Below are 57,671 nucleotides of genomic sequence, written 5' to 3' on the forward strand. Positions count from 1 at the left end.
ATAAAAGCGCTTACATGAAACAAGTCCATAAAACCATATATAACCAATAAAATCGGTCGAGAAAAAAATCTCCCACAAAGTCTTGACTCAAACAAAACAAAAAAGATAATTGACGAAAAATCATGTTTTCGCTATAATTTCTTTGGCACCCCACCATACGGAGGAGTACCCAAGTCTGGCTGAAGGGGTCGGTCTCGAAAACCGATAGGGGTGTCAAAGCCCGCGGGGGTTCGAATCCCCCCTCCTCCGCCATATCTCCTCTTTCATTCCTTCTTTGTTATCTTCAACTTTGTTTTTTTATTCCGATTTGCGAGGATGTGACATATTGAAAAAATATTATGTTGTTTGGCAAGGGGCGAAAACAGGTATTTTTTCTTCTTGGGACGAGTGTAAACAATATGTAATTGGTATTCCAGGAGCAAAATATCGCTCATTTTCATCTAAAGAAGAAGCGGAACAAGCATTTTCCTCTGGTCCGATGGCAAACTGTACGAAAAAAAATAAAACATACTCAACGAATTATGTGGAAGAAAGCATCTGTGTGGATGCGGCATGTAGTGGAAATCCAGGATGGATGGAATATCGAGGTGTACATACGAAAACAGGAGAACAATTGTTTCATGTCGGACCGATGATTGGAACAAACAACATCGGTGAGTTTTTAGCCATTGTACACGGGTTAGCATGGCTACAACAACAAAACAAAAACTGGCCGATTTATTCTGATTCTGTTACAGCTATAAAATGGGTAAAAGGAAAAAAAGCGAATACAACGCTCGACCGCATCGCTGAAACAGAACGTGTTTGGCAACTTATTGAACGCGCAGAAGCATGGTTGCGTACGCACCGTTATACGAATGAAATTATGAAATGGGAAACGGAGCAATGGGGAGAAATTAAAGCAGATTTTGGGCGAAAGTAATAAGGAGAGGGATTTTTATCCTTCTCCTTTTTGTATGTTATCGAGTTCATGTTTTAATTTTTGTTTATCGAGTTGTTCTCCGATAATAACAAAATGTAACGGTACGTTCATCTCTTCTTTCATATACAACGGCGTACCATACGCATACTGAAACGAGTAAATTCCGCTTGTATGAGTAAAGCGTAAAAATCCTTTCATGCGATAAATTGTATCGGGTAGCTGTCGTACCCATTGTTCGAACATGTCTAAATCAATTGGTTTTGTAAATGTGTGGACATACGTTTGAATGCGTAATCGTTCAATACTCACCTGCTTATGCTCGTTTTGCATACGACGGGAAAATGAGTGTATATCATCCATGCGAACGTTAGAAAACGTTGTGAAAATGGTACGTGCTTCGCTGTTGATTGCTTGTAATTCAAAAGACAATTTTGCTTGTTCATCGGGACGTAATTCATCGGTTTTATTTACAATTAAGACATCTGCATGACGAATTTGTTCTTTTAATAGCATTTGTAGCGGAATGGAAAGTTGGTCACGATTTATCCAGCGGATTGCATCAACAGTCGTGATGATGCCTTTCGTTTGAATGCGATCAGCAAATAATGGTGACATGCACGCATCAAGTACTTCAACCGGATGCGCTACCCCTGTTGTTTCAATATAAATCACATCTAATCGATGTTGCTGAAGAAGCGAATAAAGCTCTACTTCAAATTGATCTTGAATTGTACAACATACACATCCGCTTAATAACTCGCTTAACATAGTATCTTCTGAAACAACATGTGAATCAATCGACACTTGGCCGATTTCATTCATAACAACAGCAACTTTCCGTCCATGTTCTTTTTCATATTGTAACAGCCGCTTTAATAATGTTGTTTTTCCACTTCCAAGAAAACCAGATAAAACATATACCTCTGTGCGTTCCATAAAACGCTCCTTTCTCTACATGACCTTTTGGATCGTATTCAAATGTCATACATAGTACAAGCAAAAATATATCACACATGCTTATAAAAGAAAAAAATAATACATTTATCCCAGCATACCTTTTGTTTTCTTTCATATACATATCTTTGTGGTTTGTTTGGAAAATTTTTTATTAAGTATTTACAAACTTATCTTTTTGTGTATATAATTTACTATATAAATTGATTTTGTAAGGAGGGAAGGACCATGACAACAATGACAGTAGTATATTACCCAATTAAACAAAGCAAGATTGGTCCGCCCTTCCGATGTGAACTTCTTTACAAATGATCGCATACCGCAGGGAAGGATCTATTCCCTGCGGTTTTTTGTGTTCTATCCGCAAAGGGATTCTGCCTTGCGGATTTTTTATTGAAAGGGGGTGAACAAATCATGAAATTTCATTTATTTTTTTTAACGATTTCCATTCAACGACGAATATGGACAGCTGAAGAAATAGAGCGAGAACAGCTCATTCGTCAAGTTGAAGAAGAGATGATGGATCGTAAATGTTCAATGTATCAATTGTTTTAATTTGCATTTTGTAATTCGGAAAAATATGTGATGAAAGGAGAATGAAAAATGAAACAACAAACAAAAACGAATATCACATGGACGGTAGATGACGACTAGTTTTGTGTGAAAAGAGTTGATCAATAGATCGACTCTTTTCATCTTTACAAAATCTTTACTTGTCTTATATAAGTATATAATTATATAATGATAAATGGATAAGGGAGGGAGGTATATGTATCACATCGAAGAAACTGCAACGATTTTAAAACTATTAGGAGATAAAACAAGATTAACAATTACGGCTATATTAAATGAAACTGATTGTTGTGTATGTGAACTTGTCGACATATTACAAATGAGCCAACCAGCCATTAGCCAACATTTACGCAAATTAAAAGACAACGGTTTAGTGAAAGAAACGAAAAAAGCACAATGGGTATTTTATTCACTCAACAAACAACACGTGTGCTACCCACTTATTCAAAGTATTTTAGCTCATGTGCCGAACCAGAGAGAAGAAATTGATCGACTCGCGCAAAAAGGAATACGCATGGTTTGCGAATAAACGAGAGGAGTGGTTTTTTGCTTTCTGTGATTCTCGCATTATTGATTTTTCTCGTGACACTTGTATTTGTCATTTGGCAACCACGCAATTTATCAATTGGTTGGTCTGCATGTGGTGGTGCAGTATTAGCATTGCTCGTTGGGGTTGTTGATGTTCAAGATGTCATCGATGTAACGAGCATCGTCTGGAACGCGACACTTGCTTTTATCGCAATTATTATTATTTCTTTAATTTTGGATGAAATTGGCTTTTTCGAATGGGCAGCGTTACATATGGCACGTGTTGCCAAAGGTCATGGAGTGCGCATGTTTATATTTGTTTCAATCCTCGGAGCGCTCGTATCTGCCTTTTTCGCTAACGATGGAGCAGCGCTTATTTTAACGCCAATCGTATTAGCTATGGTGCGCGCATTACAATTTGATGAGCGAAACGTACTGCCATTTATTTTAGCAAGCGGATTTATCGCTGATACGACGTCGTTGCCGCTCGTCGTCAGCAATCTTGTCAATATTGTATCTGCGGACTTTTTCCGTATTAGTTTTGGTGAATATGCATCCCGAATGATCGTTCCAAACTTTTTCTCACTCGCAGCGAGCATCGGGGTGCTGTATTTATACTTTCGAAAAGATATTCCGAAACGTTATCACTCATCACATGTTAAACAACCATACGAAGCGATTAAAGATGTGCGCATGTTTCAATTGTCATGGATCGTTCTTACTGCTTTATTCATCGGTTATTTTGTCGGTGAATTTGTAAACATCCCTGTATCGTTTATTGCTGGTGCTGTGACATTATTGTTTTTATGGATGGGGAGACGTAGTCCCGCTGTACATGTCAAACAAATATTAAAAGGAGCACCTTGGGCTGTTGTGTTTTTCTCCATCGGAATGTATGTTGTCGTGTATGGATTGCGTAATGTAGGATTGACAACCATTTTGGCTGACTTAATTGAAATGGCAGCAAATGAAGGATTGTTTGTTGCGACAATTGCCATGGGCTTTATCGCAGCTATTTTATCTTCTATAATGAACAACATGCCAACGGTTATGATTGATGCGCTAGCTATCGCTGATACAAATACGACAGGAATCATTCGCGAAGCGCTTATTTATGCCAATGTGATCGGATCCGACTTAGGACCAAAAATTACACCGATTGGTTCACTTGCTACTCTTCTTTGGTTGCACGTACTGTCGACAAAAGGAGTAAAAATTACGTGGGGTACTTATTTTAAAAACGGCTTTATTTTAACTATCCCTACATTATTTATTACTCTCGTTGGGTTATATGGATGGTTACTTATTATTCATTAAAAGGAGTCGATTGCGATGAAAAAGGTAATTTATTTCTTATGCACAGGAAACTCTTGCCGTAGCCAAATGGCCGAAGGATGGGCTAAAAAATATCTTGGAGACGAATGGGAAGTATATAGCGCTGGCATTGAAGCTCACGGTTTAAATCCAAACGCCGTGAAAGCGATGAAAGAGGTAGGGATCGATATTTCGAGCCAAACATCTGATATCATCGATCCAGAAATTTTAAACAAAGCTGATTTAGTCGTTACATTATGTGGACATGCGGCTGATCATTGCCCAGTTACGCCACCGCACGTGAAACGCGTACATTGGGGGTTTGACGATCCAGCGAAAGCAGAAGGAACGGAAGAAGAAAAATGGGCTGTTTTCCAACGCGTTCGCAATGAAATCGGGGAGCGAATTAAACGATTTGCGGAGACAGGAGAGTAAAACATTGTTCCCTTTCGATTGAATAACATAATCTTATTATGTAAACTTGAAAAGACAAACGAAGAAGAAATGTCTCCTCGTTTGTCTTTTCTTAAATCTTTTCAACTAAAAGACTTGCCAATTGTTTCATTGATTGTGACAACCATTTTTTACGATGATATATAAGTTGAAGGGAGAGATGCATATCCGCCTCTGGCAGAAAAATACGGACTAAACTCCCTTTGGCTATTTCGGACTCTACCGCCATGAGCGGCAAAAAAGCGATACCAAGTCCATAAGCGACACAGCGTTTAATTGCCTCAATACTGCCTAATTCAATCGTGTATTCAAAACGAATACTATGATTACGATACAAATTTCCAATGACTTCTCGATAACTACATCCTTGTTCAGTCACAATAAGCTTTTCATCACCTAACATACGTATATCCACTTTATCTAATTGGGCTAAACGATGGTCGGGCTTAGCAACAAGAACTAGCGGCTCTTGTTTAATCACAGTAACATTTAAATCTGGATCTTCTTGTTCCTCATCTAGAATAATAGCTAAATCATATTTCCCTTCCTTCACTCCTTTGACAAGTCGATTACAAATATTTTGTTGCAACAGCAAATTTACTCTCGGATACTTTTGCTTAAATGCTTGTAAATAAGGGGGGAGATAAAACCCGGCGACCGACTCGATCGTGCCGATCGATAAGCTCCCAGCGAAGTCTGTTTGTTCGGAAAGACTTTGCTTTGCTTCATCAATCAAACTAACAATCTTATTTGCATATTCAAGCAGTTCCAATCCGGCAGATGTTAGTTTAATTTTCCCACCCCAACGTTCAAACAAAACAACCCCAAATTCCTCTTCTAACTTTTTGATTTGTGTTGTCACACTCGATTGGGCGTACCCCAACATTTCACCAGCTTTCGTAAAACTATTCCATTTCGCTACTTCACGAAATGTATGCAAATAATGAAGATTCATACTTTTCCCACTCCACTCCTCATCAAAAATATCGATAAACAATATCAATTATTATCAATAACACCTATGACCAATGACTTGTAAAATTGATTATAACAGAAATACAAGGATAAAAGAGGGGGGCTGCTTCATGTTAACTAAAATAAAAACATATATATTTTTGTTTTTAACCGCTACCATCTGGGGAGGTGCCTTCGTTGCCGGAAAAATCGCGACGACGACTTTACATCCTGTTTCGGTTGCTTTTTTCCGCTTTTTCGGCGCGAGTTTGATTTTGTTTCCATTACTATATTGGAAAGAACCAAATAGGTCAACGCCAACCAAAAAAGACTGGATGACGTTAGCACTTCTCGGACTAACGGGAGTCTTTTTATATAACATTTTCTTTTTTATCGCAACGAAATATGCACCGATCGTCAAAAGCTCATTAGTTATTGCCGTCAATGCACCATTAATTACATTGTTATCTGCGCTATTTTTGAAGGAAAAATTGAACACCAGAAGTATATTTGGCATGTTGCTAGCTTTATTTGGAGCGGTATACATCATTACAAATGGTCATCCGTCTGTTCTTATTGAGATCGGTGTTGCCCCAATTGATCTTGTGCTCGCAGGAGCATGTTTTAGTTGGAGTACATACTCTGTCATTGGAAAAATTGCGATGAAAAAGTTTAGTCCTCTTGCAGCGACAACATATGCAACAGGTTTTGGAACACTATTTTTAGCACCGTTTGCGCTATATTACACTTCCTTTGCATCCATCGAAGCTAGCGGATGGGATGTTTGGTTGAGCGTTTTATACGTTGCTATTGTTGTTTCGGCAATGAGCTTCGTTTGGTGGTATAATGGCATCCAAAAAGTAGGTGCCTCAACTGCCTCCGTTTTCATTAATGTCATGCCTATTTCTGCTACCGTGATGGGAACGATATTTTTTAATGAACATCTGACATCTATTCATATTATTGGGGCGGTGTTTGTCTTTAGTGGCATTTTACTTAATATTTACAGCAAACAAGAAAAAATGGTGTTTTCTCTCATCAAAAAAGGAGCGAACATATGACTGTTGTAAAGAATAATCATATTTGAGGTGCAAGAAACATGTGGAAAGGCTACGGGCTCGTATTGTTATCAGCAACCGGATTTGCGTTCATTCCAATCTTTGCATTGCATGCATACAATAGTGGCGTCAATGTCACGACATTGTTGTTTTTACGTTTTGCCTTGGCTGCTCTGTTCTTTTTTATGTATGTATGGTTCACAAAGAAAAACGCGAAAGTATCGTGGTCCCAGCTATTTTATCTATTTTTACTTGGTGGCATTTTCTATATGATGCAATCTTCGTTTTATTTTCATGCGGTAAAGTACATTCCGTCATCACTCGCTGCTTTATTGTTGTATTTAAACCCGATATTTGTCGCCATTTTTTCGTTTTTCATCAACCAAGAAAAGCTGACGAAGCGAACCATGGTAGCGATGGCAATCTCTTTTTCGGGTATGTTGCTTGTGTTAGGGGCTCCCGAAGGAAAGATTCAGCCGCTTGGCATCGCGTTAGCTATTGGAGCAGCGGTCATTTACTCCATTTACATTATTGTTGGAAATAAAGTGACGGCACACGTTCCACCGATGACAGCAAGCGCCTACATCGCGCTCTTTGCCGCATTTTCTTTTTTTGTATGGGGAATCAGTGTGGGAACGTTACATTTTCAATTTGACGCGAAAGGATGGATTTCGGTTATCGGAACATCGTTCGTTTCGAGCGTTTTAGCGATTCTGGCGTTTTTTTCTGGAATGAATATGATCGGTCCAACAAAAGCAGCAATTTTAAGTATGCTGGAGCCAGTAATAACATTTCTTCTATCAATGGTCTTTTTGCAGGAACGTATGTCCTTTATGCAAATGATCGGTGGACTGATTGTGTTAAGCGGCGCTATGCTCGTTGCCATGGGAAAGGAACAACAAGACAAGAAAAAGACGATCTCCATCAGCGCATAATGGTGGGGAATCTAAATCGTGTGTTTAAATAACAGCAAGGGAGGAAATAAGGTGAAAAACTTTCCATCGGTCGCGCTAGTAACAGGTGCATCGAGTGGATTTGGACTGCTTGTAAGCATCGCGCTTGCTAGAGAAGGGTATCGAGTAATCGCTTCAATGCGGAACATAGAAAATAAGGAAATGCTTGAAGCAGCGGCACATAAAGCAGGCGTTTGGGACCAGATTGAGGTAGCGCCTCTTGATGTTACTGATTTCGCCGCAGCGGAATCGGTCGTGAGCGATGTCATCAATCGCTACGGACGAATCGACGTATTAGTTAACAATGCAGGATTTGCTGTTGGTGGTTTTGTGGAAGAACTCGCTCTTGAGGAGTGGGAGCGGCAATTTGCGACGAACGTTTTCGGATTAGTTGCGGTCACCAAAGCGGTATTACCCGTAATGCGAGCGCAGCACAGTGGCAAAATCATTAACATTAGTAGTATTAGCGGTCAGATTGGTTTTCCGTCGCTGGGACCGTATGTTGCCTCTAAGTTTGCTGTTGAAGGATTTAGCGAGTCACTCCGTCTAGAGATGTTGCCACACGGGGTGTATGTCGTCTTAATCGAGCCAGGTTCGTACAAAACGAATATTTGGTCCAAAGGGCTTCAACAAGGGGGATCCGTTCGTTCAGATTCACCGTACGCAAAAGAGATGAAAACGATTTTGCAGCATGTGAATCGGATCGCCAAAACTGCACCTCCTCCTGACGAAGTCATTGATCAAATTGTAAAAGTCGTTCAATCTCCAACTCCCCGTTTACGTTATCCTGTCGGTAGAGGAGTCAAATGGATGCTCCGATTGAAAAACTGGCTGCCATGGAAGTGGTGGGAACGACTTTTCATAAAACAGTTTCATGATAAATAACAATAAGAGCCTCTTTAACGGTGGAAGAGGGGAACAAAAAAACACCGTCGAAAGAAAATATTACGGCATGATGGAGGGACTATGCTACAAATAAAACGATTATCGGAATGTACGTTAGAAGAAGCGGTACGTGCTTGGAACGCTGGATTTGAAGGGTATTATTTTCCGATTCAACTGACGATAGAAAGCTTTTTGCATCGATTGGTAGGGGAAGAGCTTTCTCCTTTGTTATCTATTATTGCTTTTCAACATGGGGAACCCGTTGGAATCGTGCTAAACGGCATTCGTGAATTTCAAGAAACTTTAATGGCTTGGAACGGAGGCACAGGAGTAGCGCCTGCATTTCGAAAAACAGGGGTTGGAAAAGCGCTCATGGAAGCAACACTTAACATATACCAACAGGCAGGCGTCGAGCTTGCGACATTGGAAGCGATTAGCGAAAACGAGCGAGCCATTTCGTTATATAAAAAGTTAGGATACGACATCGTGGATGAACTCGAATATTTGCAGTTTCAAAAAGCGATGCCACATTTACTAGACGCCGAACCATTTCAAGTGGAGGTCACTATTCCACAACAAGTAAGCCATCTTTCGTTTTATAAAGGGCTACATCCGTGGCAAACGCAATGGCAAAGCGCCAAAAATGGCGAAGCACTTCTTGTAAAAGACGAACGGGGATGCGACATCGGTTACGCATATTATCGCCGCGTTTTTGATCAGAAAGGCAAGCATGAAAAAACGATTTTATTTCAGTGCGAAGCTTCCCCCGAAAGAAACGACAAAGAACATATCCTTCGGCTTTTGCTTACAAAAGTGTTTAGTAATTGTCCAGACGAGATCGTGAAAGTAGTAGCAAACATACCGATTACTTATTCGTCGCCCACCTACTCACTTTTAAAAGAAATCGGCTTTCAAACAACCGTCAAACAAGTGTGGATGCAGAAACGGATGAGATAAAAAAGCTGTTGGAACAAGCCCAACAGCTTTTTTCGTCTAGCCAAGCGAAAGTTGCCATGATACTCCATATTGGTCTTCCACCCAGGCGAATTTCTTGCTAAATGGATAGGAACCTAGGGGCACGAGCACTTTTCCTGATTGAGAGAGCCGTTCAAAAACACGGTCAATTTCTTCTTCCGTATCACACGTGACACATAGCGACATCGCAGGCGTAAACTCATGATGGTCAATGTGATTATCAATCGCCATTAACCGTTGCCCTTTTAATCGAAACGTTGCGTGAAACATTATTCCGTTTTCTTGAGGCACAATTTGTTCGATTTCCGCTGGAGAAAAAACGGACGTATAAAAACGAATCGCTTCTTCTGCCTGCCCTGAAAACATAAGACATGTCACAATTTTTTGATCCATAAGCCCACTCCTTTATGACGAACGAATGTATGTTCTTATGTCTGATTATCTCGAACTTTTCATCTGTTGTCAATAGTTTACTCTCTTGACTACGTACTATAGTCCAAGGTTTATACTTGAGTAGGAGGGGATTCATATGTATCGAATTAGCGAGCTAGCAAAACAATGTGGAGTGAATAAAGAAACGATCCGCTATTATGAGCGCAGGAAGTTGCTTTTGCCACCTGCTCGCACAGAAGCAGGATATCGCTTATATTCAGAAAAAGAAGTGAACCGCATCCAATTCATTAAACGTCTGCAACAGCTCGGATTTTCGTTAACAGAAATTCATCAACTGCTTGGCGTTGTCGATCAAGATAAAGAAAGATGTGCAAATATGTATGAGTTTGTATCGAAAAAACGAAACCAATTGCAAAGGCAAATCAAAGACTTGCAGCGAATGGAACGAGTGCTACAAGACTTACAACATCGATGCCCGGACGAAAAAGCATTATATGAGTGCCCGATTATTGAGTCATTGATTGAGGAGGAATGAGTACCATGAAAACGTATACGATGCATATCAAAGGGATGACGTGTCCAAGCTGTGCAAAACACATTGCTTCTATTCTTGAACAAATGGGCGCAAAACACATTCATGTTAGTTTTCGCCGCGGGGAAGCGGTATGTAAACTTTCTCCTACTCATATAGAAGCGGCAAAACAAGCCATAGCGGCAGCTGGTTACGAACCAATAGAAGCAGTGGAAAAAGCAGAGGAAACATATGACTACATCATCATCGGCTCCGGCGCGGCCGCTTTTGCCTCGGCGATCGAGGCAAGAAAATATGGCGCAAAAGTAGCGATGATCGAACGAGGAACGGTAGGAGGGACATGCGTAAATATCGGTTGTGTACCTTCGAAAACGCTGCTCCGGGCAGGGGAAATTAACTTCCTTGCGAAAAATCCTCCGTTCGCTGGGCTGCATACGTCTGCAGGAGATGTGAATTTAGCCGCATTAATCGAGCAAAAAAATGAATTAGTCCAATACTTACGCCAAACGAAATATGTAAATCTCATCGACGAATACGGATTTACGCTTATTCAAGGGGAAGCGGCATTTGTCGACGAAAACACAGTAGAAGTCAATGGGAAAAAATTATCAGCGGGCCGCTTCCTTATTGCCACAGGTGCTTCTTCGGCCATCCCGAATATCCCTGGACTTGCGGATGTGGATTACGTGACAAGCACGACGCTACTCGAACGAAAAGAAGTACCGAAACGACTAGCGGTCATCGGTTCTGGTTATATTGGTATCGAACTTGGGCAACTGTTTCATCGTTTTGGTTCTGACGTTACGTTGATGCAACGAAGCCAACGGCTATTAAAAACGTACGATCGAGAAATCTCCGAAGCAATGACAGAAGCGCTCACGAATCAAGGCATCCGCCTTCTCACAGGAGTGTCCTTTGAACGCATTGAACAAGACGGAAATGTGAAAAAAATATATATCGAAATCGATGGAAAAAAACAAGTAGTCGAAGCGGATGAGTTGCTCATTGCTACTGGGAGAACACCGAATGCTAAGGCGTTGCGTTTGGAAGCAGCTGGAGTGAAAACCGGTTCACGTGGTGAAATTATTGTCAATGATTATTTACAAACGACAAATTCGCATATTTACGCGGCAGGGGATGTCACGCTTGGTCCACAATTTGTTTATGTCGCCGCATACGAAGGAATGATCGCCGCAACAAACGCGATTGGCGGACAAAAGAAAAAAATTCAGCTTGACACCATCCCAGCTGTTACGTTTAGTTCTCCAGCGGTCGCCACGGTAGGGCTAACGGAACAGCAAGCAAAAGAAAGCGGATACGAAGTAAAAACGTCTGTTTTACCGTTAGAAGCTGTCCCACGAGCAATTGTGAATCACGAAACGACCGGTGTTTTTAAATTAGTCGCGGATGCAAAAACAGGGAAATTATTAGGCGCTCACGTGGTGGCAGAACATGCAGGGGAAGTCATTTATACAGCGACACTCGCAGTCAAATTCGGCTTAACTATCGACGACCTTCGTGAAACGCTTGCTCCGTATGTAACGATGGCAGAAGGATTAAAACTCGCAGCGTTAACGTTTGACCAAGATGTCGGAAAATTATCTTGTTGCGCAGGATAAGCCACTTCCAGATGGAAGCGGCTTTACTTTTCTTTCTTATTTAACGCTTGCTTTAACAAATCACCTAAACTCGTGCCAAACGAATCATTGTCAGCACTATATTTTTTCAGTAACGCTCGTTCCTTATATCCGAGTTTCGCTTTTTTCTGTTCTTCGGCTTTTTCGATGACATTACAAGGGCGGCATTGAAAGTAGACACCTGCTTTTCCTTCATGAATTTCCATCCGCTTTTTACATTGTGGACAGCGTCGGTTAGAAAGCTTTGGATCTTTTCGTTTTCGGAATCGGCATGCCATATTCGAGCATACGAGCATGCGTCCTTCCTTTGTCGACCGTTCTTTTAAAAACGACCCGCACTCTGGACACATCGAGCCAGTTAAATTATGAGCGCGATACGTTCGTTCACTTCGTTTTATTTCCGCTACCAACCGCTCCGTTTGCTTGCGGATGTTTTGAAGGAAAGCTTTCGGGTCACCGTTTCCGCGGGCGATTGCTTCTAATTCTTTTTCCCACTTTGCCGTCAACTGTGGCGATTTTAATTCCTCATTTACAAGTTCAATTAATTGTTTTCCTTTCAGTGTCGGATAAAACCGCCCGTTTTTTCGCTCGACTGCTTCTGTTTCGACGAGGCGTTCAATAATGTCGGCGCGCGTCGCTGGTGTACCTAGCCCGTATTTTTCCATTTGTGACAAAAGATCGGCTTCCGAGTAGCGAAGGGGAGGTTCTGTTAGCGCCTCTTTTTTCTCTAACCGAACAGAAACCGTTTGCCCTTTCGTAAAAGTAGGGAAAGCCTCTTTCTCCTCTTGCTTTTCTAAAACGCGACGAAACCCTGCGTTCACTACTCGTGTGTCGCGTGCGACAAATGCTTCGTTAGCGATATCAAAAACAACATGAATCGTTTCGTATTCGCAAGCTGGATAAAAAAGAGCTAAAAAGCGACGAGCAATTAAGTCATATAGTTTTCGTTCATCGGCAGAAAGCTTATCGATATCAAGTCGCTCTTCCGTCGGAATAATCGCATGATGGTCTGTTACTTTTTCATTATCAAATACCCGTCGAGCTACTACCTTCCCTTTGTGTTTTAAAAGCGGAGCAATTTCGTCTACATCCCCAGATTTCATTGCCTCTAGTCGATCAAACATCGTGTTTTCCATATCGATCGTTAAGTAGCGCGAATCGGTGCGCGGATAGGTGACGAGTTTATGCTGCTCATATAGCCGTTGTAACACGCTTAACGTTTTTTTCGCGGAAAAGCCAAATCGCTTGTTTGCTTCCTGCTGTAATTCGGTTAAGTCGTAAGGGAGTGGTTGCGCTTCTTTTTTTGCTTTTCGTTCGACAGAAATAACGGTTGCTTGCTTGTTTTTTAGTTTTTCATATAGCTGTTCCGCTGTTTCTTTCGAAAATATTCGCTTTTCTCCGTTTCGCTCTAAAGTGGCGGCCACAGATCCAATGTTCGCATGAATGGTCCAATATGGCACCGGTTTAAACGACTGAATTTCTTTTTCCCGCTCCATTATCATCGCAAGCGTCGGCGTTTGGACACGACCTGCGGAAAGGGGTTCATTGTATTTGGTCGTTAACGCTCTCGTCACATTTAATCCAATCAGCCAATCTGCTTCTGCACGGCAAACAGCTGATTCATATAAGCGATCAAATTGTTTTCCTGGTTTTAAATGTTGAAACCCGTCGCGAATCGCTTGATCGGTTTGAGACGAAATCCAAAGGCGAAGGAGCGGTTTTTTCCATTGGATATTTTTTAAAATCCACCGTGCGACGAGTTCGCCTTCCCGTCCAGCGTCGGTAGCGATGATGCAGTTTTTAATGTCTTGTCGTTTTGCTAGTGCTTCGATAGCGCGAAATTGATGGCTTGTTTGTCGAATGATGTTGAGGCCCATTTTTTCTGGGATAATCGGCAAATCTTCTATTCGCCACGTTTTATATGCTTGGTTATAATGCTCTGGCATTTTCAGCTCAATCAAATGACCAAGCGCCCATGTGACGATATATTTCGGTCCTTCAAAGTAATGTTTATGTTGCTCCCGACAGCCCAGCACGCGAGCAATTTCCCTTGCCACGCTCGGCTTTTCGGCAAGAACGAGTGATTTCATTTTATATTTTCCTCCTAAACACAAGACTACTTGTTCAGTATAGCGGAAAGGGGAGAGGTTTGAAAATAAGAAAAGAACATGCACCCATTCATTAATGGCTCATACGATAGAATGAGGAAAAACAGGGGGGCTTTCATCATGAATGAACAAAACAATATAAGGTTTATAAAAGACCTTGAAAAAGCCATTAATGGGGAGTATAGTGCGATTCATTGTTATGCAACATTAGCTAATTTGGCAAAAGAAGAAAATATCAGAAAACAAATTCTTGAAATTCGACAGGATGAAATTAAACATTTCCAGCAGTTCGAGTATATTTATATGAGTTTGACCGGAAGACGTCCTCAACCGAAGATGATTGAAAGATGCCCAAATGATTATAAAAGCGGACTAGAATTGGCGTTGCAAGACGAACAACAAACCGTCGATTTTTATTTAGAAATGGCAGATTATACAACGAATCCGTATATAAAGAAAGTATTTCGCCGTGCAGCGGCTGATGAACAAAATCACGCCGTTTGGTTTTTATACTATTTTTCCAAAGCTGAATAACAAGAGGGCAGAATAAAACCTGCCTTTTTTCATGTTCATTTTTAAGTTTACATAACATAAATTATAGGAAGTTAAACAAAACGAATCTCATAAAATAAGTAAACTTTTATTTTTGAGACATAAGAAAAAATATAAACCGCGGCTGTTTATCAATATGTTAGCAACCCAGCTGCGGTGTATCATGATGAAACAAACACTAGATGATCCGTCCTTTCTTATGCCTCTTATGTCGCCTATGCAATATCTTCATTACAATAGCGAACACCTTTGTACTGAACGCGGATCGGGATTTGTTTTTCATGTTCATATTGGCGACATAATTTTTTCGCTTTTATACACGCATCCATCATTCCATTTGCAATAATAACTTCTTCCCATAAGACTGGTTGTTGATGGTGTGTGCTAAAAATGAAAATGTACTGTTTCATACACATCCTCCTTCCATTTTATTATTTCTTACTTATATATCTTATATATCCATTTCGTTTATTATTATAATGCAGATCTGTATTACAAAAAAGCTTGAAACTGTTACAATATTGTAAACTTTTACAATGCAGTTTGTAAAAAAACAAGCCTAAAAGATCTTTTAGGCTTGTTTTTCAACTTATTTACCAACAGCTTTTTTCACTTGTGCTTCTTGACGAGTCGGCCAGCATTCAACGCCTTTTAATCCTTCGATATCGTCAGCGTAAAACACTGGTTCTTCTCCGCGTTTCCGTTTTGCCATGTAATCATCAAGTGCTTTAAATGCAATACGACCAAGTAAACCGATCGCTACCAAGTTGGTTAACGCCATAAGCGCCATTGCTAAGTCAGCTAAATCCCAAACAATTTGCAAGCTAGCAAGCGCTCCGAAAATAACCATTCCAATTGCTAGTACACGGTAAACGAATAATGCTGTTTTTCCTTTGCTAATAAATTCAATGTTTGCTTCACCATAGTAATAACTTCCGATAATTGAACTGAAAGCGAACATGAAAATAGCTGCCGATAAGAAAATGCCTGCCCAAGAACCGAAGTGTTCAGAAAGCGCTGCTTGTGTTAATTCAATTCCCACAAGTTCACCTGTTTTATACGTATCTGATAATAAAATGATAAATGCTGTGGCACTACATACAAGCAATGTATCGAAAAATACCCCTAACGCTTGGATAAATCCTTGTTTCGCCGGATGTGATACAGTTGCAGTTGCTGCTGCGTTCGGCGCACTACCCATTCCAGCTTCATTAGAGAACAATCCGCGTTTTACCCCCATCATAATTGCAGCACCCATACCGCCACCGACAACTTGTTCTAAACCGAAAGCACTTTTGAAAATTAAAGCAATAACTGTTGGAATTTCAGTAATGTGTGTCACCATCACATACAATGCTAATCCGATGTAGAAAAACGCCATGATCGGAACGATAATTTCAGAGAAACGAGCAATGCGTGTAACTCCTCCGAAAATAATTACCGCTGTTAATGCCGCTAAAAGGAAAGCGGTTACATAAGGATTCAAGCTAAATGAGTTTTTAAATGCTGTGGCAATCGTATTACTTTGTACAGCGTTAAAAGTTAATCCAAAGCTAGCGATAATTGTGAAAGCAAAAATCGTGCTCATCCAACGCGCGCCCAATTGTTTTTCCATATAATATCCTGGGCCACCTTTAAATCCAACATCGCTTTTCACTTTAAAAATTTGTGCTAACGTGCTTTCGACAAACGCGCTCGCCCCACCTAAAATCGCAACAAGCCACATCCAAAATACCGCTCCCGGACCACCGATTGCTAGCGCCATGGCAACCCCGGCAACGTTACCTGTTCCGATACGTGTAGCTGCACCGATGAAAAACGCTTGAAGTGAAGAAATCTCAGTATTCCCTTTTCCTTCAGGAGATTTTTCTTTTAAAACTCGGAACATTTCTCCAATCAAACGGATTTGCGCAAATTTTGTCCCGATCGTGAAGTACAAACCGAGACCAAGCAACAAACCGATAATGACATAAGACCAGAGAATGTTGTTTAAAAATCCAACGACTTGATTAATGAACTCCATACACTTCCTCCTTAAAAATAAATAATTAAGATAATTAGTAAGATTACTAATCTTGTAATAGTATTATCTGAAAATTAAAATTATGCGTCAATAGTAAAAAATAGAAAAACTAATACAATTTACAGCGTTAAAGGAACAAAATTGAAATTAAATTATTTTAATATATTATTCAAAAACATATATCATAATGATCTCTTTATTTTTTCACATACTATTCAAAGAAAATCTTTTTCACAAAAAAATTTTTTGTAAACAAAAATTTTTTTGTGATTAACATAAAAACACCCGCTATTTCGCTGGGTGTTTTTTACAATTTGTATAACAATAACTTTCTTAGTAGCGGAGCTAAAAATGTTGGTAATTGCTCTACGTTTGGAACGAGTACACTGTAATGCCCATATATGTTTTCAATTGTTTTTTGTTGGCTTTCCGTAATCATTCCGTTAGCTAAAAACACATTCACTACCTCAATTCCTAATTTTCTCGCTTCCATCACTGCTTCGTGTGTATCTACAATTCCGTTTTGATCATACCCAAAAGCAGCTGGTTCTCCATCAGAAAAAACAAGTAAAAATTTTTGTTTTTCATTTCTTTTCTGTAACTCTTGTGTCATTAATCGAATAGCCAAACCATCGCGGTTATCTTCTTGGGGCTCTAATTGCATAATTTTTGCTCCATGATCTTTTCTTAGAGAATCATCAAAATCAATAACGGTTTGAAAATAGTTAGGTTGATAAGACGCTGTAGCTTCGTTCGTATCCTCCCAAAAACCAACGACTTTATGTGGAACGCGAAGCGCTTTAAGAGATTCGTGGAATAAAACAATTCCTCTTTTTGTTTCTTCCATTTTGTCATACATCGAGGCAGAACAATCGACAAGCAAAACAAAAACAGCATCTAACAACGGAGATGTTTCGTGTTTTTTATAAAATAAACGCGGATGTTCCTCCGTAAAAAAGCGTAGTAGCTTTTTATTTAAACGCCCTGCATGTAAATCTGTACGGGGATGTATTTTTTTATGCTCAAGCACTTTTTCAATTGTTTGCGTCAATTTTTTTTGATACGGTCCAATAGCTTCGCGGTCACATTCATACTGTTTAATTTGTTCGATTGTCGGTGGTAAGGCATCCACAAATATCGGCTTAACATAACGATTTTCTTTTCCGTATTCGTGCTCTGAACGCCCAAAAAGTCCTTGGTGCTGCTCTTGTTGTTCTAGATGTGTATAATCATTACGTGTCGTTTTTTGTGACGAACCGTGTACAATTCCAAGGGCTTGATCTCCCGCTTCTCCTTGCCGAACCCCTTCCCCAAGTAAATCAGTCTGTGAACCTTGTTCGAGATCAAACTGTAAAAAACTATTCGTCATATCGCTCGTTTCACGATGCCATGTATACATCGTCTCTTGAAAAATATTTTCATCTTCCGACTTTTTATCAAGTACATCATAATTTTTCAATGGATCTTTGCGCCGAATATCCTCCCGCTCTTCTTGTTGCTCCACGTAAATATACTCCGGGAGATGAAAATACGTGTTTAGCATATCAGCATCTAACAATTCATCTAACACATCTAGTATTGTGAGTACAATACGTGCGATTTGCGCGGTCGATTTTGCATCATATACATTTCGTATTTCACGCTCAACAAATGGGAGAGCTAAACGTAAACGTTCAGGGAGAAAAATATCGTGTACAGGTTGTTCCGCTGTTAATAGTAAATATAAATAATTAAACAACGCATCTGTATAAACACTTTTTGTCATATTTACATTCCATTGTGTTTCGAAATAATGTCGATATACATGTTTCCGAATAGCAAACGCTTTTTTTGTACCAGGACGTACATACCGACATATATCTTCCAGTCGTATATCTTCAAGTAATACAAACAACTGTTTAGCAAAGCTCGGAATAGCATATGCTTTTATTTGATGAAGAAAAAGAAGAATATCTTTGTCATTTGTATTATAAAAATTTCCAATCGTTCGTAAAAATACATCACTTTTTAACCCATATACGTACTGCTCTTTTGGGCGATTATCCCAAAAATGACTAACAACGACTTTTTTATGCTGCCGATCAAGATACGACTGGTAGCCGAACTCGAGTTCCATTTGTTCATCTTTTGTTAATGTTTTCACTAAATCAGATAGCTCCATAAACAAAAAAGAATCGACTTTTTTATCATTAAACATAATAAAACGGTTCATGTAGCCACCCTCATTCATCAAACAACGTTTCAGCTAAGTTGCGCACCGCAGCTTTTTCCCTGTCGTCTTCTAATTTCTCGACGATCGCTCGTTCAACGGCACGTCGTGGTGGAATGTACACCGCCAAATCGCAAGCATCAATTAATGCTCGAATCGATGCTGCTTCCTCTGATACATATCCTTGCTTCACTTGAACAATTAAATCGGCAGACAATGTAACAAAACGATTTAATAACGTTTCGTTTGTTAACTTCGTTTGCTGTTGTAAAATACGTTTTAATGCCTCCCCTTGAACGTACGGTACATCAATGACAACAAAGCGATTTTTCAACGCTTCATTTAGAGGAACCGTCCCGACATATCCTTCATTAATCGCTGCAATAACACCAAATGTTGGTTTTGCTTTGACAACTTCAGCCGTAAATGGATTTGTAATCATTTTTCGATAATCTAGTACTCCATTTAAAATCGGTAATGTCTCTGGCTTAGCCATATTAATTTCATCAATATACAACAGATGTCCTTTTGTCATCGCTTGAATGACAGGCCCTGGGATAAATTCAATCATCGCTTGCCCATTTGTTTGTTGAATGGTTTTAAAACCAAGCATCGCCTCAGCATCTAAATCAATTGAACAATTGATGCTATGCATCGGCTGTCCAAAGAAGGCTGATAACGTTTCTGCTAATTTTGTTTTCCCTGACCCTGTCGGTCCCTTTAACAACACATTTTTTCCTAACGCTAAGGCGATAATTGCGTCATATATAATAGACTCATGAGCGGGTGTGTAAGCAGTATATTCAACCTGTTCATTTATTTCACTTTTAAACATCTCTCTTCTTTTTTTAACGATCGTTTCAATTGTTTCAGGAAGTGTGAACGATTGTGTATAAATCATGATGTCATTCCTTTCTATGTTTTCGTACGTACGTATTGTACAAAAAATAAACGAATTTGTACAAATAAAAGAACTGTTTAACATAATTATATTATGTTAACAAACAAATAAAAAAGGGAGCCACTCGGCTTTATCGACTTTTGACGAGTAGCTCAACTGCTTCTTGAATGAGTTTTTCGCTTTCTAATGATCCTGTTTCTACATCTTTGCGGATGCAACGCTCTAAATTAGCACTTACAACAACCGCGATGGCGCGATCAACAGCACTACGAATAGCTGACAACTGGGCAACTACTTCTTTACAATCCTTTTGCTCATCCATCATTTTAAGCACACCACGAACTTGTCCTTCAATCCGTTTTAAACGGTTCTTTACTTGATTGTCATATGTCATGTTCATCCAACTCCTTTTTATATACCCTTATCAGTATATTAAATGAAATATCATTCTTTTGTCAACTAAAATTATCTTTAATCGCTTTACGAATAAGCGCTTCACAACGATCTAGTTCTGTTTTTAATTGTCTTTTATATAGCTGAGCCTTTTTATATCCTTCCTCAGTAAAACGATAATAAACGACCTCTTGATATTTCATTCCTTCTTTTTTCTTTTTTACTTGTTCTAAAATTCCATCTTCGATTAAATCATGTAGCGCTTTGTATACCTCTGAATGATTTGGACGGTATCCAAATGGTTGAAACTCTTCACGAAGCACATCTAACAATTTTAATCCATACAATCGTTCTTGCTCAGTTAAAGTAATTAAATATAACTTTAAAAATGCACGTTGTTTTAATAAAAATCCACTCGGTTTCCTTTTTTCACTCATCCTTTCTCCTCCTTTCACATGACACATTCTTTACTAAAAAGAAAAATCCTTCTCGATTTCCATTATAATTGAACATTTTTATTTTTATTCAGTTTTTATTTAGAACATAGTTTTACTATATAAATTTTTACAAAAAAAGAAGAAGGGATTCCCTCTTCTTCATCTGAACACGATCGTTTTATTTTCATGAATAATTACTCGATCTTCTAAGTGCCACTTTAGTGCACGAACAAGAACAGTCTTTTCGATCATACGTCCGATTCGTTTTAAGTCTTCTACATGATGTTTATGATCGACTCGCTCCACATCTTGTTCGATAATTGGTCCTTCATCTAAATCATCTGTTACATAATGAGAAGTAGCACCGATCAACTTCACCCCACGTCGATAAGCTTGTTCATACGGCCGAGCGCCAATAAACGCCGGTAAAAACGAGTGATGAATATTAATGATTTGCGCTGGAAACGTCGCAACAAAATGAGGTGATAAAATTTGCATATAACGAGCAAGCACAATAACATCAATGTCGTATTCCTTTAACAGCTGTATTTGTTTTTCTTCGGCTTCCTGTTTTGTTTCTTTTGTCACAGGTATGTAATAGTACGGAATGCCAAATGACTCGACTATTTCTCTCATGTGTTCATGATTGCTGATAACTAGTGCAAAATCTGCAAGTAACTCTCCCGCTTGCCACTCCCATAGTAACTCTAATAAGCAATGCTCTTCTTTAGAAACAAATATAGCCACTTTTTTCATATGCGTATGTAAACTCAACCGCCATTTCATTTCAAACTGTTGCGCTATCGTTACAAATTTTTCTTCTATCGCCTCTTTTCGTTCCGATATATTCGGAGCGTCGAACTCGATTCGTAAAAAAAATGTACCACCTTCAGGATCTGTCGAATATTGACTCGACTCGACAATATTGGCCCCTTGTTCATACAGGAAAGTGGTAACAGTTGCCACAATGCCTGGCTGATCTGGACATGAAATAAGTAACCGTGCCCGATCTTTATATTTGTCCATAAACTTTTGGACATGTTTTTGTTGAAAATACATTGTAACTCCCCCTAAACAAAAATAAAATAATAGCTTCTATTATAACAAATAAAAAAATAGTCGAGAACATCCCCCGACTATTTTTTACTTATTCAATATTTTTCTTACTCCAAACGCCCCTTTCCACGCAGGAGTAGACTGTTTATTAGATGAAAGATACGTGTATAACGCGCCCATAAATAATGAGCCTCCAACGATATTCCCAAGCGTTACAGGTACGATGTTATGGATGATTCCTGACACATGAATCGTATCTGGATGTTGAACAGCTAAAGCAAGTGAGAAAATAACAAAGTTTGCAATAGAGTGTTCATATCCAGAAGCAAAAAAGACAAAAACAATTAAAATCATGGCAAATATTTTGGCGATGTCTTCTTTCATTTGCATCGGAATAAAAATAGCTAAACAAACAAGCCAGTTACATAAAATCCCTTTTACAAACAGTTGTATCGTCGTTGCGTGCATTTTTTTCAGTGCAATCGCAAACAGTAAATGGTCCATTGAAATATCATGAAAAATACCTGATTGTGCGATTAAAAAGGCAAAGAAAATCGCACCAAGCAAATTCCCACTATAACATATTATCCAGTTGAGAAGCGTATCTCTGATCGTTGTTTCTTTTTGAAGCGTACTCACAGTAAAATACATTGTATTTCCGGTGAATAGTTCTGCTCCTCCGTACATAATAAGAACAAGGGCGATACCAAAAAAGATGCCACTTACTAAATATGTTGCTGGTGAATGTGTCTCATAAAAATATTGGCCAACACGGACACAAAGAATAAGAGCAAACCCGATATATATACCTGCTAAAGCAGCACGAATCACGTATTGAAGCGGTGATTTTTGCAAAATGGATCGCTTCTTTAATGCGAGCTCTTTACATGTCTGTAAAGCTTCCATTGTTCTCTCACTTCTCTTTCTCTTTTGTGATGTTTTTCACAATTATCCTACTCCTCTTTTTTCTGTTTTTCAATGCGTTTGTGTAAATGTTAAAAGAACTGTCAACACTTTATTTTTGTAAACGTTTGCGAATAAAATGGCTATTGCAATTTTTTCAACTATTGTTCTCATCCTTTGCAAACTCATGCACAAATGTATTAATATAAAAAAGGTGCAAAATACATTGTTAGAGGAGGAAGCTATGAACTACATAAAAGAGCAAAACGGACAGCTATGGTTAACAGAAGATGAGCGTGAAAATTTAAAAATTAGTTATCGTATTAAAGAGATCGTTTACTCAGAGCGTTCACCATTTCAACATGTAATGATTTTGGACTCATACGACTTTGGAAGAATGCTTGTGCTTGATGGAGTTGTACAAACAACTTCTATTGATGGACATATTTACAATGAGATGATTACACATGTTCCTCTTTCTCTTCATCCGTCGCCAAAGAAAGTTTTAATTATTGGTGGGGGCGATTGTGGAGCAGCTCGTGAAGTGGCGAAATATGAAGAGGTAGAAGAAATACATCTCGTCGAAATCGATGAACTTGTTGTTCAAGCGTGTAAAGAACATTTACCTGAAGTATCGGGAAATCTTTCAGATCCACGTGTGCAGTATGTATATAAAGATGGCGTGCAATTTGTAAAGGATCGCGTAAATACGTACGATGTCATTATTATTGATTCATCTGATCCGATCGGCCCTGCTCAAGTATTATTTGAATATGATTTTTACAAAAGTGTATATGAAGCACTCAAAGAAGATGGAATGATGGTTTGTCAAAGCCAATCACCAATTTTCCATATGGACGTATTAAAACAAACATATACAAACATTCGTCATTTATTCCCACACGTTCACGTATATACGGCTACTGTTCCGACATATCCTGGTGGCCTATGGAGCTTTACTCTCGGAGCAAAACAAGCTGTTTCATTTGAGCGCCTTACCACATTTGCCAAACAAACGAAATACGTAAATGCTAATGTATTAAACCAATGCTTCTGTCTTCCACAATTTATGAAAGAGCATCTTCAATCGTAGTCGGAATCATTCCGGCTACGATTGTTGACAAAAATGCTTTTTTATATCACGATACAAAGCGTAATGATTACTATTTTCTTCGAAAGGAGCGTGCCCTATGCGTGTGAAAGTCGTTTTACAATGTACAGAAACTGGCGATCGTAACTACATAACAACAAAAAATAAGCGCAACAACCCTGAAAGACTTGAATTAAAAAAATATTGCCCACGTTTGAAACGCCACACATTACATCGTGAAGCAAAATAATGGGTCTGACTCAAAAGTCCCTTTTTGATGAAATTTCACTGAAGTATGTGAAAGAGACCACCTCCGAACCCCCTTGGTTTTACTGGGTTTTCGTGGTGGTCTCTTTTTCCATGTTGCCCCAGATAGGAGCATGACCGCTCTTTTGGGACCGCACCATCATTTTTAATGCAAATGAATGCGCCGCGCAAAGTCAACGAATCGAAATTTATCAAGACGATGACGGGACTCTGTATATTGAAACAAACTCGCATCGTCTAAATAAACATAATTTCGTACAACGACAACGTGTGTATATTGTTTTAAATGCAAATACATACGATCTTCTTCTGTGCATTCTTCCACAAAAAATTCTTTTTTCGCAAAGCTGATTTTTAATTGCAATTCCTTCTCCAAATATTCATAAATGGACCGCGCACATATATCTTTAGACAAAAATGGAACAAATTTTTTATTAAAAAAGTCTTTGTCTAAAATAATGCGCTCACCTTCAATTTCTCGCACGCGCACAACTTTCCAAATATCTTCTCGTGCCGTGACATGAAGATGTTTTTTTAACACTTCATCAGGCTTGATCATTTCAAGCTGCTCAACAATTGTCCGCGATGGCTTTCCAAGCTTCTGTGCCAATTCCTTAAAACTAATTAGCCCAGAAATCGGGAAATCAAATTTACGTACATCTAATACAATTGAACCTTTTCCTTTAATTTTTTGAATATATCCATGCTCTGAAAGTAAATTGAGCGCTTTTCGAATCGTTTCTCGCGATGTTTCATATTGTTCAACAAGTTGATGTTCAGAAGGAATTTTCATCCCTGGTTTAAAAATTCCTTTTTCAATTTTTGATAATAAGTCATTGTAAATCGATAAGTATTTATTTTCACTCATTGTTTATCACCGAAAAATATTTTACCATTATTTTTTCAAGTAATAAACAATGGATTCATACGGGCGTAGCGTCATTTGTTTAAATTCATTTGGTGAATCATCGTAGTTCGATAATAAAACTTGACTTGTATATTCGCTTATATCCATATGTTTTGGCCATTCAAAAACCGTTTCTTGTCCGTAAAAATTATTAATTACAACAAGCTTTTCATCATTTCCATTGCGAATATATGCAAAAATGGAAGGATGATCTTCTAAAATGAGCTCATAGTCTCCTGTTGTAATGATGTCATATTGTTTACGCAACTGAATGAGTTTTTGATAATGATAAAAAATAGATGTTGGATCTTGTAATGCTTGTTGAACATTAATTTCTTTATAGTTATTCGCGACAGAAATCCAAGGCGTTCCTGTTGTAAAGCCTGCATGCGGCTCATCGCTCCATTGCATCGGTGTTCGCGAATTATCACGTGATTTTCGTTGTAAAATATGCAACACTTCTTGTTCGCTTTTCCCTTGTCCTTTTAGTATACGATACATATTCAATGACTCTACATCGCGATAGTCATCGATTCGTTCAAATTTCGGGTCTGTCATCCCGATTTCTTCACCTTGATAAATATAAGGTGTTCCTTGCATCATATGAATCGTTGTTGCTAACATTTTTGCAGATTCTTTATGATACTGCCCATCATCACCATAACGAGAGACGATGCGCGGCTGGTCATGATTGCACCAAAACAAAGCGTTCCACCCACCGCCTTTATGCATATTCACTTGCCATTCTGATAAAATCTTTTTTAATTGCAAAAAGTCAAAATCAGCAACTGCCCACTTTTCTCCATTTGGGTAATCGACTTTTAAATGGTGAAAGTTAAACGTCATATTGAGTTCATGACGATTAGGATTTGTATATAAAATACAATGATCAATTGTCGTTGATGACATCTCCCCTACTGTCATCATATCGTACTTCGAAAACACTTCTCGATTCATTTCTTGCAAATATTCATGAATGCGTGGACCATCTGTATAATATTTTCTACCGTCACCCGATGGAGTAGAGCCGTCATCATCTAAAAAGCGTTGGTCTTTTGAAATTAAATTAATAACATCTAAACGGAAGCCGTCGACTCCTTTTTGTAACCAAAAATGCATCATATCGTACACGCGCTTGCGTACTTCTTCGTTTTCCCAATTTAAATCCGCTTGTGTAACATCGAACAAATGTAAATAATATTGTCCTGTTTTCTCGTCATACTCCCAAGCGGAACCTCCGAATTTCGATTGCCAATTGTTCGGCTCATCTCTCCAAATATAAAAATGGCGGTACGGGTTATCTTTCGATGAACGTGCTTGTTTAAACCATTCATGATCTGTTGATGTATGGTTTACAACAATATCCATAACAATTTTTATATTGCGCTTATGTGCTTCTTCAATAAGTTTTTCGAAATCTTCCATTGTTCCATATGGTTCATAAATTCGATGGTAGTCGCTGATGTCATAACCGTTATCACGCTGAGGCGACTCATAAATCGGGGTGAGCCAGATGGCATCAACCCCGAGCATTTTTAAATAATCGAGTTTTTCAATGACTCCTTGCAAATCACCAATTCCGTCACCATTTGTATCTTTAAAACTTTTTGGATAAATTTGATACACGACTGCTGTTTTCCACCATGGATGCATATTACTTACCGCCTTTCGTTTTTGCCAAAATGTATGTCAACGTAAATGGAACGATCAAGACGATGGCCATACCGATGAAAAACGGTACCCACTTGTCAGGGAAGATCGATAAAAAGCCAGGAAGTCCACCAACACCAATAGAAGATGCCTGCACTTTATTGATCGTAATAAAAATCCCTGCCGTTGCCGAACCAATTAAGGCCGAAATAAATGGATAGCGGAATCGTAAGTTTACACCAAACATTGCTGGTTCTGTAATGCCTAAGTAAGCGGATACAGCTGATGTAAACGATAAACCTTTTAATTTTTCATCTTTTGTTGCAAACATCATCGCTAATGCTGCTGAGCCTTGTGCAATGTTTGATAACGCGAGCATCGGCCATAAAAATGTCCCGCCTGTACTACCGATCAGTTGTAAGTCTACGGCTAAAAACGTATGGTGCATTCCTGTGACAACGAGAACAGCGTACAATCCTCCGTATACGAGTCCTCCTAACGCAGCAAAACGATCAAATAGCGCGACAAGACCATCTGTTAAAGCATTCGCAATGCCAAATGTCAAAGGACCGATAGCGATGAAAGAAATAAATCCTGTTAAAAGTAAAGCGATTGGCGCAACAAGTAACAATTGAAATGCTTCCGGAATACGTTTTTTCAAAAATAGCTCTAATTTCGCTAGCACATATGATGAAATTAAAATAGGTAATACTTGACCTTGATAACCAATTTTTTGAACGTCAAGCCCAAATAAATTCCAATATGGCACAGTTCCTTCTTGAACAGCGGAAGCGTATGCCCATGCATTTAATAACGCTGGGTGAACGAGCATCAATCCGAGTACAATTCCAAGTAACTCGCTTCCACCAAATTTTTTTACCGCTGACCACCCGATTAATCCTGGCAAAAAGACAAACGCTGTGTTGGCAATTAAGTTAATCATATCAGCAACATCGCGCCACTGTTTATGAACATCAACAATTGATTTTCCTTCATAAAAAATTCCTGGGCCTGTTAAAATGTTGTTAATCCCCATCAATAAACCAGCTGTGACGATAGCAGGTAAAATCGGAATAAAAATATCAGCTAACGTCTTAATTGCCCGTTGTAGCGGGTTTAATTTTTTTTCTGCAGCGTCTTTAATATCTTGTTTCGTTGCACGACCAATCCCAGTCATTTCAACCATTTCGTTATACACTTTATCAACTAGTCCTTGTCCGATCACGACTTGGAACTGACCGTTTACTGAAAATGAACCTTTAACAATATCAATGTTTTCTAACGCTTCTTTATCCACTTTTCCTTCATCTTTTAACGCAAAACGAAGACGCGTCACACAGTGTGTAGCCGCGATGATATTTTCTTTCCCACCAACGGCTTGAACAATTTGCTCCACAGATTTTCTCATGATTTACTCCTCCTTAGTTAAAGCGTTTGCAACGAATGTTGTTAACTTGTATATACAAGTCGACTTGTTGTCTTTATTTTAACCTGTATATACAAGTCGGTCAACCGCTTTCAAACAATTTTTAAAGAAAAAAGATGCCCATGTGGACATCTTTTTTCCATTTAATTACTTTCTTTTTTCCGTGCATACATCGATGCATGTCTTTTAATTTCACCAATTAGTCGCATTTCTTCTTGCTTAGAAATCTCTAATGAAAGGCCATATTGAAACTCATTTGCGTATGCTTTTTTCCAAATCACAATGCCTCGAACGGCTATTGGTTGATCAACAATCGTAAACTGTAACTCCACTTCGAGTTCACCTTTTGCGGAGTCGATCGGTAAATTTAAATTTGTCTCCAGTCGAATGCCACGTGGACTAATATCGTGAATTTCAGCTGCTCCTTTATCTGTTTCGACTTCTCGCTCACCAATACGTGTGATGCGAAACGTACATGGAAGCGGTTGACCGAACTGATATCGAAAAGGCTCTTGACGTTTAAATCTCATCATAAATCCCCCATACACAAACTATACCTTTTTCAATATAATTGAAATCATAAATGAATGCAAGGCAATTATGACCATTTCACCCACGTATCCGTAATGTTACCAACTTCATCATAATCAAACACGTATGTCACATTGCCATATCGATCGCTTAATCGTAGTTCGTCAACGTTGACTTCTTCAATGATCCCTTTCTCTGTTTTTAAAACAACATGTCCATGTGAAAGGAAATGACAATTTACTACTCGATGTGGATTTGTTTTCACTTCTTTAATAAGAAGCTGGCCCCGTTTCGCACGGGTCGATTCGTCGATTTCCGTTCTAGCTATTTTTTTCACCGCCCCGCGTTTTGTCACAAGAACAACATTTTCTTCTGTCGCCTGTTGACCAGAAACAACACAGTCTCCATCTTTTAGATGGATTCCTTTTACTCCTGCCGCTCGAACACCAACTTCTCCGATTTCTTCTTCTTGAAATAACAAGCCATATCCGTATTGCGTCATGAGAAATATACGTCCAAATCCATCTGTTCGATACACATGGACAACTTCATCATCCTCTTTTAATCGCATAGCTACAAGTGGCTTAGAATACCGTTGCGCCTTATAATGAACGAGGTTTGTTTTTTTCACTAATCCTTGTTTCGTAATAAATAATAAATACCCATTTGAAAAATCTACAATCGGGATAGCGCTAATTAGTTGCTCGTCACGATCAAGCGGGATTATATTAGAGATGTGCTGACCGAGATCTTTCCAGCGAATGTCAGGAAGTTCATAAACAGGGCAATATAAGTAATTTCCTTTATTTGTAAATAACAATAACGTATGTGTTGTATTCATCTCAAACATCCCGAGTAACCTATCTCCCTCTTTCATACCAATATCTTGGCCGTTAGAGGCGCTGTAAGAGCGAAGACTTGTTCGTTTGATATATCCATCTTTTGTAACAGTGACGATCACATCTTCTTCTGGAACAACAACGTTCATTTCGATTTTAATTTCTTTTATTTCTTCTTCAATCATCGTTCTCCGCTCGTCACCGTACATTTTTTTCATTTTTCTTAAGTCAGCTTTAATTACAGATAGAAGTTTTTTCTCGCTATCTAAAATAGCTGTTAATTCCTCGATTTTGCGATTTAACGCATTTGCTTCTTCACGCAAATCATCAATATCTGTATTTGTTAGACGATACAACTGCAATGTAACAATTGCTTCCGCTTGAGGCTCTGTAAATCCATAGCGATTCATCAAATTCCCTTTGGCGTCTTTTTTATCTTGCGAAGCGCGAATCGTTGCAATGACATCATCTAAAATCGATATAGCTTTAATTAACCCTTCAACAATATGAGCACGTTCTTTTGCTTTTCTCAATTCATAACGCGAACGATTGGCAACGACTTCTTTTTGATGTTCAATATACGCATCTAATAGTTGTGGTAAACTTAATAACTTTGGGCGACGCTCATGGATAGCAACCATATTAAAATTGTACGTGATCTGCAAATCTGTGTTTTTATATAAATAGTTTAAAATACCCTCTGCATTCCCGTCTTTTCTCACTTCAATGACAATACGTAACCCTGTGCGATCCGTTTCGTCACGCACATCAATAATTCCGTCTAACTTTTTTTCAAGTCGCAATTCATCAATTTTTTTAACTAAATTGGCTTTATTTACTTCGTAAGGGATTTCCGTAATAACAATCGATTGTTTGCCACCTTTTCCTTGCTCGATCGTTGCTTTGCCGCGAATAATCATTTTCCCTTTTCCTGTTTCGTAGGCGGCTTTAATCCCTTCTTTTCCTTGAATGATGCCGCCTGTTGGAAAATCCGGCCCTTGTAAGACAGTCATTAAATTATCGACCGTACAAGTTGGATGATCAATACGCATAATGACGGCATCAATGACTTCTCCTAAGTGATGCGGTGGAATTTCTGTCGCGTAACCAGCTGAAATGCCTGTTGAACCATTGACAAGCAAATTCGGAAACATCGCTGGTAACACAACCGGCTCTTTGCTTGTATCATCGAAGTTCGGTACAAACTCTACTGTTTCCTTATCGATGTCGCGCAATAATTCCGATGCGATGGCGGATAATCTAGCTTCTGTATAACGCATCGCTGCTGGTGGATCTCCATCAATACTTCCGTTATTCCCATGCATTTCAATGAGCACGTTTCTTACTTTCCATTCTTGACTCATGCGAACCATCGCTTCATATACAGAAGAATCGCCATGCGGGTGGAAATTACCAATGACATTTCCGACGGTTTTGGCTGATTTGCGAAACGGTTTGTCGTACGTATTCCCATCTACATACATCGCATATAAAATGCGACGTTGCACCGGTTTTAATCCATCGCGCACATCAGGCAGAGCACGTTCTTGAATAATATATTTACTATATCGACCAAATCGATCTCCTAACACATCTTCAAACGGTAAATCTAATACACGTTCCATGTTCTTATTCCCCCTCAGCTGTCATCACATGATCATTTTCTAAAATGTTCACGTCTTCCTCTAAACCGAATTGTACATTAGACTCAATCCATTTTCTTCTCGGCTCTACTTTATCACCCATTAATGTCGTTACGCGACGTTCAGCACGTGCTGCATCATCAATACGAACACGAATGAGCGTCCGCGTTTCAGGGTTCATTGTCGTCTCCCATAATTGATCCGCATTCATTTCACCAAGTCCTTTATACCGCTGAATCGTATATCCTTTTCCGATCTTTTTCAAAATCGATTGTAGTTGTTCATCTGTCCATGCATATTCAACCACTTCTTTTTTGCCGACTTTTTTACTCACTTTATAAAGTGGTGGAAGAGCGATAAACACTTTACCGGCTTCAATGAGCGGACGCATATAGCGATAAAAAAAGGTTAACAACAACACTTGAATATGTGCTCCGTCCGTATCTGCATCAGTCATAATGATCACTTTGTCATAATGAATATCATCAAGCGAAAAATCTGCTCCCACACCGCCACCGATCGCGTGAATGATTGTATTAATTTCTTCATTTTTAAAAATGTCGGTGAGTTTCGCTTTCTCCGTATTAATCACTTTTCCTCGAAGAGGTAATACAGCTTGAAAACGGCGATCACGCCCTTGTTTCGCAGATCCACCAGCTGAATCTCCTTCAACTAAGTACAATTCATTTTTTTGTGGATTGCGTGTTTGGGCTGGGGTTAATTTTCCGCTTAATACATGTTCTTTTCCTTTGCGCTTTTTTCCAGATCGTGCTTCTTCCCGTGCTTTTCGAGCTGCTTCACGCGCCTGAAACGCACGAATTGCCTTTTTAATTAACATCGTTGCAACATCTGGATTTTCATTTAAAAAGTACGTCAGTTTTTCACTAATGACTGCTTCGACTACGGAACGGGCTTCAGGCGTTCCTAGTTTTCCTTTCGTTTGTCCTTCAAATTGCAAGAGCGCTTCAGGAATACGAACCGATACAATGGCAGATAGTCCTTCACGAATATCTGCACCTTCTAAATTTTTATCTCGTTCTTTCAATAAACCCACTTTTCGTGCATATTCGTTAAACACGCGAGTCATGGCCATTTTAGCCCCAATTTCATGCGTTCCCCCGTCTTTTGTTCGCACATGGTTAACAAACGAAAGCATATGTTCTGCATAACCGTCATGAAATTGGAAGGCAAACTCTACTTCAATGCCGTTTTGCTCACCGCTAAAAAATACGACAGGATGTAACACATCTTTTTCTTCGTTTAAATATTTTACAAACGCCTCAATTCCACTTTCGTAATAAAATGTATCACGTAAACCTGTTCGTTCATCATATAATTCGATTTTTAAGCCCTTTAATAAAAATGCAGATTCTCTCAATCGTTCGCTAATCGTTTCATAATGAAACGTCGTCGTACTAAAAATCGTTGGATCCGGTTTAAATCGAATTGTCGTTCCTGTTTGTTTTGTTACTCCAATTTTCTCCAAGGTAGTCACAGGTTTTCCACCATGTTCAAACCGTTGGTAGTACACAAATCCGTCACGTTGAATCGTCACTTCTAACCATTCAGATAAAGCGTTCACAACAGAGGCGCCAACGCCATGCAAACCGCCACTCGTTTTATATCCTCCCTGACCAAACTTTCCGCCTGCATGTAAAACCGTTAAAATGACTTCTGGGGTTGGTTTTCCTAATTTATGCATACCTGTAGGCATCCCACGTCCTTCATCTTGGACGCTCACACTTTGATCGTTATGTATCGTTACAACAATGCGTCTCCCATATCCTGCGAGCGCCTCATCAACCGCATTATCAACAATTTCATATACAAGATGATGCAAACCGCGACTATCTGTACTTCCGATATACATGCCCGGTCGTTTACGAACAGCTTCTAATCCTTCCAATACTTGAATCGTATCTTCGTTATATGTAAGAAGTTGTTTATCTGTCACAATCATTCCCCTTTCACAACAAGAACATTTGTTTCTATTTTTTTGACTTTCTCTATTTTAACATACATTCGTAAAACGTCCAACGTCATGAAGAAAAAGAACGACCATTACAAAAAGAATGGTCGTTTTTAACGTGTGAGCGCATGTTCTACCTTGATGCAGCGATCCATCACAACCGTATAGCCTTTTTCTGTTAAGTCACGGTACACTTGTTCATCATACACACCTAATTGCGCCCAAAACACGTCTGCATCCATTTGGACAAATTGATCAGCAATTTCACGTAAATGTTCGGAGCGGCGAAACACATTAACAATATCTACATGCCCTTCAATATCTGTTAATGTCGCGACGGCTGGGATACCTTCCCATTCTTTAATGAGCGGGTTGACCGGAATAATTTCATACCCTGCTTCTTTCATCGCTTTCGCAACCATGTAAGATGTGCGCTCCGGACGATCTGACAATCCTACCACAGCAATTCGCTTTGCTTTGTTTAAAATTTGTTTGATTTGTTCACGACTTGGACTCATATCATCTACCCTCCCATGATAAACTAGTATTTCTTCATATAAAAAAATAATCCTGCCTTCATTTTTTAAAAAAGCATGTTACAATAAAAGCATGACCTCCGTATGAGGAAATATTAATGAGGTAAAGGGTGCATAGGATGTCTATTTTGCTTATGATCATCGGTTATTTACTCGGTTCGATTCCGTTCGCGCTAATCGTTGGAAAAGTGGGATATGGAATTGACATACGTGAACATGGGAGCGGCAATTTAGGTGGAACAAATACGTTTCGCGTGCTCGGTGTAAAAGCTGGATTAATTGTTACGATTGCGGATATTTTAAAAGGGACGTTAGCTGCCAGCTTACCTGTATTGTTTTCTGTAGATATTCACCCACTTATTACAGGCATGTTTGCTGTGGTTGGTCATACATATCCAGTGTTCGCCCAATTTCGTGGTGGAAAAGCAGTTGCTACATCTGGTGGAGTGTTGTTATTTTATTCACCCGTTCTCTTTATGACGATGTTAGCTGTCTTTTTTCTCATTCTATATATATCAAAATACGTCTCGCTTTCATCCATGTTAACAGGCGTGTATGCGACCGCTTATGCATTTGTATGGACCGATGATGTTCCTTTGCGCATTGTCGTCATATTATTAACACTTTTTGTATTTTATCGTCACCGAGCAAATATTAAACGTATTTTAAACAAAACAGAACCGAAAGTGAAGTGGTTATAGTGACTACATGTCATTTACCGAAAGAATTTGTAACGAAAATGAATGCTTTGCTTCAAGATGAAGCGGAGCGTTTTTTTGCGACATACGATGAAGAAAAAGTCAATGGTTTGCGAGTCAATTCATTGAAAGTATCACCATCGACATTTTTAAACATAAGCCCATGGGAACTTGAGCCGATCCCTTTTTGTCCTACAGGATTTTATTATTACAACGCTCAGCCTGGGAAACATCCATACCATGCTGCTGGATTGTACTACATTCAAGAACCAAGTGCCATGTTCGTAGCTGAAGTGCTCTCACCATCTCCAGGAGAGCGAGTACTTGATTTATGTGCAGCACCAGGAGGAAAAACAACACAGTTAGCTGCCTTGATGAATAACGAAGGATTTTTATTGGCAAACGAAATTCATCCAAAACGTGTCAAAGCTTTATCTGAAAATATTGAGCGACTCGGAATTACAAATGCTGTGGTTACAAATGAAACTCCTGAGAAACTATCGGAAACGTTTGAAGGTTTTTTCGATAAGATTTTAGTTGACGCCCCCTGTTCAGGAGAAGGCATGTTTCGAAAAGACGAGGAGGCGATTCAATTTTGGAGTTTAGAACACGTTCAAAAATGTGCACAAACACAACGACACATTTTATCATGTGCTTATCAGATGTTAAATGAAGGAGGCACGCTCGTTTATTCGACATGCACATTTTCCCCAGAAGAAAATGAACAAATCATTGACTGGTTTTTAGCGACTTATGATGATATGGAATTAATTCCAATAGACAAACAACACGGCATTCAATCAGGTATGGCACATTGGACAAACACACATAACGAAAAAATCGCACATACAGCAAGGCTCTGGCCTCATCATCTACAAGGTGAAGGACATTTCGTTGCGAAAATGCGCAAACGAGGTAGCGGCAACCGTTGGAATGGAAAAATGGCCGCATGTAACGTCCCTAAAGCGATGTGGCGCGATTATGAAACGTTTATGAATCATATCATCCAAATAACAATAAAAGGAACAATGTATGCGTTTGGCACACACTTATTCGCTCTCCCACATTCATGCCCTCGCTTAGACGGCTTAAAAATTGTTCGTCCTGGTCTTCATATCGGAGAATGGAAAAAAAATCGCTTTGAACCAAACCACGCATTAGCAATGGCATTAACAAAACAACAAGTACAGGCGTATCTGTCTCTGACGTTTGAAGAAAGCCTTCGATATATGAAAGGAGAAACATTACAAACGAATAACGATCGTGGATGGATATTAGTCACTATTGACGGGTATCCACTTGGTTGGGGCAAAGAAGTCAAAGGAGTTGTAAAAAACTTTTATCCTAAAGGATTACGAATCAAATAGGATGTCCCTCAATAATGAGAGACATCCTTTTATTTTGTTATCGTGACTGTAAAGGTGATATCATTTTTATTTAAATCGAACGTTTTCGCCTTTAACACGAATCCTTCTTTTATGCGAATGTTACTTACAACAATATAGATGCGCTCGTGTTTCGCATCGATTTCCACCCAATTTGGCAATGAAGCATGTTTATTAATATACGTTAACACATATGGCACAGGTAAACGAAGTTGCCCAAACGTCATCGTCGGACGAGCAAGTACAACGTGTCCGTTTTCATCCACAGTTGGATCAAATGCCATGGTCAAATCGACTGGCTTTCCGAATACCGGGATGGCGCTTGTTATATACAAACGATCAGCTAATTGAACACTGTAAGACAAATTCCCCTTTTTTCCATGCTTCTGAATATAGTCGTTCACTAACGTATTTAAATGTTGTTTTGATGTTTGAACAATAAATGTCGGACCTTCCACACTAACGTTCGGAATATGTGGAGAAGATGATGATTGAAACATATAAAAAAATAATAACGCCATTACTAAACTATTTATTCCTAATAATCCAAAAAACAATACTTTCCACTTCACTATTTATTCTCCTATCCATTCATGTTGTTGCAAGTATTCATATATACGTTGTGCAATTAGTTCGTAGCCACGTGTGTTTGGATGAAATTGATCGTCATACAATATATCGTCACGCCCTTCAAACAAATCGACAATAGGTACAAACAGCGTATAATCATAACGGGAGAGCACTTTTTCGCTCCCTTCGTTCCACATGTGTATAATCCCATCCATTTCTGATATATTCGGAAAAGCCGCAGAAAACGGGTTGTATAACCCGACGAGTACAATATAAGCATCTGGATTTATATAGCGGAGCAGTTGCAATTGCTCATCAAGTCGAGAAGCAAACGCCTGTTGTTCTTTAACAAACAACTCATATGTTAAAGATAAAAAATGTGAACGAACAACTTTCATGACATCGTTTCCGCCAATTGTGATCAAAATAAGATCTGCTTTTTGAATGACCGGTTCATTTTTTGTGATAATATCTGTTAGTTGTTCACTACGTAACCCTCGCTTACCAAAGTTTTGCACGAACACTTCACTTACATCTTCACGTTGTTCTAAATATTGCTTGACTAATGTGACGTAGCCACCTTTACCATCCCCTACCCCTTCCGTTAACGAGTCGCCTAACGCCACAATATGTAAATCACGTGGCTTTATTTGCTCCTGTTCATTTTCTTGCGTGGTCGTCGGGTCAGTAGTTGTAGAGGTAGAGGAACATCCGACTAAACATACACAAAGAAATAGAAGAAGCAATCTGTTCATATAGGATCCCCTCTCTATAAAAGAAAAGACAAAAATGACAGGGTCATCATTTTTGTCTGTATCATGTTATTTTTGTAACATGTCAATATGTTTTAAAATCTCTTCAAAAGGCACATCGTTTAGACCACTATAGTATTTTACAATTGTCCCGTTTTGATCAACAAGATAAAAATCTGTGCCGTGGATGACTTGATCCCCTTCTTGTGGCTTTTTTACAACTGCTTTAAAGTTTTTTTGAGCAAAACGTTCAATGTCTTGTTGAGTGTATCCTGTAAGTAAGTGCCAATTCCCTAAATCTCCTTGAAACTTTTCGACATACGCTTTTAACGCATCTGGTGTATCGTTTTCAGGATCTACACTAAATGAAACAAAATGAACATCTAATCCTTTTTCCTTGGCCATTTTTTGTAATTTCGCCATATTTGCTGTCATTGGTGGGCACACATCAGCGCATCGTGTGAAAATAAAATCAGCTACCCACACTTTTCCGTTTAAATCAGCTAGCCCAAACTTTTGACCATATTGATCGGTAAATGTAAAATCTTCAATTGGCCAATTTTTTGCATCTGGAATCGATTGTTGGCAAGCAACAAGCAAGAATAACAGCGCAACGAACAACCATAAACGTATACGTTTCACCTTTTATGTCCTCCTATTCCGTATAGTACATAAACCCTATTGCTCCTGGACCTGTATGCGTTGAAATAATTGGGGTTGTATATACGATGTCTGTTTTTGTCCATCCTGTTGCTTCTGCAATTGACTGTTTTAATCGTTCGCTTAAATCTAGAGCGTCTGCGTGAGCAATGCCTACTGCTCGGATCTTTTTTCCTTTCGTATGTTCAACAAATTGATTTGTTAAATATTTGACAATTTGAGAATGACTGCGAACTTTCGTTACAGGCGTATACACCCCATCTTCTAATGAAGCGATCGGTTTAATGTTTAATAGCGAACCAATCATCGCTCTTCCTCTTCCAATGCGTCCACCTTTGACAAGATTTTCAAGTGTATCAACAACGACAAATAAATGTGTATTCGCACGAACTGTATCGAGATGAGCAAGAATTTCTGTTACTGTTTTTCCCTCTGCCGCCATTTTTGCTGCTTCTAATACTTGAAAACTGAGTGCAAGAGAAATAAAACGTGAATCAACGACCGTGACATTTGCTTTTGTCATAGCCGCAGCACTTTCTGCAGAGCGTACCGTTCCACTCATTCCCCCTGTCATATGAATCGAAATAACGTCGTACCCAGCTTCCCCAAGTTCATCATATACTTGCAAAAACTGCCCTGCAGACGGTTGGGAGCTTTTTGGAAGTTCGCTTGATTGTTTCATTTTTTCAATAAACTGTTGTGGAGTTAAGTCAATACCATCTAAATATGTTTGGCCATCAATCGAGATAGATAATGGAACAACACGAATGTCCCACGCTTCAATTATTTCCTTTGACAAATCGACCGTAGAATCTGTTACAATTTTCACTTTGTTCATTTTTTCACTTCCTGTATTTCATTCTAAAATTTTCGTACGGTGAAATTATATAATAAAATCGTCCTGTATGTCGTCGTTTTCATAAAATTTTTTGTAAAAAAAGAGCTGATTTTGCACATTAGCAAAACAGCTCCTTCGTCATTTATGCATTGTTTTTTAAAATTTCAGATTTAAATATTTGTTCATATACCGGCCACTTCAACACACGTTTTAAATAGTCTTTAAACGAATACACCTTCTTTGGATTTTTATTAGCATACACTTGTGCAATAAACGTTTGCAACCGCACTTTGACAACAAATTGATAAAGGTTATCGTCCTCCAATACCGGAATTTCGATAATTTTCACTTTTTGCCCATCTACGTTTTTAAACTCTAGGCTTTTGAATAACAAAATATCAATCCTCTTTTTTGACCGATTTATTTATATTATACACGATTTTTGTGTTGAAGTATGTCACATTTCGTCATCGATTTATAAAAAATTTTTGTCAAATGAGCAAATGGAATAAACTACTATCTTTATTCACTTCCATAAATGGAAAACCTTTTTTCTTCATCCGTTCAACAAGTGGACCATAATCTTCGCGACATTTCAATTCGATACCAACGAGTGCCGGGCCACTATCTTTATTATTTTTTTTCGTATATTCAAACAATGTAATGTCATCTGTCGGTCCTAGCACTTCATCAAGAAATTCACGTAAAGCTCCAGCACGTTGTGGAAAATTCACGATAAAATAATGTTGAAGACCTTCATAAATCATCGATCGCTCTTTAATTTCTTGCATGCGTCCGATGTCATTATTTCCTCCGCTAATAATACAAACAACGGTCTTGCCACGAATATGCTCCTTATATAAATCAAGCGCAGCAACAGGCAATGCTCCAGCAGGCTCCACTACAATAGCATTTTCATTATAAAGCTGCAAAATCGTTGTACATACTTTTCCTTCAGGAACGACCACAATATCGTCAACGATGTCTTTTGCTAATGCAAATGTTTTTTCACCCACACGCTTTACCGCTGCACCATCTACAAATGGATCAATTTCATTTAAAGTAATTACTTCCTTTGCTTCAAACGATTTTTTCATAGAAGGAGCCCCTTCAGGTTCGATACCAATCAATTTCGTCGTTGGTGAAATGCTTTTTATATACGTACCGACACCAGAAATAAGTCCCCCTCCACCTATACTTGCGAAAACATAGTCTATCGGCTCTTCGCAGTCATTTAAAATTTCAACCCCGACCGTTCCTTGTCCAGCGATGACAGCTTCATCATCAAACGGATGGATAAACGTTCGCTGCTCTTTTTTGGAACAAACAAGCGCTTGCTCATAAGAGTCATCAAATGTATCGCCAACTAAAATGATATCAACAAATTCCCGGCCAAAAAATTGTACTTGTGATACTTTTTGTCGTGGAGTGGTAGATGGCATATAAATTTTACCGTGCACACCGAGTGCGCGACACGAATAAGCGACACCTTGTGCATGATTGCCCGCACTTGCACAAACAATTCCATTTTTCTTTTCTTCTTCGCATAAACTTTTCATTCGATAATATGCCCCACGAATTTTAAACGATCGAACGACTTGTAAATCTTCCCTTTTAAAGTATACGTGGCAATCATAACGTTCTGAAAGCAATTCATTTTTTTGCAGAGGGGTATGATACACAACATCTTTTAGCGTTTGATAAGCGATTAAAATATCTTCTACATGTACGCCATGTTTTCGTTTTACTTGTTGTTCCATCTTCTCGTTTCCTTTCCATTTGTAATTGTTAAAATTATGTTATTCTAAAATATATCATATTTTCGGATAAAGAAAAGTAAATTTTCTAAAAATTAATCAAAAAGATGAAGCCCGCCGGCTAGCGAGCTCGTTCGTATATGCAAAATGTATGTGGATAGCGATTTTTTTCATCTTGTACGCCAGGTTGAGCGGTACGGAGCGTCCACTGTTTTTCATCGATTGGTGGGAAAAATGTATCACCTGTAAACGTCGCATCAATATGTGTGACATACAATCGATCCGCTAGCGACATGGCTTGTTCAAATACTTGTGCCCCTCCAATGATGAACACATGACCATGTTGTTGTTCGATTTGTCGAATGTTATTCATGGAATGAATAACTTGAACATTCGAATTCACTAAAAACGTTTTGTCTCGTGTCAATATTATATTGATTCTCCCTGGGAGTGGACGACCAATCGATGCAAACGTTTTTCGTCCCATAACAATCGGATATCCCATAGTTACACGTTTAAAATAAGTCAAATCTGCTGGTAAGTGCCAAGGTAACGTATTGTTATAACCAATAACTCGATTTCGATCCATCGCCACAATAATTGAAATCAATCGACTCACTTCCTTATACAGACACGTCCGCTTTAATATGCGGATGTGGATCATAGTCAACAATTTCAAAATCTTCAAAACGATATTCAAAAATAGAAGCTGGCTTTCGTTTTATTATTAATTTCGGAAGCGGGCGCGGCTCTCGCGTTAATTGCAACTTCGCTTGTTCAATATGATTCATATATAAATGAACATCACCGCCAGTAAAAATAAGTTCTTTTGGCTGCAGATCGCATTGTTGGGCAACCATGTATGTAAGTAGCGCATAGCTTGCGATATTGAACGGAAGACCTAAAAATGTGTCAACAGAGCGTTGCTGCCACATGCATGATAACATTCCGTTTTCAACATAAAACTGAAAAGCATAATGACAAGGTGGCAATTTCATATCGTCTAACTCCGCGACATTCCACGCACTGACTAAAAGGCGACGTGAATTTGGATTACTTTTTATTTGTTCGATTACCTCGCTAATTTGATCAATCGTCCGGCCGTCTGCTCCCCTCCATGAACGCCATTGTGCACCATATACTGGTCCTAAGTCTCCATTTTCATCCGCCCATTCGTCCCAAATCGTTACACCATTTTCTTTTAAATAGCGAATATTCGTATCCCCGCTCAAAAACCAAAGTAATTCATGAATAATGGAACGAATATGTAATTTTTTTGTTGTAAGTAAAGGAAAGCCTTCTCGTAAATCAAAACGTAACTGACGCCCAAATACAGAAAGCGTGCCCGTTCCCGTACGATCGTCTTTATACACACCGTTTTGTAAAATATCTTCAAGTAATTGTAAATATTGCTTCATGATACCCTCACCCTTTTTTATTTACTGTCATTTATTATGACATAAAGCAGAAAAGTAGGGAAGACAAAAAACCGTAGGATTTGCCCTACGGTCTAACAAATACGAGGTAACATAAGTCCAGTTAGTCGGTATAACCGTCTTGTTGTACCGAGTGGTGTCCGCAATAACAACTGCCCTTTGTTTGTTGCTCGAACTGTTCCGATCACAGTCGCGTCTTTTCCTTCTGGTTGGGAACGAAGTGCATCAAGAACTGCCTGTTCATCTTCTTTTGGTACGATCATGACTACTTTTCCTTCATTAGCTAAGTACAGCGGATCAAAACCGAGTAGTTCACATGCACCTTCTACTTCTTTTTTTATAGGGATACGTTCTTCTTCCAACTCAATCGTTACACCAAAATCTTCACAAATTTCTACAAGAGCTGTTACTAAGCCACCGCGGGTTGGATCGCGCATCAGCCGGATGTGTTCACTTGCCTCCATCGCTTTTTCAATGAGCGAATATAACGAGGCACAGTCGCTTTCAACCTTTGATACAAGCCCTAATTCCCCACGAGCAACTAATATAGCTACCCCGTGATCACCAACTGAACCGCTCACAATGACCGAGTCTCCTTCACAAATTTTCCGATCAAGCGGACGTGAAATGACACCAATCCCTGTTGTATTAATATATAATCCGTCTGCACTGCCTCGCTCAACAACTTTTGTATCTCCTGCCACAATCACTACATTTGCTTCTTTCGCTTCTTCTGCCATTGATTGAACGATCGTTTTTAAATCGCGAATAGGAAAACCTTCTTCAATAATAAAGCCACACGTCAAAACTTTCGGAACCGCCCCGACAACCGCTAAGTCATTTATTGTTCCTGCTACCGCTAATTTTCCTATATTTCCACCCGAGAAGAAAAGAGGTTTAACGACAAAACTGTCTGTTGTCATAGCGAGCTCATGTGCTCCCAACGTCAATGTAGCAGAGTCAAATTTGGCATAATGATCGTTATGAAACATAGAAACAAACACATCTGTAATTAGTTTGTGGGCTAATTCCCCTCCATCTCCGTGAGCGAGCGTAATTCGCTCCATTCATTATTCCTCCCTCATATATTGATAGTACGCAGCGCAACTACCTTCTGATGACACCATACATGGACCAATCGGTTTTAGCGGTGTACACGCTTTTCCGAACAATGCACACTGCGGTGGATCAATGAGCCCCCGAATGACTTCTCCACAACGACACTTTGTTCGACGTGGTTCACGCGTTGAAACAGAAAACTTTATCTTAGCGTTAAATTGATCATACTCCTTCTTAAAATCCATTCCACTTTGGGTAATAACACCAATTCCACGCCATGCCTCATCGCAAAATGTAAAATAATGGTTCATCCAATATTTCGCTTGGTTGTTTCCTTGTTCAGTCACGACACTTTTGTAATCGTTTAATACAATAGCATGCTGTTTCAGTGCCAACATTAATAAATGGCGAATCGCACTTAACATATGTAACGATTCAAATCCACTAATTACTGCAGGCATACGGTATTCGATTGCTAAAAAATCAAAATGTTTTCTTCCCATCACCATAGATACATGTCCCGGAAGTAAAAAGCCGTCTAATAGCACTTCTTCATCGTGAAGTAATTGTCGCAAAATCGGTTCGACGAGCTTTGTCGACATCCACATCGAAAAATTGTGTACTTTTTTTTCTTCGGCTTCTTTTATTGCCGCTGCTAAAATGGGGATAGTTGTTTCAAACCCTATGCCTAAAAAAATAACTTCTTGATTCGGATGCTGTTCAGCGATACGAACTGCATCAACGGGAGAATAGACGACTCGCACATCTTTTCCTTCCGTTTTCGCTTGCATCAACGTTCCGTAAGATCCAGGGACTCGCATCATATCACCAAATGTACAAATGATTCGATCTGAGCCGTCTGTCAAAGAAATCATGGCATCAATCGTTACTTGATCAGTCACACAAACAGGACAGCCAGGACCCGAAATAAGACGAACATATCCTTCAAGCGCTTTTTTGATTCCCGTACGAGCAAGTGCCATCGTATGCGAACCACATACTTCCATAAACGAAGGCACTCGTCCGAACGTTTGTTGGAACTGACTCGCTAACATCCGTACTTCTTGTAGTAACGTTCGACTGAGCGATAAGTGAGTTCGGCTATCCATCACGTCTAGCATCGACTAGCTTCCTCCATTCTTCTAAACTTTCTTTTGCATATTCTTCATCAATAATGGACATTGCTTGTCCCGCATGTACAATGACATAATCACCAATTTTCACTTCAGGAACAAAAATAACCCCGACATTCATTTGCGATCCCATCACATCGACTAATGCAGAAAAACCGTCAATATGTAACACTTTTGCTGGTACTCCTACACACATGCACGTTCCCTCCTATGTGCTGCAATCATTAACTGTCCGAGCGCTAGTCCCCCATCATTGCAAGGTACTTTTTGATGCGTATAAACACATAACCCGAGTTTGTTCAGTTCTTGTCGAAGACGTTTTGTGATATAGCGGTTATGCATGCTCCCTCCAGATAACACGATGTTTCGTTCGTATGTTGGATATTGTTGTAAAGCTAAACGAATCATTTCAACAGACGCTTGAACGACCGTTTCATGGAAGCGACCAGCAATGGTATTCGTTTGCTCATGGGCTTCAACATCTTTAATTATGGCCTGCCACATCTCCGTCAAATCAATCTCCCATTCATCGCACTTCTTTACACGAAATGGATAAGTCTCATATATTTTTGTATCATCGATTAATTCAGAAAGTCGAATCGCTGCTTCTCCATCGTATGTACTATGTGTACAAACGTGTAAAAAAGCGCTAACCGCATCAAACAGTCGACCACATGTACCTGCTAAAGGGGAATGTAACCCTTTTTTAATCATTTGTCTTAATACACGCACGTCGTTCGCTTGTTCTATAAATCGCTTCTCCGCCAACGAGTATCCTTCTTCGCCGAAATAATAACCAAGCATGCCGACTGTCGTACGCCAAGGCTCTTTTATACAACGTTCTCCACCTGGAAGTGGAGTATATGTTAAATGTCCGAGTCTTTTATACTGTTTAGCATCTCCGTATAGTAACTCAAAGCCCCATATATGTCCGTCCTCTCCATATCCTGTTCCATCTAAAATGAGGCCAAAACAAGGGGAGTGGATATGATTTTCCTCCATGCATGAAACCATGTGCGCATGATGATGTTGGACAGCTACAACATCAACATTCCATTGTTTTGCAATATTCCACGTTTCATAATTTGGATGTAAATCGACAGCGACTACTTTCGGTGTCACTCCCATCCATGTGCGTAAATGTTCGTATTCCCGTTGGAAATGTTCCACCACCTCTACATGCTCTAAGTCACCGATATGAGGGCCTAAAAAAATTTGATGATGTCTTCCAAACGCAAATACATTTTTTTGTTGACCACCAAGTGCTACAATTTCATGAACATCATGCTCCGTCCACAATGGATCTGGAACGAAACCGCGCGCACGCCGAATAAAATGCATCACACCATTTTCTACTTGAACAACCGAATCATCAATCGGATGAACAATCGGGCGGTTATGTATAAGAAAATAATCAGCAATGCCTTGTAAATCACGCAAAACTTGTTCATCTTCATATATAATCGGTACTCCCGAACGATTCGCACTTGTCATAACAACGACAGGCAATTGCTTATCAAGCAATAAATGATGAAGCGGAGTGTACGGTAACATCACTCCAACCGTTTGTAACCCAGGAGCAACCGATGAAGCAATCATTGTGTTTCTTTTCTGTTTTATCACAACAATGGGAGCTTCCGGTGAAATTAATAATTGTTTTTCTTCTTTCGTTATTTCACATAATTGCTCTACTATATCAAGTGAAGCAGCCATAACAGCTAACGGTCGATTTGGGCGTTGTTTTCGCAAACGTAATTGTTGAACTGCCTGTTCGTTAGTCGCGTCACAAGCTAAGTGATACCCACCTAACCCTTTCACCGCAACAATCGCCCCCGCACGTATATATTGCTTCGCTTGTTCAATCGCATCCCCTTGTACTTTTTGACCATCTGCCTTCAATAATGCAACAGATGGACCACATATTGGACAAGCAATAGGTTGAGCATGATGACGGCGATTCATAGGATCTTCATACTCTTGTTCACATCGCTCACACATTTGAAATGAATGCATCGATGTAAACGAGCGATCATACGGTAATTGTTCAATAATCGTGTACCGAGGACCACATTGCGTACAATTGATAAATGGATAACGATAACGATGATCATTTGGGTCATTCATTTCCCGTAAACAATCATCGCAAACAGCCGTATCGATCGGAATCACGAGCGAAGAACTTCCTTTTCGTTCGCTTGGAATAATAGAAAAATCTTTAAACGCATGCCATTGTGCTACAGTTACAACCATCTCATCAATACGGGATAATCGCGGTGCCTGGATAGGTAAAGCGTGAATAAACTGGTCGACTGCATCTGCATCGCCTTCAACATGAATAAAAACTCCGTCCATATTGTTTTGTACAGTTCCTTTTACTTGATATCGTTGGGCAAGCGCGAAAATAAAAGGACGGAAGCCAACTCCTTGCACTCGTCCTTTTACTGTGATGTTGACTGCTTTTTGCATTGAGCAACCCCTTCTCGAATCCAATGTAGCCATTCATCCATGCCTTCACCGCTTTTTGCAGATAACGGTAGTAACTTAGACTGCGGATTAATACATGATAAGTCTTCCTTTGCTTGTTCTACGTTAAAATCAAGATATGGCAATAAATCGATTTTATTCAGTAAAACAAGCTCTGTTCTCATAAATATCGTTGGGTATTTCGGAATTTTATCATTTCCTTCTGGTACACTTAATACTGCCACTTTATGTTGCTGTCCTAAATCATAACTAGATGGACAAACAAGATTACCTACGTTTTCAATAAACAAAATATCTAGATGTTGAAAATCAAATTGCGGTAGCACAGCCGCAATCATACGTGCATCTAAATGACATCCTCCGTGTGTATTAATTTGTACCGCTTGCGCACCAAGAGCACGAATGCGCTCTGCGTCTTTTTCCGTTGCTAAATCTCCTTCGATGACACCAATGCGAAATTCATTTGCTAATGCTTCGATCGTTTTTTCTAAAATGGTCGTCTTTCCTGCCCCGGGTGAGCTCATTATATTGATCACAAGCGTATTTGTTTCCTCAAACAATTGGCGATTAAACGTAGCTGCCCGATTATTGTTTGTTAACACATCAACTTCTAATGTAATTTTCATACTTATTAACCCCCTTCATATGCCAAAATACGAAATGTTTCTCCAGCTACCATTTTTCCACTTGGAAGCAAACATGTTGGACACTGAGAAATTTTTGTAACTGGTTCATACTCTTTTCCACAAATGGTACAAATGGCTTTTGCTTTTTCCATATGAATGATTAATTCAGCATCGGTCGTTAAACAATTATCTTCTTGTATTTTATACACATCAAAAGCAAACCGTAATGCATCTGGAAGCGCATTGCTTAACGTACCAACAACCAACTCTACTTTTTTCACACATTTCACTTTTTTCTTTTGAGCATCTTGTTCAACTAGCTGAACGATTTCTCCCATTAACGCCATCTCATGCATACGAATCCCTTTCTATTTGCACATACCATACATTTCCCTCTTTTTTCGTTGGAAGAAGTGGCATATGCAATGTGCCATGTTGTGAAAATATGTGCCATTCACGATCACAGTATAAACAAATAAAACGATGATCTTGCTGAATGTAATGAGGCATCACGTGACAATGTGAACAAATGGCTTTTCTTACATGTAATGTCTCATCATGTTTATAAACAACAATCGGGATATGACCAACTGTTTTCATTTCGACATCACATACATCATCGCACGTGCCAATCGTATGCCACGTGCGATGATCGAAAAATAATTTCTTCACTTTTTCCACCTCTTCCTCTAATAATGGGGCGGAAGCTTCTTTCAACGTTTCAATGAAACTATTACGCATCATCTTTAAAAATTGTGAGCGATTCATGTTGTATGACACCACTTCTCTACTTGATGAACGACTTGTTTAACAACATGCGGCAGTTGCGCTTGGACGATCGGTGATAGTTCTAATCCGAGAGATAAAGAAGCTGGTTGTATTCCGAACAAAACCATTTGCTTTGGGTATGTTTGACGTAATTTCGCCGCTGACAATACTTCCTGAAAACCAAGTTGATGAATAGACATTTTAATTCCAAAATACGCTGGAATTTCGTCGTCCACTAATGTAATGATCGTTCCTGCTTCTTTTCCTGCATTGACAGCATCGACTATTGCTAAATACTCTGTCTCTTCGATCGTTCCAAGTAACCTCATCCCATCCGTTGATCCTTCAATCACTTCTACATCATCGTATTTCGCCAATTTTTCTTCTAATAAAGGCAAAATATGAATACCCACTCCTTCATCGGAATAAAGTAAATTTCCAATTCCGAGAACGGTTATTTTTTTATTTTTCATCATGTTCACCTAATGCTTCTTTTTTTCGCTCTATTTTATAGCCGGTAAAAATCGACGACATCGTTCCATTTCGTTGTAAATAGTCTTCTCGAAACGCCATATACACATGTACGACAGTAAAAATTATAAATCCCCATGCAACAAGGTGATGCCATGAACGAACGGAGTAGCTATCACCACCAAATAAATGAGCCACCCACATAAACATTTTTCCATAAATCGACTCCGGCTGTGGCTCGAATAATAAGTAATAACCTGTAAACATCATAATGATGGATCCAAGCCCGATAAAAATCCAATAACTCAATTGAGCAAGCGGATTATGTCCGATATAATGTTTTTTATTGTTTTTCATAAATAAGTAGTATTTGATCGTTTCGAATGCTTCTTTCCAAAAAGAAAAGCGAAACGGATTCGATGTCGCATGTTCATTTCCTTTGTATACCCAATACCAACGAACAGCTAAATTAATAGTAAAAAGAAAAGCAACAAAAAAGTGAATATAGCGCGCCCACCCCATTAAAAACGAGTAATACGCTTCTTCTTGAATAGATGCGGAAACAAACGGGCGGCCGATAAACACGCCCGTAATCATTAAAACTATAATGGAAAAAGCATTGATCCAATGAAAAATACGAACAGGTAATTCCCATACGTACACTTTCACCATTTCATCGTTTAGCTCAATGTTTTTCGCTTTTCGTGACCGTTTCCAAACTACTTGTGTTTGTTTTTGCTCAATTTTTGGATTTGTTGGGATTGACATACACTCCCCTCCTACCCAATACGAATATGAGTCGTCTGTTTTGATTCAAGGTCTGTTAAATGAACCGCACATGCTAAACATGGATCGAACGAATGGACAATGCGTAAAATTTCCAATGGTTTTTCTTTGTCAAGCAACGGTGTTCCTTTTAAAGATGCTTCATATGCACCAATTTGCCCTTTATGGTCACGCGGTGAGGCGTTCCACGTTGTCGGAACAACAGCTTGATAGTTTTTCGTTTTCCCATTTTCAATTTCAATCCAATGGCCTAACGCTCCGCGTGGCGCTTCCATCCATCCTACTCCTTTTGCGTGTTTTGGCCATGTGCTTGGTTCCCATTTTGTTCGATCAAATGTAATTTGGTTTCCATTGCCAATATTCGCAAGTAACGCATCCATATCGTCACGCATCCATTTCGCAACGAGGATAGACTCAAGTCCACGTGCTACTGTGCGCCCGAGTGCTGAACGCATTGCTTCAAGTGGCCAATTTAATTTTTTCAACGTATCATCTATTAATCCGACAAACTCATCTTTCTTTAATGCATAACCAACAAGCATACGTGCAAGTGGCCCTGTTTCCATCGGATGCTCTTTCCATCTCGGAGATTTTAACCAACTGTATTTTTCCTCCGTATTTAATGTTTTAAATGGTGGTTTCGGTCCTGTATAACGAAGCGAAGTTTCGCCTTCCCATGGATGTTTACCAACTCCACCTTCTTTTCCATCATACGTATACCATGAATGATCAATAAACTCTTTTACTTGTTCTGGATCTTTTGGATCAACATCAAGTACTTCATTTAAGTTTCCATTTAAAATGACACCACGTGGGAAACGATATAAATGGACATCGCGAATATCACCTGTTGAAAAATCACCATAACATAAATAGTTATTTAAGCCACCACCATACGTCCAATCTTTATAAAACGAGCCAATCGCTAGTAAGTCTGGAATGTAAACGTTATTTACAAATTCTACTGCTTGATCAATAATTTGCGAGACATGCATCAAACGTTCTGCATGAATGGCGTTATCGCTATTAATATCAATTGGGGTAGCCATCCCACCAACAACATAGTGAGGGTGTGGGTTTTTTCCTCCGAAAATTGTATGGATTTTCACAATTTCTTTTTGCCAATCAAGCGCTTCTAAATAGTGAGCAACAGCAAGTAAATTTACTTCAGGTGGTAATTTATATGCCTTATGTCCCCAATATCCGTTGGCAAAAATACCAAGCTGACCACTATCCACAACTTTTTGTACTTTCGCTTGGATGTCTTTAAAATAACCTGGAGACGATTTCGGCCAACTAGAAAGCGACTGAGCAATGCGGCTCGTTTCGTTTGGATCTGCTTTCAGGGAGCTTAATACATCTACCCAGTCAAAGGCATGTAAATGATAAAAGTGAACAACATGGTCATGTAAAAAGACCGCTGCGTTCATAATGTCACGAATGAGATGTGCGTTTCTTGGAATTTTAATATCGAGCGCATCTTCAACGGAACGGATAGAAGCTAGAGCATGGGTTGTTGTACAAACGCCACAAATACGTTGCACATATGCCCAAACATCTCGTGGATCGCGATCACGCACAATTAACTCAATGCCACGAACTGCTGTACCGGAACTGAATGCCTCTTGAATGACGCCACTTTCATCAACGTCTACTTCTATACGTAAATGTCCTTCAATTCGTGTTACTGGATCGACAACAATACGTTCTGTCATCTTTATTCACCTCAATCATGATGTTCATCTTTTTTCTTCATTGCCGTGACCATAGCGTGAGCAGCAACACCTGCAGCCGTCACACCAACTGCAATCGCTCCGACGGTTTCTGGATTAATCGTCGTTTGGGATGCAGGAATTTTAGCACGACGAACAAAGAAAGGACCGTTATCCCAAAAACCTTTTTCAGAGCAACCAATACATGGGTTCCCAGATTGAATTGGGTAGCTAACTCCCCCGTTCCAGCGCATTTCTGCGCAAGAGTTATATGTTGTTGGTCCTTTACATCCTACTTTATATAAACAATATCCTTGTCGCGCTCCTTCATCATCAAACGATTCCGCAAATAGTCCTGCGTCAAAATATGCCCGACGATTACATTTATCGTGAATACGATGACGATAAAACGCTTTTGGTCTTCCAAGATGATCAAGCTCTGGAAGTTTTCCAAACGTAATGATATGTGCAATGACACCCGTCATAACTTCTGCAATTGGTGGACATCCTGGAACTAATATGACTGGTTTATCTTTTACAAAATGTGTAATCGGTTTTGCTTTTGTTGGGTTCGGATATGCGGCAGGAATTCCGCCCCACGACGAACAGCTTCCATATGCGATAATTGCTTTTGCTCCTTTAGCAGCACGAAGAAACGTTTCCTTTGCAGATACACCACCAACCGTTAAAAATGCATCATCTGTTGGCAAACTTCCTTCCACCGCAAGTATGTATTCTCCAGGATAATGTTCCAAAACATGCTCAAGTGCGGCTTCGATTTGATGCCCCGAAGCAGCAGAAAGTGCTTCTGAATATTCGAGAGAAATCATGTTTAAAAGCACACTTTCTACTTTTGGATGCGTAGAACGAATAAATGATTCAGAACAACCTGTACAGTCTTGGAACTGTAGCCAAATCACTGGAACTCTTTGGTTCTTTTCCATCGCTGCAACCACTTGGTCTGTTTGCGAAAAATCTAGCCCCATAGTTGCTGCAAGCGCCGTACACATCTTTAAAAAATCGCGTCTCGTAAAGCCGCGATCAAGCACTTCTTCTAAAATAGTTTTTCTTTTCACATAACTCCTCCCCTTTACTTGATAACGTTTACAATTGATTATATATCATTATTTCCCTTTATGTTATTTTTAAGGGATAATTGTAACAAAATGTTCTTAAATATATTAACAACATGAAAATAGTTTTTATTATAATAAATACAGAAAGAAAAAAGCGCCTTCTATTCTGAAGACGCTTCCTGTCCTGCCTGTTTTTCTTTTCGTTTATACACAAATTTTGAGATCGATATACTTACTTCATATAACAAAAGCAATGGAATAGTTACTAGAAAGTCAGAAATAAAATCCGGTGGCGTGATCGTTACCGCGATAATAACTAATATAAAATACGCGTATTTTCTTACTTTTTGTAGCGCATATGGATTAATTAAACCAATACTTGTCAAAAACATAACGATGATTGGTAATTCAAACAATACAGCGAAAGGAATCGTCATGTTTAAAATAAATCGAAAATACTTTTCTGTCGTAAACATCGTTGCGAACAAATCTTCGCCGAGACTCATTAAAAAGTGAAACACCATAGGCAATACAACAAAGTAGCCAAAACATAAACCGAGCACAAATAATAAAAACGTCGCTGGAATATACGATAATGTTATTTTTCGCTCCTTTGGTGTAAGAGCAGGCTTAACAAACATCCATACTTGCCAAACAAATACCGGAATCGTCATTGTAATCGCAAAGACGCCAGCTAGTACGACATAAACCCATAAAATATCAGTAGGACCTAAAATCGTTAGCTTGACATCTAAATCAGAAATCAGCCAACGATATAAATCTTGAACAAAGATAAAACCTACAATAAAAAATAAAATTAGTGCTCCAACAACAGTAAAAATGCGTTTACGTAACTCTTCTAAATGTTCAACCAACGTCATCTCTTCATCTTCGTATCTTTTCTTTTCTTCCACGGGCGCAAACACCAACCTTTTTCCATGTTAAAAACGGCAACACATCGTTGCCGCCTTATGATTGACTTGTTTCTTTATTTTTTATTTTCATCAAGCTCTTCTAATACTTCATCGCGCAATCCTTTTGTTGATTTTTTAAACTCACGTAATGTTTCACCAAAAGCTCGTCCGATTTCGGGTAATTTTTTCGGTCCAAAAATGACAAGAGCGATGACAAGAATTAAAATTAAGCCAGGTACTCCAATATTTGAAAGCATAACGTCATCTCCTTTTTTCATACATACGCTTCTTTTTTATTTTATTGCTAATATCTTCATTTTTCAATGACAAATTTTTGAGGGGTGTGAGAAATGTTTAACAATCAACATACAGTATACGCTATTTTCTTTACATTGCATAGCCATACAACTGTACAAGTAGGAAAATTAGGGACGATTGTATTTCCAAGCGGAAATTATATTTATGTAGGGAGCGCGAAAAGAAACATACAATCACGTATTCAACGCCATCTCCAAGTAGAAAAACGCAAGCATTGGCATATTGATTACATTCGTCCATACAGTGAAATTACACATGTCCAAACATATTCCTCTGAACTTAGTGAATGTAAACGTGTACAGCAACTTTTTGAACAATACAGAGGGCAATGGGTCGCAAAAAAATTTGGCTCATCCGACTGTCGTTGTTTTTCTCATCTTATTTACTATAAACAATAAACGAGGGGTATGCCCCCTCGTTTAGCTCGCCTTTTCATATTTTTCTTCTGATTTAGCTATAATGACTGCGCATGCAGCATCGCCTGTAATATTTACGACCGTTCTCGTCATATCAAGCAAACGGTCAACTCCTAAAATAAGAGCAATAGCTTCAACTGGTAGACCAACGGATGTCAATACCATAGAAAGCATAATTAAACCAACACCTGGAACGCCTGCTGTACCAATACTCGCGAGTGTTGCCGTTAAAATGACTGTCAAAAGATCACTAAATGTCAAATCAACACCATACACTTGCGCGATAAACATCGTTGCAACACCTTGCATAATGGCTGTTCCGTCCATATTGATGGTTGCCCCAAGTGGTTGCACAAAACCGCTAATGCTTTTTGGAACGTTTAAATTTTTTTGTGCTGTTTCCATAGATACTGGCAATGTAGCATTACTACTCGATGTACTAAATGCAACAGCCATCGCTGGGGAAAACCCTTTAATAAACGCGATAGGGTTCATTTTTCCAAGTGTCCATACAGCTACACCATACACAACGAAGAAATGAACAAATAATGCTAACAATACAGCAAACATATATTTCCCCATCGCTGCGATCGCGTCGAATCCTTGTCCTCCAATGGCGATAGCAATCAATGCAAAAGCACCGTATGGAGCGAACTTCATCACCCATTCGACTAAGTACATGAGAACATCATTGGCTTGCTCTACGAATACTCGTACTTGTTTTACCCGATCACCTAGACGAGCAATTGCCATTCCCACAAGCACTGCAAAGACAATTACTTGAAGCATATTCCCTTCTACCATTGCTTGAAATGGGTTAGTTGGAATAATGTTTAATAATGTATCTACAACTGGTGGAGCTTCCTTCTTTTCAAACGTTGCCCCTTCTAAATTAAAATTTCCTTCTCCCGGACGAATCACAGATCCTAACGTCAAAGCAATGATAAGTGCCAAAGAAGTAGTAATTAAGAAGAATGCAATGGTTTTCATACCGATACGACCAAGTTTTTTTGGATCACCGACACCAGCTGCCCCTAAAATAAGCGACACAAGTACAATTGGAACAACAAGCAGTTTGATTAAGTTAATAAATATTGTGCCAAGTGGATTGAGCACGTACGTTTTTGCGAGGTCAAACCATTCTGTCGGAAGGGCTAAGTTGAAAATAAGACCTACGATAATTCCTGCAAACATTCCGAGTAAAATTTTCTTTGTCATCGACATATCCACACCTCCATCAAGTTCTGCGTCTTTTGCTATAAAACGGTTCAACTTTGTACGGGAAAAAGGTTAAAGGAGAGGACCGTTTCAATTGTAAATGTTTTTTTTGAAATTGTAAAGAAAAAATGAATATAATTGTTAGAAAAGTAGTTGAATTTCTTTTTTTACAAAAAAACTACCACAATAATGTGGTAGTTTACATCCGCTTTGTTTTTTTACGACTTGAATCGATTTCTATATTTCCCGTTTCCCGCTCAGTGGTTCCTTGTCCTTTTACTTTCGGAGAACTCAATTCTGTTTTTGAAGCATCTTTTTTTCGTTTCCCCACTTTATTCACCTCCTACCGTCTTATTTTGCACCTTTCATGAAAGTTCAATCGTTCCAAAATGAAATTTTGCTGTTTTTCTTCGATAGACTGAGAAACCAAATTGATAAAATCTTGAACTTTGCCAATGATCTTTTAATACGATTCGTTGACGTGCCACCCGCTTTGCTTGTTCAATCACTTCTACCGTTAGATCCGTATATAGCGCAGCTTGTTTTAATCCCTTGACCCCATCCGCTTCCTCAATTGTTACTTCAAACATCGGATCGAAATAAACGACGTCATACGACTGATCATCACATTGCGCTAAAAATGAACGAAAATCGGCATGATGCACATGAATGCGTCGCATCGCTTCATTAAGTTCAACTACATCGCTATCCCAATGACGCAACCCTTGTTTTGTTAAGTAAGCAATATATACGCTTCCCTCAACTCCTACCACTTTCCCCTCCTCACCGACAACTAAGCTAGCAATAATGCTATCCGCTGCCAATCCAAGCGTACAATCTAAAAACGTCATCCCTTTTTGTAACTTCGTTGCTTGTAAAAACGGTTCACTTTCCCCTTTTAAAATGCGCTTCGCGCGAAAAGAAGCAGAATTAGGATGAAAAAATAATGGTTCGTGTCCGTACGGAAAATGAACCTCTAACCTTTCTTTCCCAACAACAAGAATAGGCTGAGCCGTATGTTGTTGAATAGCTGTAATGGAACGTTTTCGACGCGGAATATATAAAGTGTGTAATTCTAACGCAATTTGTTTCGCTTTCTCAATTATTTGCTCGTTGGTTCTACCTGCAGTAGTCACAATCATATGTTCACCTCAAAAGAAAAAGGATGTCTGCAGGACACCCTTAGCAATGTTTTTCAAAAGCTTGCATAATATTTTGCATAATATTTTCAAGTGAATTCGCTTCGATATCGTGGCGTGGAATAAAATGAACAACTTCTTTTCCCTTCAATAATGCCATCGACGGAGAAGAAGGTTCAATACCGACAAAATATTCACGCATTTTAGCTGTCGCTTCCCGATCTTGTCCTGCAAAAACAGTAACGAGATGATTCGGTTTTTTTTCGCTCATTTGTACCGCTTGAATAGCCGCTGGACGTGCAAGCCCTGCTGCACAACCACAAACAGAATTAATGACAACAAAAGTCGTTCCTTCCACTTGTTCCATAAACTGTTCCACTTCTTCACTCGTACGCAATTCCTTAAATCCACCGTTGACTAATTCGTCGCGCATCGGTTGTACTACTTGACGCATATATTCTTCATATGACATAAACATACGTACATCCCTCCAAATCATTATTGCTTTTACAAGAATACAACAATGTAAATAGAAAAATCAATAAAATAAAAAACATTGAACAATTTTCTAAAAATTTTTATAATGAATGTATTTATATGATGTAGGAGGTTGAGAACATTGCCAATTAATATTCCACGTGATCTCCCAGCAAAAGAAATACTAGAACAAGAAAATATTTTCGTTATGGATGAAGATCGCGCCTATTCCCAGGACATTCGACCATTAAACATTATCATTTTAAACTTAATGCCACAAAAAGAAAAAGCAGAAACACAATTGTTACGTTTACTTGGTAATTCACCGTTGCAAGTGAATGTAACGTTCTTACGACCAGAAACACATGAGGCAAAAACAACATCAAAATATCATCTCGATCAATTTTACACGACATTCCAACATGTTCAACATCGAAAATACGACGGCATGATTATTACCGGGGCACCCGTTGAACATTTACCGTTTGAACAAGTTGATTACTGGAATGAGTTAACTGAAATTATGGAATGGACAAAGAAAAATGTCACATCCACGTTACATATTTGTTGGGGTGCACAAGCAGGGATGTACTATCATTATGGGATTCCAAAATACGACTTACCACAAAAATGTTTCGGTGTATTTGATCATATGTTAGAACAAAAGCACGTTAAACTCACCCGTGGATTTGATGATATTCATAAAATTCCACACTCGCGCCATACAGATGTAAAACGTGAGCACATTGAAGCTGTTTCAGAGCTAACGATTTTATCTTCGTCCGAAGAAGCAGGCGTCTGCCTTGTCATTTCAAACGATGGAAAGCAGGTGTTTTTAACAGGGCATCCAGAGTATGATGCCACGACACTAAAGGAAGAATACGAACGTGATGTAGCCAAAGGCTTAGACATTCAAATTCCAAAATATTATTTTCCACATGACGATCCAAATGAGCAACCACGTAACATATGGCGATCGCACGCTAACTTGTTGTTTGTAAATTGGCTCAATTACTACGTTTATCAAGAAACGCCATATGTATGGGAATAATTCCTCGCCACACAGCGAGGATTTTTGTTGTTATATTACTCAAATTTGAATATAATAACTTGTATATTCTTCATACAGAAAGGGGTAACAAAATGGAAAGTGAACAACGCCATTTATCGTTTATTATCGCTGGGCTACTATTGGCCATTTTAATGGCAGCAATGGATAATACGATTGTTGCAACTGCAATTGGGACGATCGTTGCTGATTTAGGTGGAGTAGATCAATTTGTTTGGGTCACATCCGCCTACATGGTTACTGTCATGGCTGGTATGCCTATATTTGGTAAATTATCAGATATGTATGGGCGAAAGCGGTTTTTTTTATTCGGACTAATCGTTTTTTTAATCGGCTCA

At 39.0% G+C, this 57,671-nt stretch carries 63 protein-coding genes and 1 tRNA gene (1 of these 64 running past the window's edge); 20 read left to right on the forward strand and 44 right to left on the reverse strand.

Translation table 11 applies throughout. The features are described 5' to 3' along the window. The first annotated feature begins 159 nt into the window (after positions 1 to 159). Together HNQ82_RS07765 and HNQ82_RS07770 are read left to right on the forward strand one after the other, a co-directional pair. Positions 160 to 252: transfer RNA gene (locus tag HNQ82_RS07765), tRNA-Ser, on the forward strand. A 73-nt stretch (positions 253 to 325) separates the two neighbouring features. Next, complete coding sequence (locus HNQ82_RS07770) at positions 326 to 922, forward strand: ribonuclease H1 domain-containing protein (RefSeq protein WP_183248599.1); 597 nt, start codon at positions 326 to 328, stop codon at positions 920 to 922. Positions 923 to 937: 15 nt separating this feature from the next. On the opposite strand, the gene HNQ82_RS07775 is transcribed toward HNQ82_RS07770, so the two are convergent. Further along, complete coding sequence (locus HNQ82_RS07775) at positions 938 to 1,858, reverse strand: CobW family GTP-binding protein (RefSeq protein ID WP_183248600.1); 921 nt, start codon at positions 1,856 to 1,858, stop codon at positions 938 to 940. Between the two features lie 432 nt (positions 1,859 to 2,290). Here HNQ82_RS07775 and HNQ82_RS07780 point away from each other — a divergent pair, with 432 nt between their 5' ends. The 4 genes from HNQ82_RS07780 (at position 2,291) to arsC (ending at position 4,726) form a co-directional block, all read left to right on the forward strand. Further along, on the forward strand, positions 2,291 to 2,431 hold the full coding sequence (locus HNQ82_RS07780) for a YrzI family small protein (protein ID WP_183248602.1): 141 nt from the start codon (positions 2,291 to 2,293) through the stop codon (positions 2,429 to 2,431). A gap of 214 nt (positions 2,432 to 2,645) precedes the next feature. Next, positions 2,646 to 2,978, forward strand: a complete 333-nt coding sequence (locus HNQ82_RS07785) for an ArsR/SmtB family transcription factor (protein WP_183248604.1) — start codon at positions 2,646 to 2,648, stop codon at positions 2,976 to 2,978. A 17-nt stretch (positions 2,979 to 2,995) separates the two neighbouring features. Further along, positions 2,996 to 4,294, forward strand: a complete 1,299-nt coding sequence (locus HNQ82_RS07790) for an arsenic transporter (RefSeq protein WP_221261087.1) — start codon at positions 2,996 to 2,998, stop codon at positions 4,292 to 4,294. 15 nt (positions 4,295 to 4,309) lie between these two features. Then, on the forward strand, positions 4,310 to 4,726 hold the full coding sequence (arsC, locus tag HNQ82_RS07795) for an arsenate reductase (thioredoxin) (RefSeq protein WP_183248607.1): 417 nt from the start codon (positions 4,310 to 4,312) through the stop codon (positions 4,724 to 4,726). Positions 4,727 to 4,817: 91 nt separating this feature from the next. On the opposite strand, the gene HNQ82_RS07800 is transcribed toward arsC, so the two are convergent. Beyond that, positions 4,818 to 5,699, reverse strand: a complete 882-nt coding sequence (locus tag HNQ82_RS07800) for a LysR family transcriptional regulator (protein ID WP_183248609.1) — start codon at positions 5,697 to 5,699, stop codon at positions 4,818 to 4,820. 130 nt (positions 5,700 to 5,829) lie between these two features. On the opposite strand from HNQ82_RS07800, the gene HNQ82_RS07805 reads away from it, so the two are divergent. From HNQ82_RS07805 to HNQ82_RS07820, 4 genes are all read left to right on the forward strand, one after another. Then, positions 5,830 to 6,759, forward strand: a complete 930-nt coding sequence (locus HNQ82_RS07805; RefSeq protein ID WP_183248612.1) for a DMT family transporter — start codon at positions 5,830 to 5,832, stop codon at positions 6,757 to 6,759. A 38-nt stretch (positions 6,760 to 6,797) separates the two neighbouring features. Further along, positions 6,798 to 7,691 (forward strand): DMT family transporter, encoded by an 894-nt coding sequence (locus tag HNQ82_RS07810; RefSeq protein WP_183248614.1) that lies wholly within the window; start codon positions 6,798 to 6,800, stop codon positions 7,689 to 7,691. A gap of 51 nt (positions 7,692 to 7,742) precedes the next feature. Then, the gene (locus HNQ82_RS07815) at positions 7,743 to 8,594 is read left to right on the forward strand and encodes an SDR family oxidoreductase (RefSeq protein ID WP_183248616.1); all 852 of its coding nucleotides are present in this window, start codon (positions 7,743 to 7,745) and stop codon (positions 8,592 to 8,594) included. 81 nt (positions 8,595 to 8,675) lie between these two features. Further along, positions 8,676 to 9,551 (forward strand): GNAT family N-acetyltransferase, encoded by an 876-nt coding sequence (locus tag HNQ82_RS07820; RefSeq protein WP_183248618.1) that lies wholly within the window; start codon positions 8,676 to 8,678, stop codon positions 9,549 to 9,551. Between the two features lie 36 nt (positions 9,552 to 9,587). Here HNQ82_RS07820 and HNQ82_RS07825 read toward each other — a convergent pair whose 3' ends face one another. Next, positions 9,588 to 9,962, reverse strand: a complete 375-nt coding sequence (locus HNQ82_RS07825) for a VOC family protein (protein WP_183248620.1) — start codon at positions 9,960 to 9,962, stop codon at positions 9,588 to 9,590. 136 nt (positions 9,963 to 10,098) lie between these two features. Here HNQ82_RS07825 and merR point away from each other — a divergent pair, with 136 nt between their 5' ends. Together merR and merA are read left to right on the forward strand one after the other, a co-directional pair. Further along, positions 10,099 to 10,497 (forward strand): mercury resistance transcriptional regulator MerR, encoded by a 399-nt coding sequence (gene merR / locus HNQ82_RS07830; RefSeq protein ID WP_183248623.1) that lies wholly within the window; start codon positions 10,099 to 10,101, stop codon positions 10,495 to 10,497. 5 nt (positions 10,498 to 10,502) lie between these two features. Then, a complete protein-coding gene (gene merA, locus HNQ82_RS07835; RefSeq protein WP_183248625.1) occupies positions 10,503 to 12,113 on the forward strand; it encodes a mercury(II) reductase in 1,611 nt (536 codons plus the stop codon). A gap of 23 nt (positions 12,114 to 12,136) precedes the next feature. Here the strand turns inward: merA and HNQ82_RS07840 are convergent, their stop codons facing one another. Continuing rightward, positions 12,137 to 14,221 (reverse strand): DNA topoisomerase III, encoded by a 2,085-nt coding sequence (locus HNQ82_RS07840; protein ID WP_183248627.1) that lies wholly within the window; start codon positions 14,219 to 14,221, stop codon positions 12,137 to 12,139. Between the two features lie 138 nt (positions 14,222 to 14,359). Here HNQ82_RS07840 and HNQ82_RS07845 point away from each other — a divergent pair, with 138 nt between their 5' ends. Next, positions 14,360 to 14,773, forward strand: a complete 414-nt coding sequence (locus tag HNQ82_RS07845) for a ferritin-like domain-containing protein (protein ID WP_246348945.1) — start codon at positions 14,360 to 14,362, stop codon at positions 14,771 to 14,773. Positions 14,774 to 15,006: 233 nt separating this feature from the next. Here HNQ82_RS07845 and HNQ82_RS07850 read toward each other — a convergent pair whose 3' ends face one another. The 8 genes from HNQ82_RS07850 to HNQ82_RS07885 form a co-directional block, all read right to left on the reverse strand. Next, positions 15,007 to 15,201 (reverse strand): hypothetical protein, encoded by a 195-nt coding sequence (locus HNQ82_RS07850; protein WP_183248631.1) that lies wholly within the window; start codon positions 15,199 to 15,201, stop codon positions 15,007 to 15,009. 179 nt (positions 15,202 to 15,380) lie between these two features. Then, positions 15,381 to 16,814 (reverse strand): alanine/glycine:cation symporter family protein, encoded by a 1,434-nt coding sequence (locus HNQ82_RS07855; protein WP_183248633.1) that lies wholly within the window; start codon positions 16,812 to 16,814, stop codon positions 15,381 to 15,383. A gap of 307 nt (positions 16,815 to 17,121) precedes the next feature. After that, on the reverse strand, positions 17,122 to 19,026 hold the full coding sequence (locus HNQ82_RS07860) for a vWA domain-containing protein (protein WP_183248635.1): 1,905 nt from the start codon (positions 19,024 to 19,026) through the stop codon (positions 17,122 to 17,124). 10 nt (positions 19,027 to 19,036) lie between these two features. Further along, a complete protein-coding gene (locus HNQ82_RS07865) occupies positions 19,037 to 19,924 on the reverse strand; it encodes an AAA family ATPase (protein ID WP_183248638.1) in 888 nt (295 codons plus the stop codon). A 130-nt stretch (positions 19,925 to 20,054) separates the two neighbouring features. Next, on the reverse strand, positions 20,055 to 20,318 hold the full coding sequence (locus tag HNQ82_RS07870; protein WP_043966402.1) for a metal-sensitive transcriptional regulator: 264 nt from the start codon (positions 20,316 to 20,318) through the stop codon (positions 20,055 to 20,057). Positions 20,319 to 20,379: 61 nt separating this feature from the next. Continuing rightward, positions 20,380 to 20,754, reverse strand: a complete 375-nt coding sequence (locus HNQ82_RS07875) for a replication termination protein (protein WP_003397201.1) — start codon at positions 20,752 to 20,754, stop codon at positions 20,380 to 20,382. Between the two features lie 159 nt (positions 20,755 to 20,913). Further along, positions 20,914 to 21,813 (reverse strand): formyltetrahydrofolate deformylase, encoded by a 900-nt coding sequence (purU, locus tag HNQ82_RS07880; protein WP_183248639.1) that lies wholly within the window; start codon positions 21,811 to 21,813, stop codon positions 20,914 to 20,916. An 84-nt stretch (positions 21,814 to 21,897) separates the two neighbouring features. After that, the gene (locus tag HNQ82_RS07885; RefSeq protein ID WP_183248641.1) at positions 21,898 to 22,716 is read right to left on the reverse strand and encodes a formate/nitrite transporter family protein; all 819 of its coding nucleotides are present in this window, start codon (positions 22,714 to 22,716) and stop codon (positions 21,898 to 21,900) included. Positions 22,717 to 22,957: 241 nt separating this feature from the next. On the opposite strand from HNQ82_RS07885, the gene speE reads away from it, so the two are divergent. After that, a complete protein-coding gene (gene speE / locus HNQ82_RS07890; RefSeq protein ID WP_183248643.1) occupies positions 22,958 to 23,806 on the forward strand; it encodes a polyamine aminopropyltransferase in 849 nt (282 codons plus the stop codon). Positions 23,807 to 23,903: 97 nt separating this feature from the next. Beyond that, positions 23,904 to 24,053 carry a 50S ribosomal protein L33 gene (gene rpmG / locus HNQ82_RS07895; protein ID WP_183248645.1) on the forward strand — a complete coding sequence of 50 codons (150 nt, stop codon included), beginning with the start codon at positions 23,904 to 23,906 and terminating at the stop codon, positions 24,051 to 24,053. 162 nt (positions 24,054 to 24,215) lie between these two features. On the opposite strand, the gene treR is transcribed toward rpmG, so the two are convergent. The 7 genes from treR to HNQ82_RS07930 all read right to left on the reverse strand — a co-directional run bounded on the left by treR (position 24,216) and on the right by HNQ82_RS07930 (position 33,553). Next, entirely contained in the window at positions 24,216 to 24,938 is a 723-nt protein-coding gene (gene treR / locus HNQ82_RS07900; RefSeq protein WP_183248647.1) for a trehalose operon repressor, read from the reverse strand. A 27-nt stretch (positions 24,939 to 24,965) separates the two neighbouring features. After that, positions 24,966 to 26,630: an alpha,alpha-phosphotrehalase gene (gene treC / locus HNQ82_RS07905; protein ID WP_183248649.1), complete on the reverse strand. Its 1,665-nt coding sequence runs from the start codon at positions 26,628 to 26,630 to the stop codon at positions 24,966 to 24,968. Between the two features lies 1 nt (position 26,631). After that, positions 26,632 to 28,035, reverse strand: a complete 1,404-nt coding sequence (gene treP, locus HNQ82_RS07910; RefSeq protein ID WP_183248651.1) for a PTS system trehalose-specific EIIBC component — start codon at positions 28,033 to 28,035, stop codon at positions 26,632 to 26,634. A gap of 161 nt (positions 28,036 to 28,196) precedes the next feature. After that, the gene (locus HNQ82_RS07915; RefSeq protein ID WP_246348946.1) at positions 28,197 to 28,583 is read right to left on the reverse strand and encodes a PilZ domain-containing protein; all 387 of its coding nucleotides are present in this window, start codon (positions 28,581 to 28,583) and stop codon (positions 28,197 to 28,199) included. Positions 28,584 to 28,651: 68 nt separating this feature from the next. Further along, positions 28,652 to 31,048 carry a DNA topoisomerase IV subunit A gene (gene parC, locus HNQ82_RS07920; protein WP_183248655.1) on the reverse strand — a complete coding sequence of 799 codons (2,397 nt, stop codon included), beginning with the start codon at positions 31,046 to 31,048 and terminating at the stop codon, positions 28,652 to 28,654. Between the two features lie 4 nt (positions 31,049 to 31,052). Further along, complete coding sequence (parE, locus tag HNQ82_RS07925; RefSeq protein ID WP_183248657.1) at positions 31,053 to 33,026, reverse strand: DNA topoisomerase IV subunit B; 1,974 nt, start codon at positions 33,024 to 33,026, stop codon at positions 31,053 to 31,055. 122 nt (positions 33,027 to 33,148) lie between these two features. Then, complete coding sequence (locus HNQ82_RS07930; protein WP_183248659.1) at positions 33,149 to 33,553, reverse strand: CoA-binding protein; 405 nt, start codon at positions 33,551 to 33,553, stop codon at positions 33,149 to 33,151. A 137-nt stretch (positions 33,554 to 33,690) separates the two neighbouring features. Between HNQ82_RS07930 and plsY the strand changes: the two genes are divergently transcribed. Continuing rightward, positions 33,691 to 34,272 carry a glycerol-3-phosphate 1-O-acyltransferase PlsY gene (gene plsY, locus HNQ82_RS07935; RefSeq protein WP_183248661.1) on the forward strand — a complete coding sequence of 194 codons (582 nt, stop codon included), beginning with the start codon at positions 33,691 to 33,693 and terminating at the stop codon, positions 34,270 to 34,272. Continuing rightward, a complete protein-coding gene (locus HNQ82_RS07940; RefSeq protein WP_183248663.1) occupies positions 34,272 to 35,636 on the forward strand; it encodes an RsmF rRNA methyltransferase first C-terminal domain-containing protein in 1,365 nt (454 codons plus the stop codon). The genes plsY and HNQ82_RS07940 overlap by 1 nt, the downstream gene beginning before the upstream one ends. A 29-nt stretch (positions 35,637 to 35,665) precedes the next feature. Here the strand turns inward: HNQ82_RS07940 and HNQ82_RS07945 are convergent, their stop codons facing one another. From HNQ82_RS07945 to HNQ82_RS08045, 21 genes are all read right to left on the reverse strand, one after another. Further along, positions 35,666 to 36,226, reverse strand: coding sequence for a DUF2140 family protein (locus HNQ82_RS07945; RefSeq protein WP_183248665.1), 561 nt, complete (start codon positions 36,224 to 36,226; stop codon positions 35,666 to 35,668). A 3-nt stretch (positions 36,227 to 36,229) separates the two neighbouring features. Then, positions 36,230 to 36,979 carry an SGNH/GDSL hydrolase family protein gene (locus HNQ82_RS07950; RefSeq protein ID WP_183248667.1) on the reverse strand — a complete coding sequence of 250 codons (750 nt, stop codon included), beginning with the start codon at positions 36,977 to 36,979 and terminating at the stop codon, positions 36,230 to 36,232. A 66-nt stretch (positions 36,980 to 37,045) separates the two neighbouring features. Then, positions 37,046 to 37,618: an SCO family protein gene (locus tag HNQ82_RS07955; protein ID WP_183248669.1), complete on the reverse strand. Its 573-nt coding sequence runs from the start codon at positions 37,616 to 37,618 to the stop codon at positions 37,046 to 37,048. A 13-nt stretch (positions 37,619 to 37,631) separates the two neighbouring features. Then, positions 37,632 to 38,474: a DegV family protein gene (locus tag HNQ82_RS07960; RefSeq protein WP_183248671.1), complete on the reverse strand. Its 843-nt coding sequence runs from the start codon at positions 38,472 to 38,474 to the stop codon at positions 37,632 to 37,634. Positions 38,475 to 38,616: 142 nt separating this feature from the next. Beyond that, positions 38,617 to 38,868: a YpmP family protein gene (locus HNQ82_RS07965; RefSeq protein ID WP_183248673.1), complete on the reverse strand. Its 252-nt coding sequence runs from the start codon at positions 38,866 to 38,868 to the stop codon at positions 38,617 to 38,619. Between the two features lie 97 nt (positions 38,869 to 38,965). Further along, positions 38,966 to 40,234: a threonine ammonia-lyase IlvA gene (gene ilvA / locus HNQ82_RS07970; RefSeq protein ID WP_183248676.1), complete on the reverse strand. Its 1,269-nt coding sequence runs from the start codon at positions 40,232 to 40,234 to the stop codon at positions 38,966 to 38,968. Between the two features lie 118 nt (positions 40,235 to 40,352). Continuing rightward, positions 40,353 to 40,895, reverse strand: coding sequence for a dihydrofolate reductase (locus tag HNQ82_RS07975; RefSeq protein WP_425486262.1), 543 nt, complete (start codon positions 40,893 to 40,895; stop codon positions 40,353 to 40,355). Next, positions 40,855 to 41,649: a thymidylate synthase gene (gene thyA / locus HNQ82_RS07980; protein ID WP_183248680.1), complete on the reverse strand. Its 795-nt coding sequence runs from the start codon at positions 41,647 to 41,649 to the stop codon at positions 40,855 to 40,857. Before thyA ends, HNQ82_RS07975 begins: the two co-directional genes overlap by 41 nt. A gap of 92 nt (positions 41,650 to 41,741) precedes the next feature. Next, entirely contained in the window at positions 41,742 to 42,734 is a 993-nt protein-coding gene (gene hypE, locus HNQ82_RS07985) for a hydrogenase expression/formation protein HypE (RefSeq protein ID WP_183248682.1), read from the reverse strand. Between the two features lie 3 nt (positions 42,735 to 42,737). Next, positions 42,738 to 43,847: a hydrogenase formation protein HypD gene (gene hypD, locus HNQ82_RS07990; protein ID WP_183248684.1), complete on the reverse strand. Its 1,110-nt coding sequence runs from the start codon at positions 43,845 to 43,847 to the stop codon at positions 42,738 to 42,740. Then, complete coding sequence (locus HNQ82_RS07995; RefSeq protein ID WP_183248686.1) at positions 43,828 to 44,055, reverse strand: HypC/HybG/HupF family hydrogenase formation chaperone; 228 nt, start codon at positions 44,053 to 44,055, stop codon at positions 43,828 to 43,830. Before HNQ82_RS07995 ends, hypD begins: the two co-directional genes overlap by 20 nt. Then, positions 44,046 to 46,325, reverse strand: a complete 2,280-nt coding sequence (hypF, locus tag HNQ82_RS08000; protein ID WP_183248687.1) for a carbamoyltransferase HypF — start codon at positions 46,323 to 46,325, stop codon at positions 44,046 to 44,048. Before hypF ends, HNQ82_RS07995 begins: the two co-directional genes overlap by 10 nt. After that, entirely contained in the window at positions 46,298 to 46,969 is a 672-nt protein-coding gene (gene hypB / locus HNQ82_RS08005; protein WP_183248690.1) for a hydrogenase nickel incorporation protein HypB, read from the reverse strand. Before hypB ends, hypF begins: the two co-directional genes overlap by 28 nt. 5 nt (positions 46,970 to 46,974) lie before the next feature. Beyond that, a complete protein-coding gene (locus tag HNQ82_RS08010; protein ID WP_183248693.1) occupies positions 46,975 to 47,325 on the reverse strand; it encodes a hydrogenase maturation nickel metallochaperone HypA/HybF in 351 nt (116 codons plus the stop codon). Beyond that, positions 47,318 to 47,737 (reverse strand): 2Fe-2S ferredoxin, encoded by a 420-nt coding sequence (locus tag HNQ82_RS08015; protein WP_183248695.1) that lies wholly within the window; start codon positions 47,735 to 47,737, stop codon positions 47,318 to 47,320. Before HNQ82_RS08015 ends, HNQ82_RS08010 begins: the two co-directional genes overlap by 8 nt. Further along, on the reverse strand, positions 47,734 to 48,210 hold the full coding sequence (locus HNQ82_RS08020; RefSeq protein WP_183248696.1) for a HyaD/HybD family hydrogenase maturation endopeptidase: 477 nt from the start codon (positions 48,208 to 48,210) through the stop codon (positions 47,734 to 47,736). The genes HNQ82_RS08015 and HNQ82_RS08020 overlap by 4 nt, the downstream gene beginning before the upstream one ends. Next, positions 48,200 to 48,976: a Ni/Fe-hydrogenase, b-type cytochrome subunit gene (gene cybH, locus HNQ82_RS08025; RefSeq protein WP_183248697.1), complete on the reverse strand. Its 777-nt coding sequence runs from the start codon at positions 48,974 to 48,976 to the stop codon at positions 48,200 to 48,202. The genes HNQ82_RS08020 and cybH overlap by 11 nt, the downstream gene beginning before the upstream one ends. An 11-nt stretch (positions 48,977 to 48,987) precedes the next feature. Continuing rightward, the gene (locus tag HNQ82_RS08030; protein ID WP_183248698.1) at positions 48,988 to 50,709 is read right to left on the reverse strand and encodes a nickel-dependent hydrogenase large subunit; all 1,722 of its coding nucleotides are present in this window, start codon (positions 50,707 to 50,709) and stop codon (positions 48,988 to 48,990) included. 11 nt (positions 50,710 to 50,720) lie between these two features. Then, positions 50,721 to 51,782, reverse strand: a complete 1,062-nt coding sequence (locus tag HNQ82_RS08035; protein WP_183248699.1) for a hydrogenase small subunit — start codon at positions 51,780 to 51,782, stop codon at positions 50,721 to 50,723. Positions 51,783 to 51,943: 161 nt separating this feature from the next. Then, complete coding sequence (gene tatC, locus HNQ82_RS08040) at positions 51,944 to 52,663, reverse strand: twin-arginine translocase subunit TatC (RefSeq protein ID WP_183248892.1); 720 nt, start codon at positions 52,661 to 52,663, stop codon at positions 51,944 to 51,946. A gap of 107 nt (positions 52,664 to 52,770) precedes the next feature. Then, positions 52,771 to 52,953 carry a twin-arginine translocase TatA/TatE family subunit gene (locus HNQ82_RS08045; protein WP_012575061.1) on the reverse strand — a complete coding sequence of 61 codons (183 nt, stop codon included), beginning with the start codon at positions 52,951 to 52,953 and terminating at the stop codon, positions 52,771 to 52,773. 93 nt (positions 52,954 to 53,046) lie between these two features. On the opposite strand from HNQ82_RS08045, the gene HNQ82_RS08050 reads away from it, so the two are divergent. Then, complete coding sequence (locus HNQ82_RS08050; RefSeq protein WP_183248700.1) at positions 53,047 to 53,412, forward strand: GIY-YIG nuclease family protein; 366 nt, start codon at positions 53,047 to 53,049, stop codon at positions 53,410 to 53,412. Positions 53,413 to 53,433: 21 nt separating this feature from the next. Here HNQ82_RS08050 and HNQ82_RS08055 read toward each other — a convergent pair whose 3' ends face one another. From HNQ82_RS08055 to HNQ82_RS08070, 4 genes are all read right to left on the reverse strand, one after another. Next, positions 53,434 to 54,654 (reverse strand): dicarboxylate/amino acid:cation symporter, encoded by a 1,221-nt coding sequence (locus HNQ82_RS08055; RefSeq protein WP_183248702.1) that lies wholly within the window; start codon positions 54,652 to 54,654, stop codon positions 53,434 to 53,436. Positions 54,655 to 54,847: 193 nt separating this feature from the next. Beyond that, positions 54,848 to 54,979 carry a YuzL family protein gene (locus HNQ82_RS08060; RefSeq protein WP_080730222.1) on the reverse strand — a complete coding sequence of 44 codons (132 nt, stop codon included), beginning with the start codon at positions 54,977 to 54,979 and terminating at the stop codon, positions 54,848 to 54,850. 34 nt (positions 54,980 to 55,013) lie between these two features. After that, positions 55,014 to 55,790 (reverse strand): class I SAM-dependent methyltransferase, encoded by a 777-nt coding sequence (locus HNQ82_RS08065; RefSeq protein ID WP_183248704.1) that lies wholly within the window; start codon positions 55,788 to 55,790, stop codon positions 55,014 to 55,016. 40 nt (positions 55,791 to 55,830) lie between these two features. Continuing rightward, a complete protein-coding gene (locus tag HNQ82_RS08070) occupies positions 55,831 to 56,265 on the reverse strand; it encodes a BrxA/BrxB family bacilliredoxin (protein WP_183248706.1) in 435 nt (144 codons plus the stop codon). A gap of 141 nt (positions 56,266 to 56,406) precedes the next feature. Here HNQ82_RS08070 and metA point away from each other — a divergent pair, with 141 nt between their 5' ends. Continuing rightward, positions 56,407 to 57,315 carry a homoserine O-acetyltransferase MetA gene (gene metA, locus HNQ82_RS08075; protein WP_183248708.1) on the forward strand — a complete coding sequence of 303 codons (909 nt, stop codon included), beginning with the start codon at positions 56,407 to 56,409 and terminating at the stop codon, positions 57,313 to 57,315. A gap of 92 nt (positions 57,316 to 57,407) precedes the next feature. Beyond that, positions 57,408 to 57,671, forward strand: the 5' end (the start) of a protein-coding gene (locus tag HNQ82_RS08080; protein WP_183248709.1) for an MDR family MFS transporter. The gene runs 1,242 nt beyond the window's last position; the window shows 264 of its 1,506 coding nt (coding positions 1-264); its start codon is at positions 57,408 to 57,410; the stop codon falls past the right edge of the window.

Source organism: Anoxybacillus tengchongensis, assembly GCF_014201585.1.
Taxonomy (GTDB): domain Bacteria; phylum Bacillota; class Bacilli; order Bacillales; family Anoxybacillaceae; genus Anoxybacillus; species Anoxybacillus tengchongensis.

Excerpts from the sequence above, each read along its gene's own strand:
- HNQ82_RS07775 (WP_183248600.1), bottom strand. The coding sequence starts at position 1,858 with ATGGAACGCACAGAGGTATATGTTTTATCTGGTTTTCTTGGAAGTGGA.
- HNQ82_RS07780 (WP_183248602.1), top strand. The coding sequence starts at position 2,291 with ATGAAATTTCATTTATTTTTTTTAACGATTTCCATTCAACGACGAATA.
- HNQ82_RS07785 (WP_183248604.1), top strand. The coding sequence starts at position 2,646 with ATGTATCACATCGAAGAAACTGCAACGATTTTAAAACTATTAGGAGAT.
- arsC (WP_183248607.1), top strand. The coding sequence starts at position 4,310 with ATGAAAAAGGTAATTTATTTCTTATGCACAGGAAACTCTTGCCGTAGC.
- HNQ82_RS07800 (WP_183248609.1), bottom strand. The coding sequence starts at position 5,699 with ATGAATCTTCATTATTTGCATACATTTCGTGAAGTAGCGAAATGGAAT.
- HNQ82_RS07805 (WP_183248612.1), top strand. The coding sequence starts at position 5,830 with ATGTTAACTAAAATAAAAACATATATATTTTTGTTTTTAACCGCTACC.
- HNQ82_RS07810 (WP_183248614.1), top strand. The coding sequence starts at position 6,798 with ATGTGGAAAGGCTACGGGCTCGTATTGTTATCAGCAACCGGATTTGCG.
- HNQ82_RS07820 (WP_183248618.1), top strand. The coding sequence starts at position 8,676 with ATGCTACAAATAAAACGATTATCGGAATGTACGTTAGAAGAAGCGGTA.
- HNQ82_RS07825 (WP_183248620.1), bottom strand. The coding sequence starts at position 9,962 with ATGGATCAAAAAATTGTGACATGTCTTATGTTTTCAGGGCAGGCAGAA.
- merR (WP_183248623.1), top strand. The coding sequence starts at position 10,099 with ATGTATCGAATTAGCGAGCTAGCAAAACAATGTGGAGTGAATAAAGAA.
- merA (WP_183248625.1), top strand. The coding sequence starts at position 10,503 with ATGAAAACGTATACGATGCATATCAAAGGGATGACGTGTCCAAGCTGT.
- HNQ82_RS07840 (WP_183248627.1), bottom strand. The coding sequence starts at position 14,221 with ATGAAATCACTCGTTCTTGCCGAAAAGCCGAGCGTGGCAAGGGAAATT.
- HNQ82_RS07845 (WP_246348945.1), top strand. The coding sequence starts at position 14,360 with ATGAATGAACAAAACAATATAAGGTTTATAAAAGACCTTGAAAAAGCC.
- HNQ82_RS07850 (WP_183248631.1), bottom strand. The coding sequence starts at position 15,201 with ATGAAACAGTACATTTTCATTTTTAGCACACACCATCAACAACCAGTC.
- HNQ82_RS07855 (WP_183248633.1), bottom strand. The coding sequence starts at position 16,814 with ATGGAGTTCATTAATCAAGTCGTTGGATTTTTAAACAACATTCTCTGG.
- HNQ82_RS07860 (WP_183248635.1), bottom strand. The coding sequence starts at position 19,026 with ATGAACCGTTTTATTATGTTTAATGATAAAAAAGTCGATTCTTTTTTG.
- HNQ82_RS07865 (WP_183248638.1), bottom strand. The coding sequence starts at position 19,924 with ATGATTTATACACAATCGTTCACACTTCCTGAAACAATTGAAACGATC.
- HNQ82_RS07870 (WP_043966402.1), bottom strand. The coding sequence starts at position 20,318 with ATGACATATGACAATCAAGTAAAGAACCGTTTAAAACGGATTGAAGGA.
- HNQ82_RS07875 (WP_003397201.1), bottom strand. The coding sequence starts at position 20,754 with ATGAGTGAAAAAAGGAAACCGAGTGGATTTTTATTAAAACAACGTGCA.
- purU (WP_183248639.1), bottom strand. The coding sequence starts at position 21,813 with ATGTATTTTCAACAAAAACATGTCCAAAAGTTTATGGACAAATATAAA.
- HNQ82_RS07885 (WP_183248641.1), bottom strand. The coding sequence starts at position 22,716 with ATGGAAGCTTTACAGACATGTAAAGAGCTCGCATTAAAGAAGCGATCC.
- speE (WP_183248643.1), top strand. The coding sequence starts at position 22,958 with ATGAACTACATAAAAGAGCAAAACGGACAGCTATGGTTAACAGAAGAT.
- rpmG (WP_183248645.1), top strand. The coding sequence starts at position 23,904 with ATGCGTGTGAAAGTCGTTTTACAATGTACAGAAACTGGCGATCGTAAC.
- treR (WP_183248647.1), bottom strand. The coding sequence starts at position 24,938 with ATGAGTGAAAATAAATACTTATCGATTTACAATGACTTATTATCAAAA.
- treC (WP_183248649.1), bottom strand. The coding sequence starts at position 26,630 with ATGCATCCATGGTGGAAAACAGCAGTCGTGTATCAAATTTATCCAAAA.
- treP (WP_183248651.1), bottom strand. The coding sequence starts at position 28,035 with ATGAGAAAATCTGTGGAGCAAATTGTTCAAGCCGTTGGTGGGAAAGAA.
- HNQ82_RS07915 (WP_246348946.1), bottom strand. The coding sequence starts at position 28,583 with ATGAGATTTAAACGTCAAGAGCCTTTTCGATATCAGTTCGGTCAACCG.
- parC (WP_183248655.1), bottom strand. The coding sequence starts at position 31,048 with ATGGAACGTGTATTAGATTTACCGTTTGAAGATGTGTTAGGAGATCGA.
- parE (WP_183248657.1), bottom strand. The coding sequence starts at position 33,026 with ATGATTGTGACAGATAAACAACTTCTTACATATAACGAAGATACGATT.
- HNQ82_RS07930 (WP_183248659.1), bottom strand. The coding sequence starts at position 33,553 with ATGAGTCCAAGTCGTGAACAAATCAAACAAATTTTAAACAAAGCAAAG.
- plsY (WP_183248661.1), top strand. The coding sequence starts at position 33,691 with ATGTCTATTTTGCTTATGATCATCGGTTATTTACTCGGTTCGATTCCG.
- HNQ82_RS07950 (WP_183248667.1), bottom strand. The coding sequence starts at position 36,979 with ATGAACAGATTGCTTCTTCTATTTCTTTGTGTATGTTTAGTCGGATGT.
- HNQ82_RS07960 (WP_183248671.1), bottom strand. The coding sequence starts at position 38,474 with ATGAACAAAGTGAAAATTGTAACAGATTCTACGGTCGATTTGTCAAAG.
- ilvA (WP_183248676.1), bottom strand. The coding sequence starts at position 40,234 with ATGGAACAACAAGTAAAACGAAAACATGGCGTACATGTAGAAGATATT.
- HNQ82_RS07975 (WP_425486262.1), bottom strand. The coding sequence starts at position 40,895 with ATGATCCACATCCGCATATTAAAGCGGACGTGTCTGTATAAGGAAGTG.
- thyA (WP_183248680.1), bottom strand. The coding sequence starts at position 41,649 with ATGAAGCAATATTTACAATTACTTGAAGATATTTTACAAAACGGTGTG.
- hypE (WP_183248682.1), bottom strand. The coding sequence starts at position 42,734 with ATGGAGCGAATTACGCTCGCTCACGGAGATGGAGGGGAATTAGCCCAC.
- hypD (WP_183248684.1), bottom strand. The coding sequence starts at position 43,847 with ATGCTAGACGTGATGGATAGCCGAACTCACTTATCGCTCAGTCGAACG.
- HNQ82_RS07995 (WP_183248686.1), bottom strand. The coding sequence starts at position 44,055 with ATGTGTGTAGGAGTACCAGCAAAAGTGTTACATATTGACGGTTTTTCT.
- hypF (WP_183248687.1), bottom strand. The coding sequence starts at position 46,325 with ATGCAAAAAGCAGTCAACATCACAGTAAAAGGACGAGTGCAAGGAGTT.
- hypB (WP_183248690.1), bottom strand. The coding sequence starts at position 46,969 with ATGAAAATTACATTAGAAGTTGATGTGTTAACAAACAATAATCGGGCA.
- HNQ82_RS08010 (WP_183248693.1), bottom strand. The coding sequence starts at position 47,325 with ATGCATGAGATGGCGTTAATGGGAGAAATCGTTCAGCTAGTTGAACAA.
- HNQ82_RS08015 (WP_183248695.1), bottom strand. The coding sequence starts at position 47,737 with ATGAATCGCTCACAATTTTTAAAGATGATGCGTAATAGTTTCATTGAA.
- HNQ82_RS08020 (WP_183248696.1), bottom strand. The coding sequence starts at position 48,210 with ATGAAAAATAAAAAAATAACCGTTCTCGGAATTGGAAATTTACTTTAT.
- cybH (WP_183248697.1), bottom strand. The coding sequence starts at position 48,976 with ATGTCAATCCCAACAAATCCAAAAATTGAGCAAAAACAAACACAAGTA.
- HNQ82_RS08030 (WP_183248698.1), bottom strand. The coding sequence starts at position 50,709 with ATGACAGAACGTATTGTTGTCGATCCAGTAACACGAATTGAAGGACAT.
- tatC (WP_183248892.1), bottom strand. The coding sequence starts at position 52,663 with ATGACGTTGGTTGAACATTTAGAAGAGTTACGTAAACGCATTTTTACT.
- HNQ82_RS08045 (WP_012575061.1), bottom strand. The coding sequence starts at position 52,953 with ATGCTTTCAAATATTGGAGTACCTGGCTTAATTTTAATTCTTGTCATC.
- HNQ82_RS08050 (WP_183248700.1), top strand. The coding sequence starts at position 53,047 with ATGTTTAACAATCAACATACAGTATACGCTATTTTCTTTACATTGCAT.
- HNQ82_RS08055 (WP_183248702.1), bottom strand. The coding sequence starts at position 54,654 with ATGTCGATGACAAAGAAAATTTTACTCGGAATGTTTGCAGGAATTATC.
- HNQ82_RS08065 (WP_183248704.1), bottom strand. The coding sequence starts at position 55,790 with ATGATTGTGACTACTGCAGGTAGAACCAACGAGCAAATAATTGAGAAA.
- HNQ82_RS08070 (WP_183248706.1), bottom strand. The coding sequence starts at position 56,265 with ATGTTTATGTCATATGAAGAATATATGCGTCAAGTAGTACAACCGATG.